At 72.3% G+C, this 54,608-nt stretch carries 55 protein-coding genes and 2 pseudogenes (1 of these 57 running past the window's edge); 28 read left to right on the top strand and 29 right to left on the bottom strand.

The window, feature by feature from the left end:
* Positions 1–50 precede the first annotated feature (50 nt).
* The 7 genes from trxA to RNC47_RS17340 form a co-directional block, all read right to left on the bottom strand.
* Positions 51–377, bottom strand: a complete 327-nt coding sequence (trxA, locus tag RNC47_RS17310) for a thioredoxin (RefSeq protein WP_311599790.1) — start codon at positions 375–377, stop codon at positions 51–53.
* Positions 378–454: 77 nt separating this feature from the next.
* Positions 455–1,423: a thioredoxin-disulfide reductase gene (trxB, locus tag RNC47_RS17315; RefSeq protein WP_311599793.1), complete on the bottom strand. Its 969-nt coding sequence runs from the start codon at positions 1,421–1,423 to the stop codon at positions 455–457.
* 104 nt (positions 1,424–1,527) lie between these two features.
* On the bottom strand, positions 1,528–2,382 hold the full coding sequence (locus RNC47_RS17320) for an anti-sigma factor family protein (protein WP_311599794.1): 855 nt from the start codon (positions 2,380–2,382) through the stop codon (positions 1,528–1,530).
* Positions 2,379–3,065: an RNA polymerase sigma factor SigM gene (gene sigM, locus RNC47_RS17325; protein WP_394814806.1), complete on the bottom strand. Its 687-nt coding sequence runs from the start codon at positions 3,063–3,065 to the stop codon at positions 2,379–2,381. The genes RNC47_RS17320 and sigM overlap by 4 nt, the downstream gene beginning before the upstream one ends.
* 103 nt (positions 3,066–3,168) lie before the next feature.
* Positions 3,169–4,884, bottom strand: a complete 1,716-nt coding sequence (locus tag RNC47_RS17330) for a protein kinase family protein (RefSeq protein ID WP_311599796.1) — start codon at positions 4,882–4,884, stop codon at positions 3,169–3,171.
* Between the two features lie 204 nt (positions 4,885–5,088).
* Positions 5,089–7,293 (bottom strand): murein biosynthesis integral membrane protein MurJ, encoded by a 2,205-nt coding sequence (gene murJ, locus RNC47_RS17335; protein WP_311599798.1) that lies wholly within the window; start codon positions 7,291–7,293, stop codon positions 5,089–5,091.
* Positions 7,294–7,341: 48 nt separating this feature from the next.
* Complete coding sequence (locus tag RNC47_RS17340) at positions 7,342–9,666, bottom strand: DUF6049 family protein (RefSeq protein ID WP_311599799.1); 2,325 nt, start codon at positions 9,664–9,666, stop codon at positions 7,342–7,344.
* A gap of 161 nt (positions 9,667–9,827) precedes the next feature.
* On the opposite strand from RNC47_RS17340, the gene RNC47_RS17345 reads away from it, so the two are divergent.
* A complete protein-coding gene (locus RNC47_RS17345; RefSeq protein WP_311599801.1) occupies positions 9,828–11,318 on the top strand; it encodes a CCA tRNA nucleotidyltransferase in 1,491 nt (496 codons plus the stop codon).
* Here RNC47_RS17345 and RNC47_RS17350 read toward each other — a convergent pair.
* From RNC47_RS17350 to RNC47_RS17360, 3 genes are all read right to left on the bottom strand, one after another.
* Positions 11,290–12,642, bottom strand: a complete 1,353-nt coding sequence (locus RNC47_RS17350; protein WP_311599803.1) for an MFS transporter — start codon at positions 12,640–12,642, stop codon at positions 11,290–11,292. The genes RNC47_RS17345 and RNC47_RS17350 overlap by 29 nt on opposite strands.
* Positions 12,632–14,104: a glycosyltransferase family 87 protein gene (locus RNC47_RS17355; RefSeq protein ID WP_311599805.1), complete on the bottom strand. Its 1,473-nt coding sequence runs from the start codon at positions 14,102–14,104 to the stop codon at positions 12,632–12,634. Before RNC47_RS17355 ends, RNC47_RS17350 begins: the two co-directional genes overlap by 11 nt.
* A gap of 122 nt (positions 14,105–14,226) precedes the next feature.
* Complete coding sequence (locus RNC47_RS17360) at positions 14,227–16,947, bottom strand: transglycosylase domain-containing protein (protein ID WP_311599807.1); 2,721 nt, start codon at positions 16,945–16,947, stop codon at positions 14,227–14,229.
* A gap of 429 nt (positions 16,948–17,376) precedes the next feature.
* Here RNC47_RS17360 and RNC47_RS17365 point away from each other — a divergent pair, with 429 nt between their 5' ends.
* Positions 17,377–17,979 (top strand): PadR family transcriptional regulator, encoded by a 603-nt coding sequence (locus RNC47_RS17365; protein ID WP_311599809.1) that lies wholly within the window; start codon positions 17,377–17,379, stop codon positions 17,977–17,979.
* A gap of 114 nt (positions 17,980–18,093) precedes the next feature.
* Entirely contained in the window at positions 18,094–19,176 is a 1,083-nt protein-coding gene (locus tag RNC47_RS17370; RefSeq protein WP_311599810.1) for an inositol-3-phosphate synthase, read from the top strand.
* Between the two features lie 143 nt (positions 19,177–19,319).
* Here the strand turns inward: RNC47_RS17370 and RNC47_RS17375 are convergent, their stop codons facing one another.
* The 3 genes from RNC47_RS17375 to RNC47_RS17385 form a co-directional block, all read right to left on the bottom strand.
* Positions 19,320–20,351 (bottom strand): alanine racemase, encoded by a 1,032-nt coding sequence (locus RNC47_RS17375; protein ID WP_311599812.1) that lies wholly within the window; start codon positions 20,349–20,351, stop codon positions 19,320–19,322.
* 75 nt (positions 20,352–20,426) lie between these two features.
* Positions 20,427–21,545 carry a lipid II:glycine glycyltransferase FemX gene (locus RNC47_RS17380; RefSeq protein WP_311599813.1) on the bottom strand — a complete coding sequence of 373 codons (1,119 nt, stop codon included), beginning with the start codon at positions 21,543–21,545 and terminating at the stop codon, positions 20,427–20,429.
* Between the two features lie 151 nt (positions 21,546–21,696).
* Positions 21,697–22,020 carry a hypothetical protein gene (locus RNC47_RS17385; RefSeq protein WP_311599815.1) on the bottom strand — a complete coding sequence of 108 codons (324 nt, stop codon included), beginning with the start codon at positions 22,018–22,020 and terminating at the stop codon, positions 21,697–21,699.
* Between the two features lie 195 nt (positions 22,021–22,215).
* Here RNC47_RS17385 and rpsF point away from each other — a divergent pair, with 195 nt between their 5' ends.
* The 4 genes from rpsF to rplI all read left to right on the top strand — a co-directional run bounded on the left by rpsF (position 22,216) and on the right by rplI (position 23,928).
* Positions 22,216–22,506 carry a 30S ribosomal protein S6 gene (rpsF, locus tag RNC47_RS17390; protein ID WP_311599816.1) on the top strand — a complete coding sequence of 97 codons (291 nt, stop codon included), beginning with the start codon at positions 22,216–22,218 and terminating at the stop codon, positions 22,504–22,506.
* Between the two features lie 103 nt (positions 22,507–22,609).
* Entirely contained in the window at positions 22,610–23,179 is a 570-nt protein-coding gene (locus tag RNC47_RS17395; protein ID WP_311599817.1) for a single-stranded DNA-binding protein, read from the top strand.
* 41 nt (positions 23,180–23,220) lie between these two features.
* Positions 23,221–23,457, top strand: a complete 237-nt coding sequence (gene rpsR, locus RNC47_RS17400) for a 30S ribosomal protein S18 (RefSeq protein WP_003978893.1) — start codon at positions 23,221–23,223, stop codon at positions 23,455–23,457.
* Between the two features lie 21 nt (positions 23,458–23,478).
* Positions 23,479–23,928, top strand: a complete 450-nt coding sequence (gene rplI, locus RNC47_RS17405; RefSeq protein ID WP_311599838.1) for a 50S ribosomal protein L9 — start codon at positions 23,479–23,481, stop codon at positions 23,926–23,928.
* A gap of 72 nt (positions 23,929–24,000) precedes the next feature.
* Here rplI and RNC47_RS17410 read toward each other — a convergent pair whose 3' ends face one another.
* Positions 24,001–25,332: an MATE family efflux transporter gene (locus tag RNC47_RS17410; RefSeq protein ID WP_311599839.1), complete on the bottom strand. Its 1,332-nt coding sequence runs from the start codon at positions 25,330–25,332 to the stop codon at positions 24,001–24,003.
* A gap of 447 nt (positions 25,333–25,779) precedes the next feature.
* Here RNC47_RS17410 and dnaB point away from each other — a divergent pair, with 447 nt between their 5' ends.
* The 3 genes and pseudogenes from dnaB (at position 25,780) to RNC47_RS17425 (ending at position 28,321) form a co-directional block, all read left to right on the top strand.
* Positions 25,780–27,210, top strand: coding sequence for a replicative DNA helicase (gene dnaB, locus RNC47_RS17415; protein WP_311599934.1), 1,431 nt, complete (start codon positions 25,780–25,782; stop codon positions 27,208–27,210).
* A 31-nt stretch (positions 27,211–27,241) separates the two neighbouring features.
* Positions 27,242–27,653: pseudogene (locus RNC47_RS17420) on the top strand (alpha/beta fold hydrolase).
* A 149-nt stretch (positions 27,654–27,802) separates the two neighbouring features.
* Entirely contained in the window at positions 27,803–28,321 is a 519-nt protein-coding gene (locus RNC47_RS17425; RefSeq protein WP_311599841.1) for a GNAT family N-acetyltransferase, read from the top strand.
* Here RNC47_RS17425 and pdxR read toward each other — a convergent pair.
* Complete coding sequence (pdxR, locus tag RNC47_RS17430) at positions 28,308–29,807, bottom strand: MocR-like pyridoxine biosynthesis transcription factor PdxR (protein ID WP_311599842.1); 1,500 nt, start codon at positions 29,805–29,807, stop codon at positions 28,308–28,310. The two genes, RNC47_RS17425 and pdxR, sit on opposite strands and share 14 nt — an antisense overlap.
* Before the next feature lie 28 nt (positions 29,808–29,835).
* Between pdxR and RNC47_RS17435 the strand changes: the two genes are divergently transcribed.
* The 4 genes from RNC47_RS17435 to RNC47_RS17450 are packed head-to-tail and all read left to right on the top strand — an operon-like array spanning position 29,836 to position 32,903.
* Positions 29,836–30,666, top strand: coding sequence for a methyltransferase domain-containing protein (locus RNC47_RS17435; RefSeq protein ID WP_311599843.1), 831 nt, complete (start codon positions 29,836–29,838; stop codon positions 30,664–30,666).
* 34 nt (positions 30,667–30,700) lie between these two features.
* Positions 30,701–31,768, top strand: coding sequence for a MerR family transcriptional regulator (locus RNC47_RS17440; RefSeq protein ID WP_311599844.1), 1,068 nt, complete (start codon positions 30,701–30,703; stop codon positions 31,766–31,768).
* A 1-nt stretch (position 31,769) separates the two neighbouring features.
* A complete protein-coding gene (locus RNC47_RS17445) occupies positions 31,770–32,417 on the top strand; it encodes a hypothetical protein (RefSeq protein ID WP_311599845.1) in 648 nt (215 codons plus the stop codon).
* Positions 32,418–32,426: 9 nt separating this feature from the next.
* On the top strand, positions 32,427–32,903 hold the full coding sequence (locus RNC47_RS17450; RefSeq protein ID WP_311599846.1) for a MarR family winged helix-turn-helix transcriptional regulator: 477 nt from the start codon (positions 32,427–32,429) through the stop codon (positions 32,901–32,903).
* Here the strand turns inward: RNC47_RS17450 and RNC47_RS17455 are convergent.
* Positions 32,851–33,772 (bottom strand): annotated as a pseudogene (locus RNC47_RS17455) (helix-turn-helix transcriptional regulator). The gene RNC47_RS17450 and the pseudogene RNC47_RS17455 overlap by 53 nt on opposite strands.
* A 104-nt stretch (positions 33,773–33,876) precedes the next feature.
* On the opposite strand from RNC47_RS17455, the gene RNC47_RS17460 reads away from it, so the two are divergent.
* From RNC47_RS17460 to RNC47_RS17470, 3 genes are read left to right on the top strand one after another with little or no spacing between them, the layout of a single operon-like run.
* Positions 33,877–34,488 (top strand): short chain dehydrogenase, encoded by a 612-nt coding sequence (locus tag RNC47_RS17460; RefSeq protein WP_311599936.1) that lies wholly within the window; start codon positions 33,877–33,879, stop codon positions 34,486–34,488.
* Between the two features lie 59 nt (positions 34,489–34,547).
* Complete coding sequence (locus tag RNC47_RS17465) at positions 34,548–35,060, top strand: hypothetical protein (RefSeq protein WP_311599848.1); 513 nt, start codon at positions 34,548–34,550, stop codon at positions 35,058–35,060.
* The gene (locus RNC47_RS17470) at positions 35,057–35,947 is read left to right on the top strand and encodes a phosphotransferase family protein (RefSeq protein WP_311599849.1); all 891 of its coding nucleotides are present in this window, start codon (positions 35,057–35,059) and stop codon (positions 35,945–35,947) included. The genes RNC47_RS17465 and RNC47_RS17470 overlap by 4 nt, the downstream gene beginning before the upstream one ends.
* Here RNC47_RS17470 and RNC47_RS17475 read toward each other — a convergent pair.
* The gene (locus RNC47_RS17475) at positions 35,908–36,330 is read right to left on the bottom strand and encodes a VOC family protein (RefSeq protein ID WP_311599850.1); all 423 of its coding nucleotides are present in this window, start codon (positions 36,328–36,330) and stop codon (positions 35,908–35,910) included. The two genes, RNC47_RS17470 and RNC47_RS17475, sit on opposite strands and share 40 nt — an antisense overlap.
* A 26-nt stretch (positions 36,331–36,356) precedes the next feature.
* On the opposite strand from RNC47_RS17475, the gene RNC47_RS17480 reads away from it, so the two are divergent.
* A complete protein-coding gene (locus RNC47_RS17480) occupies positions 36,357–37,073 on the top strand; it encodes a helix-turn-helix domain-containing protein (RefSeq protein WP_311599851.1) in 717 nt (238 codons plus the stop codon).
* Here RNC47_RS17480 and RNC47_RS17485 read toward each other — a convergent pair.
* From RNC47_RS17485 to RNC47_RS17495, 3 genes are all read right to left on the bottom strand, one after another.
* Positions 37,063–37,455 carry a VOC family protein gene (locus RNC47_RS17485; RefSeq protein ID WP_311599852.1) on the bottom strand — a complete coding sequence of 131 codons (393 nt, stop codon included), beginning with the start codon at positions 37,453–37,455 and terminating at the stop codon, positions 37,063–37,065. The two genes, RNC47_RS17480 and RNC47_RS17485, sit on opposite strands and share 11 nt — an antisense overlap.
* 283 nt (positions 37,456–37,738) lie before the next feature.
* Complete coding sequence (locus RNC47_RS17490; protein WP_311599853.1) at positions 37,739–38,407, bottom strand: restriction endonuclease; 669 nt, start codon at positions 38,405–38,407, stop codon at positions 37,739–37,741.
* 132 nt (positions 38,408–38,539) lie between these two features.
* Positions 38,540–38,926, bottom strand: a complete 387-nt coding sequence (locus RNC47_RS17495) for a cupin domain-containing protein (protein WP_311599854.1) — start codon at positions 38,924–38,926, stop codon at positions 38,540–38,542.
* 89 nt (positions 38,927–39,015) lie between these two features.
* Here RNC47_RS17495 and RNC47_RS17500 point away from each other — a divergent pair, with 89 nt between their 5' ends.
* Positions 39,016–39,492: a MarR family winged helix-turn-helix transcriptional regulator gene (locus RNC47_RS17500; RefSeq protein ID WP_311599855.1), complete on the top strand. Its 477-nt coding sequence runs from the start codon at positions 39,016–39,018 to the stop codon at positions 39,490–39,492.
* Between the two features lie 9 nt (positions 39,493–39,501).
* Here the strand turns inward: RNC47_RS17500 and RNC47_RS17505 are convergent, their stop codons facing one another.
* Genes RNC47_RS17505 through RNC47_RS17515 form a run of 3 tightly spaced genes read right to left on the bottom strand, consistent with a single transcriptional unit; the run spans position 39,502 to position 42,177 of the window.
* Positions 39,502–40,380, bottom strand: coding sequence for a GNAT family N-acetyltransferase (locus RNC47_RS17505; protein WP_311599857.1), 879 nt, complete (start codon positions 40,378–40,380; stop codon positions 39,502–39,504).
* Positions 40,377–40,937 carry a DUF2269 domain-containing protein gene (locus RNC47_RS17510; RefSeq protein ID WP_311599859.1) on the bottom strand — a complete coding sequence of 187 codons (561 nt, stop codon included), beginning with the start codon at positions 40,935–40,937 and terminating at the stop codon, positions 40,377–40,379. The genes RNC47_RS17505 and RNC47_RS17510 overlap by 4 nt, the downstream gene beginning before the upstream one ends.
* A 58-nt stretch (positions 40,938–40,995) precedes the next feature.
* The gene (locus tag RNC47_RS17515) at positions 40,996–42,177 is read right to left on the bottom strand and encodes an MFS transporter (RefSeq protein ID WP_311599938.1); all 1,182 of its coding nucleotides are present in this window, start codon (positions 42,175–42,177) and stop codon (positions 40,996–40,998) included.
* 156 nt (positions 42,178–42,333) lie between these two features.
* On the opposite strand from RNC47_RS17515, the gene RNC47_RS17520 reads away from it, so the two are divergent.
* Entirely contained in the window at positions 42,334–43,245 is a 912-nt protein-coding gene (locus RNC47_RS17520) for a LysR family transcriptional regulator (protein ID WP_311599861.1), read from the top strand.
* Positions 43,246–43,260: 15 nt separating this feature from the next.
* Here the strand turns inward: RNC47_RS17520 and RNC47_RS17525 are convergent, their stop codons facing one another.
* The gene (locus RNC47_RS17525) at positions 43,261–43,533 is read right to left on the bottom strand and encodes a hypothetical protein (protein ID WP_311599862.1); all 273 of its coding nucleotides are present in this window, start codon (positions 43,531–43,533) and stop codon (positions 43,261–43,263) included.
* Positions 43,534–43,592: 59 nt separating this feature from the next.
* On the opposite strand from RNC47_RS17525, the gene RNC47_RS17530 reads away from it, so the two are divergent.
* Positions 43,593–44,207 carry a TIGR03086 family metal-binding protein gene (locus RNC47_RS17530; RefSeq protein ID WP_311599864.1) on the top strand — a complete coding sequence of 205 codons (615 nt, stop codon included), beginning with the start codon at positions 43,593–43,595 and terminating at the stop codon, positions 44,205–44,207.
* Between the two features lie 58 nt (positions 44,208–44,265).
* Here RNC47_RS17530 and thiC read toward each other — a convergent pair whose 3' ends face one another.
* A complete protein-coding gene (gene thiC / locus RNC47_RS17535; protein WP_311599865.1) occupies positions 44,266–45,906 on the bottom strand; it encodes a phosphomethylpyrimidine synthase ThiC in 1,641 nt (546 codons plus the stop codon).
* A gap of 197 nt (positions 45,907–46,103) precedes the next feature.
* Between thiC and RNC47_RS17540 the strand changes: the two genes are divergently transcribed.
* The gene (locus RNC47_RS17540; RefSeq protein WP_311599866.1) at positions 46,104–47,432 is read left to right on the top strand and encodes a YibE/F family protein; all 1,329 of its coding nucleotides are present in this window, start codon (positions 46,104–46,106) and stop codon (positions 47,430–47,432) included.
* Here RNC47_RS17540 and RNC47_RS17545 read toward each other — a convergent pair.
* Together RNC47_RS17545 and RNC47_RS17550 are read right to left on the bottom strand one after the other, a co-directional pair.
* Complete coding sequence (locus RNC47_RS17545; RefSeq protein WP_311599867.1) at positions 47,398–47,610, bottom strand: DUF5326 family protein; 213 nt, start codon at positions 47,608–47,610, stop codon at positions 47,398–47,400. The genes RNC47_RS17540 and RNC47_RS17545 overlap by 35 nt on opposite strands.
* Positions 47,611–47,756: 146 nt before the next feature.
* Positions 47,757–48,077, bottom strand: coding sequence for a cupin domain-containing protein (locus RNC47_RS17550; RefSeq protein ID WP_311599868.1), 321 nt, complete (start codon positions 48,075–48,077; stop codon positions 47,757–47,759).
* A gap of 48 nt (positions 48,078–48,125) precedes the next feature.
* Between RNC47_RS17550 and RNC47_RS17555 the strand changes: the two genes are divergently transcribed.
* The 5 genes from RNC47_RS17555 to RNC47_RS17575 all read left to right on the top strand — a co-directional run bounded on the left by RNC47_RS17555 (position 48,126) and on the right by RNC47_RS17575 (position 51,676).
* Entirely contained in the window at positions 48,126–48,500 is a 375-nt protein-coding gene (locus RNC47_RS17555) for a phage holin family protein (protein ID WP_311599869.1), read from the top strand.
* A gap of 10 nt (positions 48,501–48,510) precedes the next feature.
* On the top strand, positions 48,511–49,002 hold the full coding sequence (locus tag RNC47_RS17560; protein WP_311599870.1) for a low molecular weight protein-tyrosine-phosphatase: 492 nt from the start codon (positions 48,511–48,513) through the stop codon (positions 49,000–49,002).
* A complete protein-coding gene (locus RNC47_RS17565; RefSeq protein ID WP_311599872.1) occupies positions 48,999–49,895 on the top strand; it encodes a fructosamine kinase family protein in 897 nt (298 codons plus the stop codon). The genes RNC47_RS17560 and RNC47_RS17565 overlap by 4 nt, the downstream gene beginning before the upstream one ends.
* A 123-nt stretch (positions 49,896–50,018) precedes the next feature.
* On the top strand, positions 50,019–51,173 hold the full coding sequence (locus RNC47_RS17570; RefSeq protein WP_311599940.1) for a cystathionine gamma-lyase: 1,155 nt from the start codon (positions 50,019–50,021) through the stop codon (positions 51,171–51,173).
* A 5-nt stretch (positions 51,174–51,178) separates the two neighbouring features.
* Complete coding sequence (locus RNC47_RS17575) at positions 51,179–51,676, top strand: NUDIX hydrolase (RefSeq protein WP_311599873.1); 498 nt, start codon at positions 51,179–51,181, stop codon at positions 51,674–51,676.
* Between the two features lie 36 nt (positions 51,677–51,712).
* On the opposite strand, the gene RNC47_RS17580 is transcribed toward RNC47_RS17575, so the two are convergent.
* Complete coding sequence (locus RNC47_RS17580) at positions 51,713–52,471, bottom strand: pyridoxamine 5'-phosphate oxidase family protein (protein WP_311599941.1); 759 nt, start codon at positions 52,469–52,471, stop codon at positions 51,713–51,715.
* Between the two features lie 157 nt (positions 52,472–52,628).
* Positions 52,629–53,741, bottom strand: coding sequence for a globin domain-containing protein (locus RNC47_RS17585; RefSeq protein ID WP_449657349.1), 1,113 nt, complete (start codon positions 53,739–53,741; stop codon positions 52,629–52,631).
* 532 nt (positions 53,742–54,273) lie between these two features.
* Here RNC47_RS17585 and RNC47_RS17590 point away from each other — a divergent pair.
* A protein-coding gene (locus tag RNC47_RS17590; RefSeq protein ID WP_311599875.1) for a GNAT family N-acetyltransferase crosses the window boundary here: on the top strand, positions 54,274–54,608 show its 5' portion. The gene runs 127 nt beyond the window's last position; only the first 335 of its 462 coding nucleotides appear in the window; it begins with the start codon at positions 54,274–54,276; its stop codon lies off the right edge, out of view.

The raw sequence follows: 54,608 nt of genomic DNA on the forward strand, positions 1-54,608 counted from the left end.
TTTCACGTGAAACGCGACGGCCCTCCGGTGTGGATCAGATGCCGTGCCGATCAGAGGTAGTCGCTGAGGTCGCGCTCCAGCGCGGCCTTCGGCTTGGCGCCGACGATGGTCTTCACGACGTCGCCGTTCTGGTAGACGTTCATGGTCGGGATGGACATGATCCCGTAGCGAGCCGCCGTGGCCGGGTTCTCGTCGATGTTGAGCTTGACGATGGTGATCTTGTCCGCGTGCTCGGCGGCGATCGCCTCAAGGGAGGGGGCGATCATGCGGCAGGGACCGCACCACTCGGCCCAGAAGTCGACCAGCACCGGCTTGTCGCTCTTGAGGACCTTCTCCTCGAAGTCGGCGTCGGTGGCGGTTACGGTGGCACCGGCCATGGTGCTTCTCCTTAGCTTGTGTTGCGTGTCGGTGGGGGGTCGTGGGTGACGTCGGGGGATGGTGGCTGGGGTGGCCGTCAGACCTGGACGTCCGAGGTGATGTTCTCGGCATCGGCCAGGGCGGCCAGGTACCGCTCGGCGTCGAGCGCGGCGGAGCAGCCGGTGCCGGCGGCGGTGATGGCCTGGCGGTAGCTGTGGTCCACGACGTCGCCGGCGGCGAAGACGCCGGGGAGGTTGGTGCGGGTCGTCGGCGACTCCACCCGCAGGTAGCCTTCGGCGTCCAGCTCCAGCTGACCCTTGAACAGTTCCACTCGCGGGTCGTGACCGATGGCGACGAAGAGACCGGTCACCGGAAGGGCGGAGGTCTCGCCGGTGCGGGTGTTGCGGAGGGTCAGCCCGGAGAGCTTGCCGTCCGTGCCGTGGATCTCGGAGACCTCGCTGTCCCAGATGAACTTGATCTTGGGGTCGGCGAAGGCCCGCTCCTGCATGGCCTTGGAGGCACGCAGGGTGTCCCGGCGGTGGACGATGGTGACCGTGCGGGCGAAGCGGCTCAGGAAGGTGGCCTCCTCCATCGCCGTGTCGCCGCCGCCGATGACGGCGATGTCGTGCTCCTTGAAGAAGAAGCCGTCACAGGTGGCGCAGTAGGAGACGCCCCGGCCGGAGAGCTCGTCCTCGCCCGGCAGCCCCAGCTTGCGGTGCTGGGAGCCGGTGGTCACGATGACCGCCCGCGCCTGGTGTACCTTGCCGGCCGTGTCGGTGACCTTCTTGATCTCGCCGCTGAGGTCGACCTCGACGATGTCGTCGGGTACCAGTTCCGCGCCGAAGCGCTCGGCCTGGGCCCGCATGTTGTCCATCAGGTCCGGGCCCATGATGCCGTCCCGGAAGCCGGGGAAGTTCTCCACCTCGGTGGTGTTCATCAAGGCGCCGCCCGCGGTGACCGCCCCTTCGAAGACCAGCGGGTTGAGCGAGGCGCGTGCGGTGTAGAGCGCGGCGGTATAGCCCGCGGGTCCGGAGCCGATGATGATCACGTTGCGGACGTCGCTCACGGGAATCTTCCTTGTCTCGGATGGGACGGCCGGGGCCCGGTGGAGACCCTCAGTCCAGTAACGGATCCTAGGGTCCCAGACATTCCCGGCAGGAAGACCTGGGGCTACTCCAGCGGATAGCTCTGCTGGACCAGGATCTCGCCCGAGGCCGGCGGGGTGGCGCTGACACAGTCCGCGTCCACCACATAGGCATCCACCCGCTCGGGGTCGGCGGTGTGCCGGAAGAGCACCAGATAGGCGTCGACGCCTCCGTAGTCCTCTTCCTCGGCGGCCAGGGGGGCCTCCTGCCGGCCGATGGCGTCCTCCACGCACGAGGGCACGTCCGTCACCGGTTCTGCTTCCTGGGGGGTTGCCGCGCCGGACTCCTCTTCGGCACCGCCCTCAGACGGCTCCTCCCCGCCGGTGGCGCTCTCCGGTGAGGGCTCGGCGAGATCCCCCTCCGTGCCCTCCATCGTGGACAGGGTGCCGGGCGCGTCCTCCGTCTCGGCGAGGAGCTCCCTGACCTGGTCCGCCAAGGGCTCCGCAGCCAGGGCGGCGGTGTCCTCGTCGGCGTCCTCGGCGCTGGCGGGCCCATCCTGCTGCGTGGACTGACCGATGAGGGGCTGGGTCAGGAAGGCGCCGAGCCCCACCGCGACGATGGCTCCCACGGCGGCCAGGGCCATGCGGGGCCAGCGGGGCCGGGTCATGGGCATGAGCGTCGGCGCCGGCTGCTCTGTTTCACGTGAAACGGCGGCGGCTTCGGCGGCGAGGGCCGCGTCGATGCGGGCCGCGACATCCTCGGGGATGGGGGGCGCGGGGAGTGCCCTGAGCTCTTGGCGGAGGGCGAGGAGATCGGCGTGGATCTCGGCGCAGGAGGCGCAGCCGGCGAGGTGGTCCCGTAGGGCTTCGGCCTCGGGCTCGCTCAGTAGGTCCTCGTCGAGTGCCGCGATCTCGGCGGGGTCCGGGTGAGTGTTGTTCATGAGCTTCCGCCTCCTCCCCGCCTGGCTCTCCTGGTATCGCCCGTCTTCCTTGGAGGTGGGACGGATGTGTCCGGTGACTGGTTCCTCTCGGGGGATCCCTCGTCCTCGGAGGCGCGGGGGCGGAGGTGGCGCAGCAGCGGCAGGAGCCGGGCTCTGCCGCGGGCACAGCGGCTCTTGATGGTGCCGACGGGGGTGTCCAGGATGCGTGCGGCCTCGGCCACGGGATAGCCCTGCATGTCGACGAGGACCAGCGCGGCCCGCTGCTCGGCCGGTAGCTCGTCCAGGGCGGTGCGCAGCTCGCGACGGAGGTCCTGACGCTCGGCGGGGGCGGCGGCCGACTCGTGCGGCTCCAGCAGGTCCTCGAGGCGCTCGGGCTCCGGCATGGGCGCGGTCTTGCGGCTGTTGGCCCGGCGGATGCGGTCCAGGCAGGCGTTGACGGTGATCCGGTGCAGCCAGGTGGTGACGGCCGCCTGGCCGCGGAAGGTGCCTGCGGCGCGGTAGGCCGAGACGAGGGCGTCCTGGAGGGCGTCGGCCGCCTCCTCGCGGTCCCCGAGGGTCCGCAGGGCTACGGCCCAGAGCCGGTCCCGGTGGCGGCGGACCAGCTCCGAGAAGGCGTCGGGATCGCCTGCGGCGTGCCGAGCCAGCAGTTCGTCGTCGGAGTCGACGGCCGGTCCCTCCGGCACGCGTCTGCCCACGCCGGGCCCTCCCCTCTGTGCCTGCTCTGCCGTCGTTGTGGTCGGTGGTCGCCGGGTGGCGGCCGCGGGCCCTCGGGTCGGGGCCGCGCGGTCAGCCTGATACGGAGATCTCGGCGATGCGGCCACGGTATTTGCCATCGTCACCGACGGGCAGGTCGGTTAGCCAGACGAGCACGAACTGTGTCTCGATTGGTTCCTCGGCCGTGAGCGTGAGGTCCTCGCCGGTGCCCTCGGCGACCGTGGAGAAGTCGTCGAGCGCGGTGGGCATGTCGGTCACGTCGGGGTCGGCGACCCGGAACTGCATGGGGGTGTCGCCCACCGCGTTGACGGTGAGGGAGCTGACGGTCTGCGGCTCGCCGAGGTCGAGGATGAGGCCCAGGCCCTCCTTGAGGTTGCCGAAGCCGGCTCCGACGTAGTGGTTGGTCTGCCAGATGGTGTCGGGGTCGCCGTCGAAGACGTTGGGGACCATCTCCGGGTTCTGGCTGTTGCCGCCGGGGTCGGGGTTGAACTCGACCACGTCGGAGATCGTGACCGGCTCGGGCGCCGGCGGCTGGGTCTCCTCTTCCTGGACGGCGGGGCCCGTGGGCTCGGAGGTCTCGGGCGGCGGGTTGTCGCCCTTGAGCAGCGCGTCGGCCAGCTGCCAGCTGCCCAGGCCGAGGGCGGCGATCAGCAGGGCCGAGACGCCCCACTTGAGGGCGGCGCCGGTGCGGCCGGGCAGTGCCGGCTCCGGGGGCGCTGGCGGGCGCGTGGCGGTGGGTGGCAGCGGGCGGTTGTTGGCGAGGGTGCCGCGTTGGTAGGTGGTGCGCTGGAAGCCGGCGATGCCGGTCGGGGTGTCCTCCGGGGGGCGGATCCGAGGCAGCTCCCCCAGCGCCTGCCCGATCTCCTCGGGGCTGGTGAAGGGCGGCTTCTGGCTGGTCGCCGTGGCGCCCTCGTTGACGACGGCTCGCATGGCGATCTCCGAGAGCCCGCGGTGCACTCCGGCGCGGAGCTGGTCCGGGGTGACCAGGGAGTCCCGGGAGCCCTTGCTGAGCCCCGCGACGCCGCTGAGGCCGTAGGCCCCCTCGGAGTAGGGCCAGCGCTGGGTCAGCGCGGCGTAGAGCAGCGCGCCGATGGCCTCGGTGTCGGTGCGCTGGGGGGTGTCCGAGGTGATGCCGCGCAGCGCGGCGTCGACGGCGAGGCCGCGGATGCGGAACTGGCCGGGGCCGGTGCGCAGCACGGTGGCGGGGGTGAGCCGGAGGTGGGCCAGCTCCTTGCGGTGGGCGGCGGCCATGGCCTGGGCGACCTGGCTGGCGAGCGCGTATGCCTCGTGGGCGTCGAGGGAGCCGCTGGCGAGGACGGTGCTGAGCGGGGTGGCGTCGGGCAGCCACTCGTGGATGACGTGGACCAGCCCGTGCTCCTCGACGGCGTCGAGGACCTGGACGAACTTGGGGTCGCCGAGCAGCGCCGCGGCGCGGGCCGCGGCGAGCACCTTGGGCGCCCGCTCGTGGTCGGCGGGGAGGACGTGGACGCCCACGGCACGCCGCAGCTTCTCGTCCACCGCACGCCAGCTGCTGAAGCCGTCCAGTCGGGTGATGCACTCCTCGAGTCGGTAGCGCTTGGCGAGGCGGTGTCCACTGTGCAGCTCGACGGTTCGGGGCCGCTCGGCTCTCTCCTTGTTCGCCTGGTCCGCCTTCGCCGCCGCGGCACCCGATCCCGTTGTGAGGGCGATCGTCGTGGTGTCCGCCTGCTCGGCGCTCTCGGCGTCCGTGGCGTGCTCGGTGCTCGCCGGTTGCTGTGGAGGGCTAGTCGCCGTGCTCCGTTCGGCCACCGTGGGTTCCGCCTCCCCGTTCTCGGCTGTGGGCTATTGACACTGCCAGATTCATTGTGCCGGTAGTCCGCCACCCTGCACGACATGTGAGTACGGGCGGAGGTTGTACGGCGTGTGGCCGAACGGTGTCGCCACCGGGCCCAGCCTGCGATGATCCGGCGGACGCCGGGGATCTTCGTGTGGGAACAGCATGAGATGGGCCGATCAGCGGCCGAGCCGGGAGCGAACCATGCCCACGAGGCCCGTGAGCTCCTCGACGCGCATCCGGCGGGCCGCGAGGTAGAAGACGGCCAGCAGGACCGCGCTGCCCACCGTGAGGGCGGCCAGGGAGCCGATCAGGCCGGTGCCGAGGGCGCGCAGCAGGGCGAAACCGGCGGCGCCGCCGAGCAGGGCCGCGGGGACGCTGGCGCCGGAGAGCCGGATGTAGGTCCGCACGATGCGGGCGCCGTCCAGATCGGTGCGCAGCCGGAGGCGGAGCCGGCGCCACGCGATGCCGACGCCCAGGGCGTAGGCGATGCCGTAGCTGAAGGCGATGCCGGCGACGACCCAGCGGTCGGGGAGGATCGCGTAGCTGATCAGGGAGAGGACGATCCAGCCGATCGAGACGATCACCGTGTTGTAGAAGGGGGTGCGGGTGTCCTCGTAGGCGTAGAAGGCGCGCAGCACGACGTACTGGGCCGAGTAGGGGATGAGGCCGAGGCCGAAGGCCATGAGGATGTAGCCGAAGGAGCGGGCGCTCTCATCGCCGCCCGAGCCGAAGAGCAGGGTGCACATCGGGAGGCCGAGGGCCACGAAGGCGAAGGCGATGGGGACGATGGCCACCGCCGAGGTGCGCAGTCCGTGGGACAGGTCGTCGCGGACGGCGGCGGTGTCGCCGTCGGCCGCGGAGCGGGAGAGCCTGGGCAGCAGGGCTGCCATCACCGAGACGGTGATGATGGCCTGGGGCATCTGCCAGATCAGCAGGGTGCTGTTGTAGGCGATGAAGCCGGTGCCCTCGAAGCCGGCGTCGGCGGCGCGCTGGCCGGCCGCGGTGGAGAGCTGGGTGACGACCAGCAGGGCGGCCTGGTTGGCCAGCACGAAGAAGACCGTCCACTTGGCCATGGTGGCGGCCTTGCCGAGGCCGTGGCCGCGCCAGTCGAAGCGGGGACGGATGCGGAAGCCGGCGGCGCGCAGGTAGGGGATCATGGCGCCGGCCTGGACGACGAGGCCGAGGAGGGTGCCCACGCCCAGCAGCCGGACCCCCTCGGGGCTGATGCTGTCCTCGGTGAGGCCCGAGGTGGTCTGGGTTCCGTAGACCCAGAGGAACATCCCGAAGGTGAAGATGACGACGATGTTGTTGAGGACCGGGGTCCACATCATCGGTCCGAAGTGGTCGCGGGCGTTGAGGATCTGCCCGATCACCGTGTAGACGCCGGTGAAGAAGATGGTCGGCAGGAAGTACCGCGCGAAGGTGACGGTCACCTCGTTGGCGGCCGGGTCGTCGGCGATCGAGGGTGACTGGAGGCTGACCAGCAGCGGGGCGGCCAGCATGCCGGCGATGACCAGGGCGGCGAGGGCCGCCATGACGACGGTGAGCAGTCGGTTGGCGTAGGCGTCGCCGCCGTCCGGGTCGTTCTTCATGGCGCGCACGAGCTGCGGCACGAAGACGGAGTTGAGGCCACCGCCGATGATCAGGAAGTAGATCATCGAGGGCAGGGCCCAGGCGACGGTGTAGGTGTCGCCGAGGACGGCCGCGCCGAGGGCGGCCACGGTGACCAGCTGCCGGACGAAGCCGGTGATCCGGGAGACGAGGGTGCCGGCGGCCATGACGGCGCTCGACTTCAGCAGGCTGGCGGCGCGTCCTTGGCGCTTGGCGGAGGCGGAGGCGGCGGGCGGTGTCGGCGGCGCGGGCGCCGCCTCGGCGGGCGCCGGCTGCGGGCCGGGCGGGGCCGGTGGCCGGTTCTGCTGCCGTGGGGTGGCCTGTTGCTGATCGCGGAAGAGGTAGGCGAAGGCGTCGTCGTCGGCGGCCTGTCGGGGTTGCTGGCCCGGCTGGCCGGTCAATCCCTCGGTGCCGCCGTACCCGCCCTGGTCCTGGTAGGAGCCGCCGGGTGCCCACTGCTGGGGTTGCTGGCCGTAGCCCTGCTGCTGCGGGTGCGGCTGGTGCTGGTGCTGCTGCTGTGGGGCCGGCGGGTAGCCGCCCTGCTGCTGGCCGTAGGGGGAGCCGTAGCCGCCCGGGGCCTGGGGCTGCCCGCCGCCGTACGGCTGCTGTGGTGGGGGCTGCTGCTGGTGGTGGTAGGCGGCGGGGTCGTAGCCCTCGGGGTAACCCTGGGCGCCCTGAGGGCCGGGCTGGCCGTGCTGATCGCCCTGCCAGCCGGACGGATCGCCGCCGCCCGGCGCTTGGCCGCGATCACGGTCGTACGGCGCTTGCATCGCTACCCCACCTCAAGGATTCACGGGCCGGCCCCTCCGGCTGGCGGCTCATGTGCCGGGGTCCAGCTTCTCACCCACGGAGGAGGTGGCGCCGCCGCGTGCACCGGTGTCGGCGGTGGTCTCACCCCGGGAGGAGTCCGCGGACGCCTCGACCAGCATCTCCTCTGGCTCCTCGCCCTCGTCCTGCGCCCCGGCCGCGCGCTTGCGCTGGGTGTACATCCGGATGCCGGCGAGTACCACGAGCAGCAGGCCGCCGGCGATCACCATCATCACCTGGGAGGTGATGGAGGTGACGTCGGCCTGGAAGCGCATGGGCTCCCCGTAGGGCTTGCCGTCGGCCGTGTAGAGCTGCGCGGTCAGGCTGACCGGGCCGTTGGCGTTGGCGGTGGTGGAGAACTTGACGGACTGGCTGTGCCCGCTGCCGATCACGACGGGCTGGGCCTCACCGACCTCCAGGCCGAGCCTGCGGCTCGACTCGAGCCGCAGCTCGAGCCCCTGCACGTCCTGCACCAGGTTGTTCTGGACCGTGACGGGGATGGTGGCGCTGCGGCCGGAGAGGGTGATGTCGGCCTTGGGGATCAGGTGGACCTGTTGGGTGAGGCCGGTGATCTCGCCCTGCACCCGGCTCCGGAAGTCGGCGGCCGCCTGCTGGCTGCCGCGCCAGGACGCGGACATCTCGCGGTGGATGGCGTTCCCGAAGGGCACGGTGACCCGGTGCGGCTCGGTGAGGATCACCGTGAAGTCGTCCAGGGTGCGCTTGGTGTCCCGCATGGACTGGAAGGCGCTGGTGGGCAGCTCCTGGTCGCGCAGCTCCTGGGGGTAGGCGTCGGCGGAGGGTACCTGCTGGTTGGCGGCGGGGTCCGGGGTGGCCTCGGCGGCCTCGGAGAGGTCGAGGAACCGTACCCAGTCGCCCTGGTCCTGCAGGGTGCTGAGCGCGGACGCCATGGCCTCGGCCTGGGCGCTGGTGGGCATCCGCTGCGGGGCCATGACGATGGAGCGCTCCAGGCCCGGTTCCTGCTGGCTGATCGCCATGGTCTGGGCCAGGAGCTCCTGCCCGGCCAGCGACGCGCTGCCGGTCCGCGTCATGTCGCCCTCGAAGAGGGTGGAGAGCCGCTCGTCCGCGACGATGGCGGTGGTGCCGCCGCCGATGGGACGGGCCGCGGTGGGGGTGTAGGAGAGGGAGTCCCCGTTGCGGAGGCTGTCGCTGCGGGTGATGATCTGGTCCGCGCCGGCCGAGGTGGCCGCGGAGACGATGTCCGGATCGATGGCGCCGTTCACGGGCCAGGCGATCCGGGTGTTGAGCCGGACCTCCGTGTTGAGCACGGTCTCGATGGTGACCGGCGCCGTGTCGGTGGCGGTCCTGAGCTGTCCCAGCGCGCCCTGCACGTCCATCCCCCGGTGGGCCAGCGAGGCCAGGTCGGGGTCGGCGAAGGGGAGCGCCACCACCTCGTCGCCCTGCACGGCCTCCCGCAACTCGGCGAGGAAGGCCCGCGCCTCCTCCTGGCCCGTGCCGTTCACCAGGTCCCCGTCCTCGCCGGGGACCTGGTACGCCTCGCGCATGGCGTCGACCGAGGCCAGCAGGTCGGGGTCGATGACCCAGGTGACCGGGAGGTCGGCGCCCAGGGTGACCATCTGGTACAGCCGGCCGCCGGGCGAGATCTCGTCGAGCAGGGCGTCGTCCCGGAAGACCGGCGTCTGCACCTCGTCGGAGCCGGTCTGGGCGGTGAGGTGGGTGCCGGAGATCAGCGGCCACAGGACCGTGAGCCCGGTCTGGGCGGCGGAGCCGTCCCGGCCGTCGGGCTGCCAGGACAGCAGGGTCCGGCCGATGCCCAGGTTGTCGTCCCAGCGGGCGCTCTCGGTCTGGCCGATCAGCGTGACGCCGAGCTGGTAGACACCGTCCTCGCCCAGTGCCAGTTCGGAGACCGGGATCTCGAGGGAGAAGGTGCGGGACATCCCCGGGGCGATGTCGCCGATGTCCTGGCCGTGGTCGCGCACTATCTGGCCGTCGGAGGCGCTGTCGAAGCCGGTCCTGGAGACGGACTCGTCGATGGCGCTGCGGTTGGAGAGCGGCACCCCCTGGCGGGCCGCGACCGAACTGTCCACGATGGCGGAGTCGCCCTCGTTGGTGATCGTGCCGCTGATGGTGACGTCGTCGTCGGCACTGGGCAGCGCCGGGTCGACATGGGTGATCGCGATGGTGGCGGTACGGTCGCCGGTGCCGATCTCCTCGGCGCGGGAGTGGGGCGCCGCCTGGGCTGGATCCTGGCCCAGCCCGGTCAGCAGCAGTACCGCGGCGATCGTGGCGATCAGGGAGGCCAGCCGCCGGCGGCGGCGCAGCCCACCCAGCCGCCGGTTCGCACGGGTGCAGGACATCGTCCCTGCGACCTCTGCCACGCGTCAGCCCCGTTCCTCATTCGTGCCGCGTCTCCGCCAAGCCGCCCTCATGGTAACGATGATCTGCCCGCCTCCGTGCCCACCGAGGACGGGGACCGTCCGGGCTTCGGGGCGCGGCCGGGCACGTACCCTGTGCTGTTGTGCCGAACGACAGCAAAGACACGTACTCCCAGCCCTCCTCGACGGAGCTGAGCCAGGTCCAGCGGCGTGCTGTGGGGGAGTTGCTGAGGGTGTCCCCCGTCGCCGACGATCTCGCCGCGCGCTTCGAGCGTGCGGGGTTCTCGCTTGCCCTCGTCGGTGGATCGGTACGGGATGCCCTGCTGGGGCGGCTCGGCAACGATCTCGACTTCACCACGGACGCCCGCCCGGAGGACGTGCTCCGGATCGTCCGGCCCTGGGCGGACGCCGTCTGGGAGGTGGGTATCGCCTTCGGCACGGTGGGCTGCCGCAAGAGCGCCCCCGCGGCCGCCGGGGGGGAGCCTCCGCGTGACTACCAGCTGGAGATCACCACCTACCGGTCCGAGGCGTATGACCGGGACTCCCGCAAGCCCGAGGTGGTCTACGGAGATTCTCTCGAAGAGGACCTGGTGCGTCGGGACTTCACCGTCAACGCGATGGCTGTCGCGCTGCCCCGCAAGGAGTTCATCGATCCGCACAACGGGCTGACCGACCTGGCCCGCCGGGTGCTCCGCACCCCGGGCACCCCGGAGGCCTCCTTCTCCGACGATCCGCTGCGCATGCTCAGGGCCGCGCGTTTTTCCGCCCAGCTGGACTTCACGGTGGCGGAGCCGGTCAGGGCGGCCATGGAGGCCATGGCTGAGCGGATCGACATCGTCTCCGCCGAGCGGGTCCGGGACGAGCTGAACAAGTTGCTGCTCAGCGACCACCCCCGCAAGGGGATCTCGCTGCTGGTGGACACCGGCCTGGCCCAGCGGGTGCTGCCGGAGGTGCCGGCGCTGCGGCTGGAGCGGGACGAGCACCACCGGCACAAGGACGTCTACGAGCACAGCCTGACCGTGCTGGAGCAGGCCATCGCGCTGGAGGACGGAAGGCCGGACCTGGTGCTGCGCCTGGCCGCCCTGCTGCACGACATCGGCAAGCCCCGGACGCGGCGCTTCGAGGGCGATGGTCGGGTCTCGTTCCACCACCACGAGGTGGTGGGGGCCAAGATGACCAAGCAGCGGATGACCAAGCTCAAGTACCCCAACGACATGATCAAGGACGTGTCGCGGCTGGTGGAACTGCATCTGCGCTTCCACGGCTATGGCACCGGTGAGTGGACCGACTCCGCCGTCCGCCGCTATGTACGGGACGCGGGCCCGCTGCTGGACCGGCTCCACAAGCTGACGCGCTCCGACTGCACCACGCGCAACAAGCGCAAGGCTCTCGCGCTCTCCCGCGCCTACGACGGTCTGGAGGAGCGCATCGAGCGGCTCAAGCAGCAGGAGGAGCTGGACGCCATCCGCCCCGACCTCGACGGCAACGAGATCATGAAGATCCTCGACATCCGCCCCGGCCCCGAGGTCGGCAAGGCATACCGCCACCTGCTGGAGCTGCGTCTGGAGAACGGCCCGCTCGGTCACGAGGCCGCGGTGGCCGCCCTCAAGGACTGGTGGGCTGCCCAGGGCTGAGCGCCGTTTCGGCTGTTTCACGTGAAACGACCGTCCTGCGCAACGTGGAGACGATCAGCGCGGTGATGGCATAGATCGCGGAGACGGTCGCCAGCAGTATCGGGGAGCGGCCGTCGAGCGGCAGTATCAGCGCGGACAACCCCGCCGAGCCGACGAACGCGATGTTGAACAGCATGTCGTAGAGCGAGAAGACCCGTCCTCGGTAGCCGTCGTCGACCGAGGACTGCACCACGGTATCCGTCACGATCTTGGTGCTCTGGGTCACCAGGCCCAGCAGAAAGGCCGCGATCATCATCGGCGCCGGGCGGAAGGAGAAGCCGAGGGAGGGGACCAGCACGGCGGCCAGCCCGGCGCAGCCCGCGTACCAGCCGAAGCCGCCGAGTCGGGAGACCGCCCAGGGGGTGATGAGGGCGGCCACGAAGAATCCCGCGGCGGAGGCGCCGACCACCAGGCCGAGCCAGGCCATTCCCTGCTCCTCGTCGCCATCCGCCCAGGCGTAACGGGAGAGCATCAGCACCATGACCAGCAGGGAGCCATAGCAGAACCGCATCAGGCCCACCGCGCCCAGCGACCAGGAGGCGGCCGGGCGTTGGGCGAGGTGTCCGAGACCGCCTACCAGGCCGCGGGCCGTGGAGACGATCGCCGCGCCCAGGCCGGGTGGCGCCTCGCCGCCCCGGGGGCCGAGCTGGGTGGCGTTCATGCGGAGGGCGGCCAGCCCGGCGGCGAGATAGACGGCTCCGGCGAACGCCAGCGCCAGGGCGTCCTCCATGCCCTGGGTGCGGGCGATGAAGCCGGCCACGAAGCCGGTGCCGCCGCCGATCGTGGCGGCGATGGTGCCGGCGGTCGGCGAGAGCGAATTGGCGATCACCAGCCGCTTCTCGTCCACCACCAGCGGCAGCGCGGCGGAGAGGCCGGCCAGGATGAAACGGTTGACGGCGGTGACCGAGAGCGCCGACAGGTAGAACAGCCAGTCCGGCACGCCGGCCAGCACCAGGGCGCAGGTGATGACCGCGAGGCCGCTGCGGAGCAGGTTGCCGTGCAGCAGCACCTGGCGCCGGCGCCAGCGGTCGAGCAACACCCCGGCGAAGGGGCCGAGCAGTGAGTACGGCAGCAGCAGCACGGCCATGGCGGCCGCGATGTCGGCGGATGTCGTCTGTTGTTCGGGCGAGAACACCACATAGGCCGCCAGGCCCACCTGGAAGACGCCGTCGGCGAACTGGGACAGCAGCCGCACGGTCAGCAGGCGGCGGAATCCGGGGAAACGCAACAGGGTGCGGAGATCCGCGAGGACTGATACCGGCTGTTCCGGTCTCTCATGTTTCACGTGAAACGTCCGCACCCGGGGCGACGCCCCAGTCGACATAGGCGGTGGCCCGAGGGGCCGGCTGCCTGGGGGCCAGGGAGAACGCATCGGGGGCGCCGTTCAGCACGCCGCCACCCGGGTCGTCGGAGCCGTCGATCCGCACCACGTCGTGCTCCGGACGCAGCACGTCGCGCACCACCAGGGCGCAGAGGTAGAGCGTGCCCAACAGATGGATCACGACAGCCAGTTGATACCCGCCCTGAGGCAGACCCTGGTTGTCCTCGCCGTGCAGGTACGCGAGGTACATCCAGATCCCGAGGAAGTAGAGCACCTCGCAGGCCTGCCAGATGAGGAAGTCGCGCCAGCGTGGCCGCGCGAGCACGGCCAGCGGGATCAGCCACAGCACGTACTGCGGCGAGTAGACCTTGTTGGTGACCACGAAGAGGGCCACCACCAGGAACACCAGCTGGGCCAGCCTCGGCCGGCGCGGGGCGGTGAGGGCCAGGACCGCGATGCCGGCGCAGCCCAGCGCGACCAGCACGGCGGCATAGAGGTTGACCGAGTCCAGGGTGATCTCGGCGCGCTGCGCGATGATCAGCCAGAAGGAACCGAAGTCGACGGGGCGCTCCTCGCTGAAGAGGTAGAACTCGGCCCATCCTCGGGGAGCGAGCGCCATCACCGGCAGGTTCACCGCCAGCCAGGAGACCACGGTGCCGGCCACCGCGATGCCGAGCTCGCGCCAGCGCCCCGCCCGCCAGCACAGCAGCAGCAGCGGCCCGAGCAGCAGCACCGGGTAGAACTTCGCGGCCGTGGCCAGTCCGATCAGCACCCCGGCCATCAGTGGGCGGGAGCGGGACCAAGCGAGCAGCGCACCGCAGACGAGGGCGACGGCCAGCAGATCCCAGTTGATCGTGGCGGTAAGGGCCAGTGCCGGTGCGAGGGCGAGCAGCAGCCCGTCCCAGGGGCGGTTGCGGTGGGTGCGGGTGACGCAGACGGCGATGATCACGGCGCAGACCATCAGCATGCCGGAGTTGACCAACCAGTAGAGCTGCTCCGGCCCCGCGTTCCCGAGGCCGCCGGGGGTGAGCCACGCGGCGACCTGCATGAAGAGGCCGGTGAGCACCGGGTACTCGAGGTACTCCTTGTCGCCGGAGAGTTCGAGGGGGATGCGGTCGAAGTAGGGAACGAGGCCGTCACCGAAGCCGCGGCCGTTGTAGAGGTGCGGGATGTCCGAGTAACAGGCGTGGACGTACTGGTCGGTCGCCCCGTAGAGCCAGCCGCCGTTGTAGCAGGGTGCCTTCTGGACGAGGCCGAGGGCGAACATCCCGATCGCCAGCAGCGCGACGACCCGGACGGGCGTCCAGCGGCCGCCGTACGAGACCGCCCGGCGGCCCGCGGGACCGCCGATCAGCTCGCTGCCGGCGGCCGCCACCTCGTCCTGGAGGGTGGGGCGTGCGGCCTCCGGCTCGTTGGGATGCGACATGGTCACATCCTGCCCCACGGTCCCGCCGTCAGGGGGACAGGGCACGACCAAGCGCTCACATGCCGCGGCCCCCCGCGCCCTGGGGGCGCGGGGGGCCGCGGTGACCGTCGGCGGGCTGACGGTTAATCGCCGCCGAAGATGCTGCCGGTGTCTCCTTCGTTGCCGTTGGTCTGGCCACCGTTGTCCTGACCGGTGTCCGTACCGCCGTCCGTCGCGCCGGCATCCGTGCCGCCGTCCGCGGTACCCCCGGCGTCCGCGCCACCGTCGGCGGTGCCGCCGGAGTCGGTGTTACAGGTCGGGTCGAACGGGTTGCAGGTGTCGGTCGGGTCCGGGGTCGGCTCCTCGGTGGTGGGCTCCTCGGTCGGCTCCTCCTGAGTCGGCTCCTCGGTCGGGGCCTCGGTGGTCGGCTCCTCGGTCGGTTCCTGGGTCGGTTCCTGGGTCGGCTCGTCCTCGGGGCACTCGGCGCCGCCGCCGCAGACCTCCTCGCCGAAGTCCTCCGGCGGCTCGGGGAACTCCTCCTCGTCGCCCGTCGCCGACGCGCTCATGAAGTTCATCCACACGGACAGCGGCAGCGAGCCACCGTTGATCCGTTCAAGACCAGCGGTCTGGTACATCGACATGAAGGAGCCGACGCCGATGCCCTCCTCGATCTCCTCCTCGGAGAGGTCCTCCTCGTCGTCCGGTGATCTCCACATGCCGATGGCGGTGGAGAGTTCGGAGCTGTAGCCGACGAACCAGGCGCTCCTGTTGTCGTCCGTGGTTCCGGTCTTGCCGGCCACCGGGAAGCCGATGTCGGCGGCGCGGTTGCCGCTTCCGTCGGGGTCCTGGACCACGTCGACCAGCAGGTCGGTCACCGTGTTGGCGACATCCGAGTCGAAGGCCTGGTTGGAGGTCTCCTCGTGCTCGAAGACCGTGTTCCCCTCGGGGTCCCGGACCTCGCGCACCGAGTACGGCTCGTTCTGCTCGCCTCCGGCCGCGAAGGTCGAGTAGGCGGAGGCCATCCGGATCGGCCCCGGCGTGGAGACACCGAGGGCGAAGGTGGGCACGCTGTCGTTGGCCTCGACCAGGCTGTCGGGCAGCAGTCCGGCTGCCTGGGCGGCCTCACTCACCTGCTCGGGGCCGACGTCCATGCCGAGCTGGGCGAAGGGCGAGTTCGCCGAGACGATGGTCGCCTCGCGCAGGGTGATGTCGCCCTGGTCGTTGCCCTCGAAGTTGGCCTGTTCCCACTGTCTCTCTTCGCCGGTCTGCTCGTCCTCCACCACAGCCGGCTCCCCGTTGTACAGGGTGATGGGGAGCATGTCCTCGCTGCGGTAGACGCTGTCCGGCGAGACGATCGTCCGGTCGCTGTCCGGTTGGTTCGGTGGACCATCGGGGTCGCGGACGCCGGTCTGGAAGGCCGCCGCGAGCACGAACGGCTTGAAGGTCGAGCCGACCTGCACGTTGGGGCTGTTGGCGTTGTTGGTGAAGTGCTCGGTCCAGTCGGAGCCGCCGTAGATCGCGCGGATCGCGCCGTCTCCCGGCACCACGGCCGCGCCGCCGAACTGGACGTGCCGGTCCTCGTCGCGCTCCTCCGGGTCCAGGTTCTCCTCGCTGACCTGCTGGACGGCCTGCTCCATCTGCTCCACCATCGTCTCGTCGAAGGTGGTGTAGATGTGGTAGCCGCCGCCCGCCAGTTCGTCCGCCGTGACGAAGTCCTGCGAGATCAGGTAGTTGTCGGCGAGGTCCGTGAGGTAGCCGATCTGGCCGGCCTTCACCATGGCCCGGGTGGGAGGCTCCGGCATGGGGAAGCCGTCTTCGAGGATGGCCGCCAGGTCCTCGTCGCTCAGCCGGTTGCCGCGGATCTCGATCTCGTTCCGCTGGCGCAGCGTCGACTCCCAGCGCTCCCGCGCCCGCGCCAGGTTGGCCTCGTTGAGCTCGCCGGTCTCGCTGTCGTACGGGTCGTAGAGGCTGGGGCCCTTGAGCAGCGAGGTCAGGAACGCCGACTGGCTGGCGTTGAGGTCGCGGGCGTCGACGCCGTAGTACGCCTGGGCCGCGGCCTGGATGCCGCAGGCGCCGCGGTTGTAGCAGGAGGTGTTGAGGTAGCCCTCGAGGATCTCCTCCTTGGGTTCCTCGGTGCCCACCTTCACGGAGAGCAGCAGCTCGCGTGCCTTCCGGGTGAGGGTCTGGTCCTGGGAGAGGAACATGTTCTTGACGTACTGCTGGGTGATCGTGGACCCCGACTGGACCTCGCCGCCGCGCGCCATGTTGAGCATGGCGCGGCCGATGCCCCGCAGGTCGATGCCGGAGTCGGTCCAGAAGGACTGGTTCTCGGCGGCCACGACGGAGTCCTGCATGTCGACGGAGATGTCGTCGAGACCGACCATCTGGCGGTTCACGTTGTCCCCGCCGGAGACCACCATCCGATCGCCGTTCGCCCAGTAGTAGACGTTGCTCTGCGCCGTGGCGATGGCGTTGGCGTTGGGCATCGGGATCATCAGGTACGCGGCGGCCACCGCGCCCATCATCAGCGCGCAGAACGCCAGCGCGGAGCCCAGGGTCTGCTTCCAGGACGGGACCCAGCGCCGCCAGCCCGTGTGGTTGTGGCGCGGGTAGTCGATGAAGCGCTTCTTGCGCGGGGTCTCGGGCGCGCGCCGGCGGCGGCTGCCGCCCGCGGAGCGCTGTGCCGCGCGTCGGGCCTCGGCGCGGCTGCCGTACGCGGGGCGGGTCGGCGTCAGCTCGGCCGTGGCGTCGACCGGCGGCTCAGTCCCGGCGGGTGGCGCTGGCGGTGGCCCGGCTCGGCGGCCGTTCTGGGGCGCTCCGCGGCGACCGCGCCCCGGCGGCTGCTTGCGACGGTGCTCGCTCATGGACAGCTACTCCTCGTACGGACGTGGGCAGCCTGCTAGGGCAGGTCCTACTGGTGTCTTCCAGTCCCCCGACGTGCGACCCGGCCACGCGTTCGGGCGCACTGCACCACGAATCATGACGCCGTCGGGCGTCATCGGGTTCCCGGTCGCGGTGGTCTGCACGGGCCAAGACTACGCAGCCCCAAAACGCGCCTTTCTTGGCCTACGGACCAATGGGTGCATAACGCCTGCGGTGAAGTGAAGATGTGACCCCCCTCACCGAGTGCCCGCTTGCGGCCTCCCGCGCCCCGTTCTATCGTCGAGATGTATCGAGCCGATACATCGGTTCAATGCATCGCGGTAAGAGTAAGGTGCGGCCTCGCCGCCGCACGGCACGGACGAGTAAGGCAAGGCACGGCACGACGGATGAGAGCGGAGGTGGTCGCACCGGTGAGCCGGCGCTCAGGTGTTCTGGAGTTCGCCGTCCTCGGCCTTCTGCGCGAGGCCCCGATGCACGGCTACGAGCTGCGCAAGCGGCTCAACACCTCGCTGGGCGTCTTCCGGGCGTTCAGCTACGGCTCTCTCTACCCCTGCCTCAAGACGCTCGTCCAGCAGGGCTGGCTCGCCGAGGAGTCGGGCCGCGACCCGGACGACCCGCGGGCCGTGCCGCTGACCAACCGCCGCGCCAGGATCGTCTACCGGCTGACGGCCGAGGGCAAGGAGCGGTTCGAGGAACTGCTCGCCCAGACCGGTCCCGACGCCTGGGAGGACGAGCACTTCGGCGTGCGCTTCGCCTTCTTCGGCCAGACCTCGCGGGACGTGCGGATGCGCGTGCTCGAGGGCCGTCGCAGCCGGCTCGAGGAGCGTCTCGCCAAGATGCGCGCCTCGATGGCCCGCACCCGCGAGAAGTTGGACGCCTACACCCTCGAACTGCAGCGCCACGGCATGGAGTCCGTGGAGCGCGAGGTCCGCTGGCTCAACGAGTTGATCGAGAGCGAGCGGGAGGGGCGCGACCGGCGCGAACAACGCGATCGGGGCGACACCTCTCCGTAACAGGCCACAGCACCGCGGTGAGACACCGCGCGGGGGCGAGCCCCCGGAAAACCCCCACCAACACCCCCGCGACGATGCGGGGTCATGTCAGAACAACCACAGGGAGCAACCGGAATGGGTTCGGTTCGCGTAGCCATCGCTGGCGTGGGCAACTGCGCCGCCTCGCTGGTGCAGGGCGTCGAGTACTACAAGGACGCCGCCCCGGACAGCCGGGTCCCCGGCCTGATGCACGTCACCTTCGGTGACTACCACGTCTCGGACATCGAGTTCGTGGCCGCCTTCGACGTCGACGCCAAGAAGGTCGGCACCGACCTGGCCGACGCCATCGGCGCCAGCGAGAACAACACCATCAAGCTCTGCGACGTGCCCAACACCGGCGTGACCGTGCAGCGTGGCGAGACCCACGACGGCCTCGGCAGGTACTACCGCGAGATCGTCACCGAGTCCGACGAGGAGCCGGTGGACGTCGTCCAGGTGCTCAAGGACACCAAGGCCGACGTGCTGGTCTGCTACATGCCGGTCGGCTCCGAGGACGCCGCCAAGTACTACGCGCAGTGCGCCATCGACGCGAAGGTCGCCTTCGTCAACGCGCTGCCGGTCTTCATCGCCGGCACCAAGGAGTGGGCGGACAAGTTCACCGAGGCCGGCGTCCCGATCGTGGGCGACGACATCAAGTCCCAGGTGGGCGCCACCATCACCCACCGGGTGCTCGCCAAGCTCTTCGAGGACCGGGGCGTCGTCCTGGACCGCACGATGCAGCTGAACGTCGGCGGCAACATGGACTTCAAGAACATGCTGGAGCGCGACCGGCTCGAGTCCAAGAAGATCTCCAAGACCCAGGCGGTCACCTCCCAGATCACCGACCGCGAGATGGGCGAGAAGAACGTCCACATCGGCCCGTCCGACTACGTGGCCTGGCTGGACGACCGCAAGTGGGCCTACGTCCGCCTGGAGGGCCGTGCCTTCGGCGACGTGCCGCTGAACCTGGAGTACAAGCTCGAGGTCTGGGACTCCCCGAACAGCGCGGGCGTCATCATCGACGCGCTGCGTGCGGCCAAGATCGCCAAGGACCGCGGCATCGGCGGCCCGATCCTGTCGGCGTCGTCCTACTTCATGAAGTCCCCGCCCGTGCAGTACTTCGACGACGAGGCGCGCGACAACGTGGAGAAGTTCATCCGCGGCGAGGTCGAGCGCTAGCCCGCGCCGCTCGCTTCGAAAGCGGCCGGACGGGCCCACGGCCCGACCGGTGTGCGCCACGGCCGAGCCGGGCGCACAACAGGACGGCAGCCCCGGACCGCAACCGGGGCTGCCGTCGTCTGTGGGTGGGCGCGGCGCGGGGATCAGCGGTCGACGACGCGGTCGACCTGAGTCGTGGTGTGCCGCAGGATCGCCTTGAGCTCGTCCCCGACCTTCGGTCCCTTGGCCTCGGCCGGCACGAACAGGATCGACACCTGCATGTGCGGCGGCTCGGCGAACCACCGCTGCTTGCCGTCCCAGACGAACGGCGACAGGTTGCGGTTCACCGTGGCGAGGCCGGCCCTGGCCATGCCCTTGGCGCGCGAGGTGATCGTCTGCAGCGCCTTGGGCGCCTCAAGACCCACGCCGTGCGAGGTGCCGCCGGCCACCACCGCGAGCCAGCCGTCGCCCGGCGCCTTCTGCTGCCGGTAGCCGAACCGGTCGCCCTTCGCCACCGGCGTCACGTCGAGCACCGCGCCCCGGTACTCGGTGGCCCCGTGGTCGCCGAGCCAGAGCCGGGTGCCGATCCGGGCCCGGAACCTGGTCTGCGGGAACTGCTGCCGCAGCCTGCTCAGCTCCGGCGCGGACAGGTGGCTGACGAACATCGTGTCCAGCGGCAGCCGGGCGGCCCGCAGCCGGTCCATCCAGCCGATGACCTCCTCGACCGCGTCCGTGCCGTCGGTACGGTCGAGCGGCAGGTGGATCGCGAAGCCCTCGAGCCGCACCTCGTCCAGCGCCGCCTGGAGCTTGCCGAGGTCGCGCGGGGACACCCCGTGGCGCTTCATCGAGCTCATCACCTCGACCACCACCCGGGAGCCCACCAGGCCGTACACCCCGTCGACCGACGAGGCGCTCCTGATCACCCGGTCGGGCAGCGGCACCGGCTCCTCGCTGCGCCGGTACGGCGTCAGCACCAGCAGGTCGCCGCTGAAGCGGTCCTTCATGGCCGCGGCCTCGTAGGTGGTGCCCACCGCCATGGTCTCCAGGCCGTGCAGCGCGACCTCCTCGGCGAGCCGGTCGTGGCCGAAGCCGTAGCCGTTGCCCTTGCAGACGGGGATCAGGTCGGGGAAGTCAGCCACCACCGACCGCTGGTGCGCCCGCCAGCGGTCGCGGTCGACGTAAAGGGTGAGCGCCATGGCCTGGGTGACCCTTTCTCCGCGCTGCCACGCGGTGCGTACGGGGGGTGTTGCTCCGGTGCGTGAGGTGAGGGTTCAGCGCCGCGACATATACATGTCGAACGCCTTGTGGAGAAGCTTATTGAGCGGGAAGTCCCACTCGCCGAGATACTCGGCCGCCTCGCCGCCCGTCCCCACCTTGAACTGGATCAGGCCGAAGAGATGGTCGGTGTCCTCGAGCGAGTCACCGATCCCCCGCAGGTCGTACACGTCGGCGCCCAGGCCGTGCGCGTCCTGCAGCATGCGCCACTGCATGGCGTTGGACGGCCGTACCTCCCGCTTGTGGTTGGCGGACGCACCGTACGAATACCACACGTGGCCGCCCACGATCAGCATCGTGGCCGCGGCCACCGCCTCGCCCTCGTGCGTGGCGATGTAGAGCCGCATCCGGTCCGGGTCCTCGGAGTTCAGCACCCGCCACATCAGCTCGAAGTACGACTGGGGGCGCGGGCGGAAACGGTCGCGCTCCGCCGTGATCTCGTACAACCGCTGCCAGGTGCCCAGGTCCTCGTAGCCGCCCCGCACGACCTCGACGCCGGCCTTCTCGGCCTTCTTGATGTTGCGCCGCCACAGCTGGTTGAAGCCCTTCTGGACCTCGTCGAGCGAGCGGCCGCGCAGCGGGATCTGGAAGACGTAGCGCGGCTGCACGTCCCCGAAGCCGGCGCCCTCGTCCTCGCCCTGCTGCCAGCCCATCCGCCGCAGCTTGTCCGAGACCTCGAAGGCGCGCGGCTCGATGAAGGTCGCCGAGACGTCCCGCAGCCGCTTGACGTCGGGGTTCTGGATGCCGGCCTTGACCGCGGCCGCGTCCCAGCGGCGGATCACCACCGGCGGGCCCATCTTGACCGAGAACGCCCCCTGCTGCTTCAGGTGGTCGAGCATCGGCCGCAGCCACTCCTCGAGGTTCGGCGCGAACCAGTCGATCACCGGGCCCTCGGGCAGGTACGCCAGGTACCGCTTCACCCTCGGGACCTGCCGGTAGAGCACCAGGCCGGCGCCGACCAGGCGGCCGGTCCGGTCGAACCAGCCGAGGGACTCGGACCGCCAGGCGGACTTCACGTCACCCCAGGCCGGCACCTGCATGTGGCTGGCCGAGGGCAGCGAACGGATGTACGCCAGATGCTCCTCGCGGCTGATGGTCCTCAGGGTCAGGCTCATACGGGGCGCTCCTCCGGTCGCCGGCTGCGTCAATCGCAGGGTCGTGCCGGAAGCCTAACGGCGCCCGCGTGGTGCCGTTGCGTCAAGGGCCGCCCAGGTCTTGGCGGTCCTTCGGCGCGGCGCGCCGAAGGACCGCCGCCGACCGGGTGCGTCAGCCGAGCACGCCCCCGAAGGGGCCGCCGTGGGCCAGGCCCAGGTAGAGGCCGACTCCGGCGGCGCCGAGGCCGAGGACGGCCAGGAACCGCTGGGCGGTCGTCACCGAGATCATCTGGGCCCTCGCGCCCAGCGCGATGCCGACCAGACCGGCCCAGGAGCTGACCAGGTGCATGTTGTTCCAGATCGAGAAGATGGCCGCGACCGCTCCCACCAGCAGCGTCGCGATGGCGTAGCGGTTCTCGACCGGATGGGGACGGCCGTCGATGTTGAGCAGATGTTCCGCGAAGGCGAAGGGACCGTGGTGCGCGGCCTGTGCCATGGGACACCTCCAAGGCGCGAATGACCCTCGAATGACCCTACGTGTCCAGATTGCTCCGCTCACCGCCCCGATTTCAACCGGAAGGGCGGAGACAGGTACGGTGTACTGTCCGCCCCCTTGCGGGGCGACCGCATCACGACCCTCCTGCCACGGAACGCCCGTGGCCGCCTGAGTCCAGAGGAGGTGGGTTTTCGCATGCGTCACTACGAGGTGATGGTGATCCTCGACCCCGATCTTGAGGAGCGTGCCATCGCCCCCCTGATCGAGTCCTTCCTTTCCGTCGTCCGCGAGGGCAACGGCAAGGTGGAGAAGGTCGACACCTGGGGCCGTCGCCGGCTGGCCTACGAGATCAACAAGAAGCCCGAGGGCATCTACTCGGTGATCGACCTGCAGGCCGAGCCCGCGGTCGTCAAGGAGCTCGACCGCCAGCTCAACCTGAACGAGTCGGTCATGCGGACCAAGGTCCTGCGCCCGGCCACGCACTGATCAGAACCGAGCGGGGCCGGCGAGCGGCACCGTCGGTGTCATTGTCAGAGCCATACGTAATCATCGCAGCAACAGCAGTTAACCCCCGCCGAGAGGTACCCCAATGGCAGGCGAGACCGTCATCACGGTCGTCGGCAATCTCGTCGACGATCCCGAGCTGCGCTTCACTCCATCCGGTGCGGCGGTCGCGAAGTTCCGTGTCGCGTCCACCCCGCGCATCTTCGACCGGCAGACCAACGAGTGGCGGGACGGCGACGCCCTGTTCCTGACCTGCTCGGTCTGGCGCCAGGCGGCGGAGAACGTCGCCGAGTCGCTCACCAAGGGGATGCGGGTCATCGTCCAGGGCCGGCTCAAGCAGCGGACCTACGAGGACCGGGAAGGCGTCAAGCGCACGGTCATCGACCTGGAGGTCGACGAGGTCGGTCCCTCGCTGTTCCGCGCCACGGCCAAGGTCACCAGGTCCGCCCCCGGCGGCGGCCAGGGTGGCGGCGGTGGTCGCGGCCAGGGTGGCGGCGGCTGGGGTGGCGGCCAGGGCGGTCAGGGCGGTGGGCCCGCGGGTGACCCGTGGGCGACCAGCGCTCCGGCCGGCGGCGGCCAGCAGGGTGGCGGCGGTGGTGGCGGTGGCTGGGGCGGTGGCTCCGGCGGTGGCTACTCGGACGAGCCCCCGTTCTGAGGGCACACCCCACGTATTTCTGAACTCACCGGAGAAGCACCATGGCGAAGCCGCCCGCGCGCAAGCCCAAGAAGAAGGTCTGCGTGTTCTGCAAGGAGAAGATCTCCTACGTCGACTACAAGGACACGAACCTGCTGCGGAAGTTCATCTCCGACCGCGGCAAGATCCGTGCCCGCCGGGTCACCGGCAACTGCACCCAGCACCAGCGTGACGTCGCCACGGCCGTGAAGAACAGCCGTGAGATGGCGCTGCTGCCCTACACCTCGACCGCGCGCTAAGGGAAGGGTGGTTCACAACCCATGAGGATCATCCTGACCAGTGAGGTCGCCGGCCTGGGAACGGCCGGGGACGTCGTCGAGGTGAAGGACGGGTACGCCCGTAACTACCTGCTGCCCCGCGGTGCCGCGATCCGCTGGACCAAGGGCGGCCAGCAGGACGTCGAGCAGATCCGTCGCGGTCGCAAGATCCGCGAGATCGCCTCGATCGAGCAGGCCAACGACGTGAAGGCCCAGATCGAGGGCGTCACCGTGCGGCTGAAGGTCCGCGCCGGCACGGGCGGTCGCCTGTTCGGCTCCGTCACCCCGGCCGACATCGTCGCCGCGGTGAAGGCCGCCGGCGGTCCCGACGTGGACAAGCGGCGGATCGAGCTCCGCACCCCGATCAAGAGCCTGGGCGCGCACCGGGTCACCGTCCGGCTGCACCCGGAGGTCGCGGCCAACGTGGGCCTCCAGGTCGAAGCCGCCAAGTAGGGGCTGACATCGGCGAACGGCCGCGCCCCGCGTTCAGCGGGGCGCGGCCGTCGGCGTGCCGGAAGACAGGCCCTAAGCGCGGACGGCGCCGGTGACGGCCCAGCGTCCCGTCCAGGTCCGCAGCAGCAGGGTGACCAGGCGGGTGCCCATCATCAGCCCGGCCAGCGCCCACCACAGCGCGGTGAGGCCGCCGCCGAGCCCGGGCAGCAGCAGCGCGATCGGCGTGAAGACGGCCAGGGTCAGCAGCATGGCCCCGGCCAGGAAGGGCCCGTCGCCGGCGCCCATCAGCACCCCGTCGAGCACGAAGACCACGCCGGCGATCGGCTGGGTGACGGCGACCACCAGGAGCACCGGCAGCAGCCGCTCGTGCACGGCCTCGTCGCCGGTGAAGAGCCGGGGCAGCAGCGGGCTGGCGGCGGCGAGCAGCAGGCCGATGGCCACTCCGGAGACGGTGCCCCACCAGATCATCCGGCGGCAGGCCGAGCGGGCGCCCGCGGCGTCGTCGGCGCCGAGGTAGCGGCCGATGATGGCCTGTCCCGCGATGGCGATGGCGTCCAGGGCGAGGGCCAGCAGGGTCCAGACGGTCAGGGTTATCTGGTGGGCGGCGACGTCGACGTCGCCGAGCCTGGTCGCGACGGCGGTGGCGATCAGCAGCACGCCGCGCAGCGAGAGGGTGCGGATCAGCAGGGGCACCCCGGCGCGGGCGCTGGCGAGGATCCCGGCGGCGGTGGGGCGCAGGCTGGCGCCGTGCGCGCGGGCGCCGCGCAGCACCACGCGGAGGTAGGCGGCGGCCATGCCGAACTGGGCGAGCACGGTGCCCCAGGCGGAGCCGGCGACGCCCAGGTCCAGGCCGTAGATCAGCACGGCGTTGAGGGCGATGTTGACGCCGAAGCCGGCGATGGCCACGTAGAGCGGGGTCCTGGTGTCCTGGAGGCCGCGGAGCACTCCGGTGGCGGCGAGGACGATCAGCATGGCGGGCAGGCCGAGCGCGCTGATCCGCAGGTAGGTGACGGCGTGCGGGGCGGCGGTGGGTGAGGCGCCGAAGGCGTCCACCACGGCGGGGGCGGTGGGCAGCACGACGGCGACCAGGCAGAGGCCGAGGATGAGCGCCAGCCAGATGCCGTCCATGCCCTGGCGGATCGCGGCCGACAGGTCCCGGGCGCCGACGCTGCGGGCCACGGCGGCGGTGGTGGCGTAGGCGAGGAAGACGAAGACGTTGACGGCGGTGGACAGCAGTGCGGCGGCGATGCCGAGGCCGGCGAGCTGGGCGGTGCCGAGGTGGCCGACCATGGCGCTGTCGGTCATCAGGAAGAGGGGTTCCGCGACCAGGGAGCCGAAGGCGGGCAGGGCGAGGGCGAGGATCTCGCGGTCGTGTCGGCGGGCGCTCGATGCGGTGGGTGGCATGGCCAGATCCAAACATCCACAGGTAATGGACACAAGTGGCAGGGAATCCTTACCCTGCGACCTCGGTCGACGGTCGGTCACCGCCCGCAGCCGTGATCAGGGTGACGGTCCTGAAGTTTTTCCCATGCACAGGCGGTGGACGAGGAAACCGCACGTCAGAGCGGGGAAAAGTGGATCTTCGGCGAGTTGTTCACAGCGTCGTCCACCGTCCTCCACCGGGTTGTCCACAGCTTTCGGGACGTTGTCCACAGGGTCTGATCTGAAATCCACATAGCCTGTGGATAACTTGGTTGGTCCTCCCCTCCGCTGGGCTTACCGTAGGTCCCCCGCCGGGCGATGCCGAGTGTCAGAGCTGTGGCGTAGGAAGAGAAGCGACACACGGCGGCGGGCCGGGAGGAGGCGGGGACGGTGGCCGATCTCGAGCACGCGGGCCCCATGTGGGACGGGATGGAGACGGCGGCGGGTCCTGCCCAGGTCTCCCGCCCACGGAACAGCGCGGAGGATGGCCGCCCCGACCAGGACCCGGGGCCCGGCGCCGACGAGCGCGCCGCCTTCGAGCGGGTGCCGCCCCAGGACGTGACGGCCGAGCAGTCGGTGCTCGGCGGCATGCTGCTCTCCAAGGACGCCATCGCCGACGTCGTCGAGGTGCTGCGCGGCGGCGACTTCTACAAGCCGGCCCACGAGACCATCTACACCGCGATCCTCGACCTCTACGCGAAGGGCGAGCCGGCCGACCCCATCACCGTCTCCGCCGAGCTGACCAAGCGCGGCGAGCTCGCCAGGGTCGGCGGCGCCGGCTACGTGCACTCCCTGGTCCACACCGTCCCGACCGCGGCCAACGCCCAGTACTACGCGGAGATCGTGCACGACCGCGCGGTGCTGCGCCGCCTGGTCCAGGCCGGCACCCGCATCACCCAGATGGGATACGCGGCCGACGGCGACGTCGACGACATCGTCAACTCCGCCCAGGCCGAGGTCTACGCGGTCACCGAGCAGCGCACCTCGGAGGACTACCTCCCGCTCGGCGAGATCATGGAGGGCGCCCTCGACGAGATCGAGGCCATCAGCAACCGCAGCGGCGAGATGACGGGCGTCCCCACGGGCTTCACCGATCTCGACGCGCTCACCAACGGCCTCCACCCCGGCCAGATGATCGTGATCGCGGCCAGGCCGGCGATGGGCAAGTCGACGCTCGCGCTGGACTTCGCGCGGGCCTGTTCCATCAAGCACAAGCTGCCCAGTGTGATCTTCTCGCTCGAGATGGGGCGGAACGAGATCGCGATGCGGTTGCTGTCGGCGGAGGCGCGGGTGGCGCTGCACCACATGCGGTCCGGCAGCATGACCGACGAGGACTGGAACCGGCTCGCCCGGCAGATGGCCGAGGTCAACGAGGCGCCGTTGTACATCGACGACTCGCCGAACCTGTCGATGATGGAGATCCGGGCCAAGTGCCGGCGGTTGAAGCAGCGCAACGACCTGCGGCTCATCGTCATCGACTACCTCCAGCTGATGCAGTCGGGCGGCAGTCGCCGCGCGGAGAGCCGGCAGCAGGAGGTCTCCGAGATGTCCAGGAATCTCAAGCTGCTGGCCAAGGAGCTCGAGGTGCCGGTGATCGCGCTCTCCCAGCTCAACCGCGGTCCCGAGCAGCGTACGGACAAGAAGCCGATGGTTTCCGACCTTCGCGAAAGTGGATCGATCGAGCAGGATGCGGACATGGTCATCCTGTTGCACCGCGAGGACGCCTACGAGAAGGAGTCGCCGCGTGCGGGTGAGGCCGATCTGATCGTCGCGAAGCACAGGAACGGGCCGACGGCCACGATCACGGTGGCCTTCCAGGGCCACTACTCCCGCTTCGTCAACATGGAGGGCGGCTTCTGAGGCCGTCCCGGTGGGCCCGCATACTGGCGGCATGCGGTCGACGAGCCCGCCCGAGCCGAAGCGCGCGGCCCTGACGGTGGCCGGGCGGCGGCTGTCGTTTCTCGACTTCGGTGGGCCGGGGCGTCCGCTGCTGGCCCTGCACGGGCACTTCGGGGAGGGCCGCACGTTCACGCGCCTGGCGCGGGAGCTGGGCGACTCCTGGCGGGTCGTCGCCCCCGACCAGCGGGGGCACGGGCATGGTTGTCTCCCAACGGGAGCTCAACGGGGACCACTGGGCGGACTGGCTGGCGAGTGACTGTCCCGCCCTGCTGGTCAGGGGCGGTCTCAGCGCGGTCCTCGGCGCCGGGCACCCCGCTCGTCGAACTCCGGCCGGGCACACCGTGCACGAGACCGTGCCCGCCGAGTTCGCCTCGGCCGTCCGGGGTTTCCTCGACTCGCTCTGAGGTATCGTCGTACCGCGCGTGCGGTGCGCGCCCACGGACCAGGGAGGTTGATGAATATGGCCGTCGCCGGCCCTCGTCAACGTGCCCTTGTCCGGGCCGTGCGGCGATAGCGCGCGGTCCGGTCGTTCATCGGACGACCAGGAGTGATCATGTCTTCCTCCGCTTCACCATCCCCCGCCCCGCTGACCAGTGAGCGCCTGCTGTTGCGGCCCTGGACCCCGGCGGAGGTCGCCGCGGTCCTCGGCGAGGGCGTGCGGCCCGCGCGGTGGGCGGCCGACTTCCCCGCCGAGGGGGATCGCGTCATCGCGGGGCTGCTCGACCAACAGCCGGCCTGGCTCGGCGAGTACGGCCACCGGCTGATCGTCGAGCGCGCCAGTGGTCTCGTGGTGGGCTCGATCGGCCTGTTCTGGCCGCCGCGCGACGGCGTCGTCGAGATCGGCTACGGCGTGGTGCCGTCCCGCCGCGGTCGGGGCTACGCCGCAGAGGCGACCAGGGTGTTGGCCGGGTTCGCGCTCGCCGTGCCCGGGGTGCACACCGTGGTCGCCGACGTGGAGCCGTCGAACTCGGCGTCCGTCCGCGTCGTCGAGAAGGCCGGCTTCGAGCGCTTCGAGCCGGCCGCCGCCGACACCGAGGGGAACGTGGTCCGGTTCCGGCTCACGTCGCGCTGACGACGGCGGCCAGCGCGGCCACGCCCTCGCGGATGGCGTCGGGGGGTGTGGCCGCGTAGCCGAGGATCAGGCCCGGCGGGTGGGGGAGCCTGCGGTGCCAGCTGAGGGGGTGGAGCTTGACGCCGCGGGCGAGGGCCGCGGCGGCCAGGGCGGTGTCGTCCAGGGCCGGGTCCTCGAAAGTGGCCATCAGGTGGAGCCCGGCGGCCGGGCCGTGCAGCGTGGCGTGCGGGAGGTGGCGGGTGAGCGCGTCGATCATGGCGTCCCGGCGGCGTCGGTGGCGGGCGCGGGCGAGCCGCAGTTGGCGTTCCAGTTCGCCGGACTCCATCAGCCTGGCGAGCACCAGCTGGGGCAGGGCCGCGTTGCCGAGGTCGGCCAGGCGCTTGGCGGCGATCAGGGCGTCGTGGTGTTCGGGGGGTGGCACCAACCAGCCGATGCGGAGCGCCGGGGCGAGGAGTTTGGAGGCGCTGCCGCAGTAGGCGACGCGGTCGGCGAGCAGCGAGCGGAGCGCGGCGACCGGGGGGCGGTCGTAGCGGTGCTCGGAGTCGTAGTCGTCCTCGATGATGAGGCCGTCGTGCTCGGTGGCCCAGCGCAGCAGTTCGCGGCGGCGGGCGCCGTCGAGGACGACGCCGGTGGGGAACTGGTGGGCGGGGGTGAGGAGTACAGCGCCGGCGCCGGTGGCGCGCAGGGCGTCGACACGGGCGCCGGCCGGGTCGACGGGGATGGGTGGGACGTCGAGCCCGGCGGCCGCCAGTTGTTGGCGGGCGCCGAGTGAGCCGGGGTCCTCCACGGCCACCGCGGTGACGCCGGCGGCGGTCAGCACCTGGCCGAGGAGGGCGAGGGTCTGCGCGGTGCCCGAGGTGATCAGCACCTCGTCCGGGGTGACGCGGAGGCCCCGGTTGCGGGCCAGCCAGTCGGCGACGGCGGCGCGCAGCGCCGGGGTGCCGCGCGGGTCGCCGTAGCCGAGGCCGGTGGCGGGGAGGTCACGGAGCAGTTCGCGTTCGGCGCGCAGCCAGGCGGCGCGGGGGAAGGCGGCGAGGTCGGGGGTGCCAGGGGTGAGGTCGACGCGGGCGGGGGCGGCGCGCAGCGCGTCGAAGACACCCTGGTCCGGGGGGTGGGTGAAGAGGTCGGTGGGGGCGGGCGCGGGTGGTGGCGCGGGGGTGCTGGCCGGTCGGGTGGGCGGGGGCAGCGGGGCGGCGACGACGGTGGTGCCGTTGCGGCGGTGGCCCTCGGCGTGCCCGTCCTCGGTCAGGCGCCGGTAGGCCTCGGTGACGACGCCGCGGGAGACGCCGAGTTCGGCGGCGAGCACGCGGGTGGGGGGCAGTCGGCTGCCGACCGGGAGGCGGCCGTCGGCGACGGCGTGCCTGAGCTGGCGGGCCAGCCAGTCGGCGCGGCCGCCGGGCGGGGCCTGGGCGATGTCGAGTTGCAGGAAGTCGGAGGCGCCGGCCGCTTTGGCCTGATGGGATCGAGCGGCATTGGACCTGTGCACCGGACCATAGTGGCAGCAGGCTTGCCGCATGGACTCGTTGATCGGCTATGTACACGGCTACTCGGAGCGCGAGGCGCGCAGGCTCGGCGACCAGGCGGACACGTTGGCGGAGCTGTTGCACGCCGGCACGGCCTACCCGGTGGGCAGTCGGGTGCTGGAGGCGGGCTGCGGCGTGGGGGCGCAGACGGTGCACCTGGTGGCGAACAGCCCCGGGGCGCGGTGGGTGGCGCTCGACCGCTCGGCCGAGTCGTTGGCCACGGCCCGGGCGCGGGTCGCGGCGGTGGCGCCGGCGGCCGAGGTGCGCTGGTGTCATGCGGACGTCTACGAACTGCCTTTCCGAGACGCCGAGTTCGACCATGTCTTCGTCTGCTTCCTGCTGGAGCACCTGTCCAACCGGGAGCGGGCGCTGGTCGAGCTGCGCCGGGTGTTGCGTCCCGGCGGCACGCTGACGGTGATCGAGGGGGACCACGGCACGGCGTTCTTCCATCCGGACAGCCCGTACGCCAGGGCGGTGATCGACTGCCAGGCCAGGCTCCAGGAGGTGGCCGGCGGCGACGCGCACACCGGGCGGGCGGTGGGGCCGCTGCTGCGCGGGGCGGGCTTCGGCGACGTGTCGGTCGAGGTGCGGACGGTCTACGCGGACGCCGCCAGGCCGGACCTGAGGGGGGACTTCGTGCTCGACACCTTCGCCGCGATGGTCGGCGGGGTGCGCGAGCAGGCGCTGGAGGCCGGCTTGATGACGCCGGCCGACTGGGACCGTGGGATGGCCGACCTGCGCCGGGCGGCCGGCGGGGACGGGACGTTCCACTACGCCTTCTTCAAGGGGGTCGGCGTCCGGCCGGCCCTTGAGGTGGCTTGACCTTCAGGTTGGACGAAGCTCCAGAATCGCGGCCATGGAACGCGAGACGGACCAACCGGCCGAGATGAGCATCGGCGCCTTCGCCCGGCGCGTCGGCGTGGCGCCCAGCGCGCTGCGCTTCTACGACGACTGCGGGCTGCTGCGCCCGGACCGGGTGGACGCGGTCACCGGCTACCGCTACTACGCGCCCGAGCAGGAGGCGCGCGCGGTGGCGGTGCGGCGGCTGCGGGACGCCGGGCTGCCGCTGGTGGACGTGGCGGTGGTGCTCGACGGTTCGGCCGAGGAGGCGCGGGCGGTGCTCACCGCCCATCTGCGCCGTACCTCCGAGCTGGCCGCGGCGACCAGGTCGGCCGTCGAGGAGGTGCTGCGGGGCCTGCCGTCAGCGGGCCGGCGGACGGTGGCGCGGCTGGGCGGCGCGGAGCTGGCCAGCGCGGTGCGGCAGGTGGCGCCGGCGGCGGCCGCGGCGGGGCCGCCGGCGCTCGCCGGGGTGCTGGTCGAGCTGGGCGGCGGGGAGGTGCGGCTGGTGGCCAGCGACCGCTACCGGCTCGCGCTGCGGGTGCTGCGGCCCGTCGCGCTCGACGGCGACGGGCGCCGGCTGCTGGTGGCGGCGGCCGCGCTGCGGGAGGCGGCGGCCTGGGCGCTGCCGGAGCCCGAGGTCGAGGTGGTGGCCGACGGCGCGGGTGCCAGGCTGCGCGCCGGGGCGCGTGAGCGGGAGCTGCCGGTGGTCGACGAGGAGTTCCCCGACTACCGGGAGATGCTGGCGGCCTTGGACGCCCCGCGTGGCCGGGTGATCGTGGACCGTCGCGCGCTGCGGGACGCGGTGCCGGCCGAGGGGCCCGTCGTCCTGCGGACGGCGCGGGACGGCGCGATCACGGTCGGCGGGACGGCGGCCGGTGGGACGGCGTTGCGGGGCGTCGTGTCGGGGGCGCCGCCGTCGCGGGTCGCCTTCGATCCCGCGGTGCTGCTGCCCGCGCTGGAGGCCAGCGTGGGGCCCGACGTGCTGCTCGAACTGGCCTCCGACGCGGCCCCCGTGGTCGTCAGGTCGGCGGACCAGGGCAGCTTCACCACCCTGGTGATGCCGGTGCGCGTGGCGGAGGGCTGAGATGGACCCGCACAACGAGGTGGTCGGGCTGTGCGTGGCCGGCATGGCGGCGGAGGCCGAGGGGGAGCGGGACCGGGCGCGCGAGCTGTTCGAACGCGCCTGGGCGGCGGCCGGCGACGACTACGAGCGGTGCGTCGCGGCGCACTACGTCGCCCGGCACCAGGACACCCCGGAGGAGACCCTGCGCTGGAACGAGGAGTGCCTGCGCCTCGCGGACGCGGTGGGGGACGAGCGGGTGGCGGGCTTCTACGCCTCGCTGCACCTCAACATCGCGCGGGCGCACCGGACCTCGGGGCGCGCCGAGCCGGCGCGTGAGCACTTCGCGCTCGCGGCGCTCCACGTCGACGCGTTGCCGGAGGGGCAGTACCGGGAGTGGATCCGGTTCGCCGTCGCCCGCGGGCTCGGCGCCCAGGCGGCCGGCGCCGGGTTCGTGGAGCTCGACGCGCTGGTCGAACGGTGGCGTGAACGAGGTGAGTTGACGGCGCTGGCGCTGGTGCTGCCGGTGCGTCTCGGCGACCTCGGCACCCCGGAGGACGGCGAACGGCTGGTCACGGCGCTGCGCATGCTGCACGCTTCCGGCTGGCTGCCGGAGGCGGAGCGGGCCGAGCTGGGGCGGGTGATCGGTTCGCTCGCCGGCCGGGCGCGTTAGGGTCGTGCCATGGCGACGGCGGACGGCGAGCGCGGCGGCATCTCCCAGGTGCCTGTTCGGCTGCGCGAGAAGGCGAGCTGGCTCATCACCCACGCCGCGACGCCGGCCGGGCGGCTGTCGTCCGAGGCGTTCGCCGGCGTCGGCGCCCGCCGCTACCACTATCCGCTGCTCGCCGCGCTCGCCGAGTTCGGCCCGGCGAGCCAGGCGGCGCTCGGCCGGCGCTGCGGCATCGACCGCAGCGACGTGGTCGCCGCGCTCAACGAACTGGCGGCGGCCGGGCAGGTGGTGCGCAGCCCCGACCCGGCCGACCGGCGGCGCAACGTGATCACCCTGACGCCCGAGGGCGAGCGGCAGTTGGAGCGCGCCGACAAGGCGCTGGCCGCCGCCCAGGACGCGCTGCTCGCGCCGCTGTCGGCGGGCGAGCGCGCCGAGCTCATCCGACTGCTGGCCCGGGTCCTGGACCACTGGACGGTCGACCCGCGATGACGCCGGGGACGCTGGGGACGAGCCGGGTCAGCGCGGCGGCCGAGGGGCTGCCGGGCTCGGCCGCGTAGAGCGCCAGCCGCTGCGCGCTGCCGTCACCGAGGTCGAGCAGCTGGTGGGTGAGGGTGAGCGGGCCCACGCGCGGGTGGCGGTAGCGGCGGGCGTGCGAGGGGCAGGCGGCCACCGGGTGCGCGCGCCAGAGGTCGGCGAACTCCGGGCTGCGCTCGACGAGTTCGGCGATCAGCATGGCCAACGCGCGGTCGCCGGGGCGTCGGCCGACGACGATCCGCAGGTCGGCGACGGTGTCCCGGCACTTGGCCGGCCACTCCTCCCCGAACAGGCGGCGCGTGGCCGGGTCGAGGAAGACCAGGCGGGCGGCGTTGGGCGGCTCCTCGAAGGGCAGGTGGCCGGCGAACAGCGCGTGGGCGCCGGCGTTCCACGCCAGGATGTCGACGCGTGCGCCGAGCACCAGGGCCGGGGTGGCGCCCAGCGAGTCCAGCAGCGTGCGCACCCCCGGGCGCGGTGACTCGGCCGACGTGGGTGACGCGGCGTCGGCGCGGGCCGGGCGCACCAGGGCGCGCAGGTGGGAGCGCTCGGCCGCGTCGAGCCGCAGCACCCGGGCCACCGCGTCGAGCACGGCGTCCGAGACGTGCGGGATCTGGCCCTGTTCGTGGGGGTACCTCCCAGGCCCCCAGGGCCTGGGGGAGGGTGTAGTAGCCGGGGCTGATGCCGGCGAGCTGGGCCAGCTCCTCGCGGCGCAGCCCTGGCACGCGGCGCCGGCGGCCGCCGTGGTCGGGCAGCCCGGCGTCGGCGGGCCGCAGCCGGGCGCGGCGCGAGCGGAGGAAGGGGCCGAGGTCGGGATGGGGCCGCATGGTCTCCCAGGCTACGCGCGGCGATCCTGCACCTGGTGGGGATAGTCACGGCGGTGGGCTGGTCGGCGCCGGGCGGCCGGGCGAGGGTGGGGCGCATGAGGAAGCTGAGGATCCTGGTGATCGGTGCCGGCGGCACCATCGGACGCGCGGTGGTGGCGGAGCTGACGGGGGCGGGCCACGAGGTGGTGCGCGCCTCCCGAAGCGCGCCGCCCGAGACGCGCGTCGACATCGCCGACCCCGACTCGGTGGCCGCGCTGCTCGACCGGGTCGGCGAGCTCGACGCGGTGGTGTGCTGCGCGGCCAGCGGGGCGCTGGTGCGGCTCGACGAGGGCGAGGACGCGGAGTATCTGACCGGCCTCGACGGCAAGCTGCTCGGCCAGGTGCGACTCGTGCGGCGGGCGCTCCCCCGGCTGCGCGACGGCGGGTCCATCACGCTGACCAGCGGCGCCTTCGCCGAGCCGACGCCCGGTGGTTCGTTCGCCGCCCTGGTCAACGCCGGCCTTGAGGCGTTTGTCGCGGCCACCGCCGTCGAGCCGCTGCGTGGGGCGCGGATCAACGCCGTCAGCCCCGGGTGGGTGAGTGAGACGCTGGAGGCGCTCGGCATGGACCCGTCGGCCGGCACGCCGGCACGGGAGGTGGCGCGGGCCTACCTGACGGCCGTGACCGGGGGCGACCGGGGGCGGGTTCTGCGGGTCGGCCCCGACGGGACGCGCTGACCGCCTCCCCGACGAGGCGCGGGGGCCGGTTTCCGGCCGGGGTCCGTACACTCCCGGCCATGGCGATTCTGAAGGCGACCATGCGGCAGCAGGTCGCGGAGGCGATAGCGCGGGTCAACCCGGCCGACCGGCCGCTGGTCACCGTCCACGGCGTCACCGGGCCGAGCCCGTATCTGATGAGCGGTCTCGGCCTGATCGGGCAGCTGTTCATCGACTACTACTTCGTGACCATCACGGAGCGGGCCGTGGTCTTCCACCGGGCGAGCCGGGCGAGCAACCGGCCCAAGGAGCTGGCGTTCGTGGTCGACCGGGCCGAGGCGGCCAGGCGGGTCAGCGACGGGCAGCGCGGCTCGCTCTGGAGCTCGTTCCGCTTCCACCTGCCGGGTAAGGAGAAGCCGACCAGGATCAACGTGGGCCGGCAGTGGCGGGCCGAGCTCGACCAGTTCATGCCGCTGCTGCTCGGCGGGCCCATGACCGCGCCGCCGCCCGCGCCACCGGCCGCCGGTCCGTACCCGCCGGGGCCCTATCCGGCCGCTCCGCCCGGCGGTCAGCCGGGACCGTACCCGAGGTGACGGGCCCGGAGCCGGGCGCGCTCGCCGCCGTCGCCAGACGGCACGGCGTCGCGCCGGACGAGGTTCGGCCCGCGCCGCGCCAAGGCGTGGCCTCGCACGTCCACCTGCTGGGCGACGGGCTGGTCCTCAAGGTCGCCCGCGCCGGGGACCCGGCTCTCGCGGCCGACCTGCGCAAGGAGGCCGTCGTCGTCCCGCACGCCACGCGCCTGGGTGTGCGTGCCCCGGAGATCGTGGAGTTCGACGGCGTGGGGGAGATGTTCGGCAGCCCCTACCTGGTCCAGCGCCGCGCGCCGGGCGTCGCGCCGCCCGGCGACGAGCCGGGCGCGGACGCGTACCGGGAACTCGGCCGGCAGCTCGCCCTGTTGCACGCCGCGCCGCCGACGCCGTTGGCCGGCGTGACGGAGGATCGCGCGGGCGACGCCAGACCCGGCATCGAGGCGCTGGCCGCCGGTGGATACCTCAGTGCCCCGCTCGCCCGCTGGCTGACCGGTTGGCTCGACGAGCTCGCCGCCCACGCCCCGGCCGAGCCGCCGCTCGTCCTGGTGCACGGCGACGTCTCGGCCGGCAACCTCCTCGTCGACCCCGCCACCGGCGCCCTCACCGCACTGATCGACTGGGGCGACGCGGCCCACGCCGACCCGGCCGTCGAGTTCGCCAAGGTGCCGCCGCGCGCGGTCCGTTCGGTGCTCGCCGGCTACGCGCCGGGCGAGGAGGACGCGTGGTGGCCGAGAATCCTGTGGCACCACGTCGCCTGGGCCGTCTTCCGCCTGCCCACCGGACCCGAGCCGGCGTCGGCCACGCACTGGAGCGCCCAACCCGCCAACCGGCTGCTCGAACTGCTACGCCACTACGTCGACTTCGGCGGCTTCGGGGACTCCGCGGGCTGAACGAGGTCCCAGCGGTTGCCGTACCGGTCGACGAAGACCGCGACCCGGCCGTAGGGCGCCGTCCACGGCTGCTTCTCGATCGTCACCCCGGCCGCCGTGAACCGCGTGAAGTCGGCGTCGAAGTCGTCGGTGTAGAGGAAGAAGCCGACCCGGCCGCCGGTCTGGTCGCCGATCCGGCTGCGCTGGTGGTCCGTGACCGCCCTGGCCAGCAGCAGCCCGGTCTGCGCGTCGGGACCCGGGGCGACCACCACCCAGCGCTTGCCGGGGTAGTCGTCCGGCAGCGGCGTGTCCTCGCGCAGTTCGAAGCCGAGCGGACCCGTGTAGTACGCGATGGCCTCGTCGTAGTCCGGGACGACGAGGGCCAGCAGCCCCAGATGCCTCATCGGGGCAGCATGTCATCCTGGGTGACATGGCCGAAGGCGGGTACCGGGAGCGGCCGGCGTCGCGGGACGCCGGACTCCCGGGTGCCGTGGTGTGGGAGAAGACGGCGGTCGCGGACCGCGTCGGCCGGGTGCTGCCCGACGGCTGCATGGACCTGATCTGGGATGGCGAACGGCTGCTGGTGGCCGGCCCCGACACCCGGGCGCACCTGGTGGCCGGGGTGGCCGGCGCGCGGTACACGGGGCTGCGGTTCGCGCCGGGCTTCGGGCCGCTGGTCTACGGCCTGCCGGCGGACGAGCTGACGGATCGGCGGGTGGGCCTGGACGAGGTGTGGCCCGGCCGGCTGGTGCGCGAGCTGACGGAGCGGGTGGCCGGCGCGGCCAGGACCGGGGCGGCCCTGGAGGCGGTGGCCGCCGGTCGGCTGGCCGCCGCGCCGCCGGGTCCGGAGCCCGAGCCGTGGCGGGCCCGGGCGGTGGCGGCGCTGGCCGCCGGCCGCGGGGTGGCCGGGACCGCGCGGGAACTCGGGCTGAGCGAGCGGCAGCTGCGCCGCCGCAGCCTGGCCGCCTTCGGCTACGGTCCCAAGACGCTGGCGCGGGTGCTGCGGCTGGGGCGGGCCCTGCGGTTGACCGACGCCGGCACCCCGCCGGCCGAGGCGGCGGCGCTGGCCGGCTACGCCGACCAGGCCCATCTGGCGCGTGAGGTGCGGGAGCTGGCGGGGGTGCCGCTGACGCGGCTCAGGGGGTGAGGGGCGCGAAGAGGTCGACGCCGTTGCCGTCCGGGTCGAGGACGATGGCGTAGCGCTGGCCCCAGAACGCGTCCCACGGCTCCTTCTCGCCGACGTACCCGGCGGCGGTGAGCTCCGCGTAGACGGCGTCCACGTCCGCCGGGTCGTCGCAGCGGAAGGCGAGCCCGAGGCGACCGCCGGTCCCGGGGGTCCACTCCGGGTGGAAGCCCTTGATCGTCGCCACGGTGTCCCAGGCGACGCGCAGGCCGCCGGGCAGCGCGGCCTCCACGTGCGGCTGGCTCTCCGCCCCCTCGGGGATGTCGAGGCCGAGCCGCCGGTAGAAGGCGAGCGAGGCCGCCATGTCGTCGGTGACGAGGCCGATGAGGTCGAATCGTGCTGTCATGTGGCCGAGGCTAGGCCGGGCGGCCGGGGCGGTCTTGAAGGAATCGGACGCGGGTGACCGTGGGAACGTGTTTTCGACGATGCGGTTATCCACAGGTTCGTGTCCCGTTTGACCTGGGACGTCGCCCGGCCTGTGGATAACCCCGGGCCTGTGGATAACGTGACCGACATCGTGTCGGTCTGTGGATAACCCGCCTGTGGACGACTCCGGACTACACTGCGGCACGGCCCGAAGCCGCAACTGGTGCTTGCGACTTCGGGCCTTTCGCGCCGCGCGCCCCGGATCAGCCCAGGTCGGGTCGCCAGCTCCGGCTCGTCTGCAATCGCTGCAGGTCATCGCGGATTTCGAGCAGTCGCTGCCGGTGCTCGCCCGACGTCTCGATGAGGTGGTTGAGCAGCGGCGTGACGGCGGTCCTGATCACCTGCCGCACCGACTCCTCGGCCACCGCGACCATCCGCTCGTCGACCAGCCGCTGGACGTGCCGCTCCAGCTCGTGCAGGGCCCGCAGCGGAAAGTTATCCACAGGCTCGGCGGCCGCCGAGAGACGGGCCTCGGCCTCCGTGTCGAGGAGGTAGGACCGCACCTGACGTGCGATGACGCTGTCCCGCAGCAGCATCCCGACGTTCAGCACCGCCCGCCGGGGGTAGAGGGTGAGGCCTCGTCCTGGCGTTCTAATGGACAGGTTGTCCCTTAGGAAATCGTGGAGCTCCGCCCCCCGTAGCGTGCGGAGCCCGCTGTCCTCCAGCTCCGGTCGGTGGCGCACGACGATCTTCCGGACGACCTCGACGCTGACCTCGTAGTACGCCGCCACCATCCGCGTCGTCACGTGCAGCCCGTCCGGCAGCGTGCGGAGCGTCTTGACCTTGTCGAGGGCGTCGACCCGGTCGATCACGCGGCTGCGCAGCTGTCGCGAGTCGAGCAGCTCGCTCTCGTGGGTGTGGGTGTTCCTCATCGTCTTCCTTCCCGAGCCGGTGGCTCGACGGATGACGTAGTGTCTCTACGCCATCCGGGTTAACGAGGAGGATCCTGCGAAGATGCGGGCGAGGTGCGCGCATGCGTCCGAAGCGGGGGAAGTCGCCCGAACTCACTCCGCCCAGGGGATCGTTCTGATCTCGCCGGTCTCGGTCACGGTGGCCCGGCCGCCGGCCGTCATGCAGACCAGTGCCTCGACGGCTTCGCCGCCCGCGGTGGACACCTGGCGCGGCTCGCCCGCCGGCAGGACGGCGGCCTGGCCTGGGCCGACGTGCCAGGGTTCGGCGGTGCCGTCGCCCGAGGTGACGGCGAGGGTGCCGGTCAGCGGCAGCCAGACCTGCTCGCGGTCCACGGAGTGCCAGGGGCCGCGGGCGCCGGGCGCCATCCGCACCCGCCAGGCGCTGAGTTCGCGGGAGCCGCGGCGGGGCGTGGCGAGGCTGGTCATCTCGGCGTTCGGGGTGGCGACGGTGTCGTGCTCGGTGGGCGTGTGCACGCGCATGGGTGGGCTCCTCCGGTTCGTGGCTGTGTAAAGCGGCTTTACTCGTGCTCTCGGCGGTGAGTAAAGCAGCTTTACACGCGTGTGTCACCATGGACCCCGTGTCAGAACCCCCGCCGCCACCCAGGACCGAGCTGACCTTCCTCCTCGGCATGGGCTTCCAACTCCTCCTCGCCGAGTTCGAGTCCCGCCTCGCCGAGCAGGGCTACGGCGACCTGCGGCCCATCCACGGCCTCACCTTCCAGGCGCTGGGCCCGGCCGGCGCGACGAGCAGCGAGCTCGCGGCGCGGCTCGGCGTCACCAGGCAGGCGGCCGGGCAGATCGTCGACGACCTGGAGCGGCGCGGCTATGTGCGGCGCGAGCCGCATCCCGCCGGTGGGCGGCGCAGGCTGGTGGTGCTCACCGAGGCCGCGCACCGCCATCTCGCCGTCGCCGGCCGGGCGTTGCACGGTCTCGAGGCGGAGCTCGGGGAGCGGCTCGACGTGGGCGTGCTCCGCGCCGAGCTCGAACGACTGCTGGTGGCGTTGGCGGACGGGCGACCGCTGCCGCCGCTGCGTCCCGTCTGGTAGCCGGGGGCCCTAGCCCAGGGCGACCGAGTAGGGCGCGAAGCGGCGGGTGATGTCGCCCGGGATGTCGGGGGCGCCGAGCACCATCAGGGCGCAGGGGCGGTCGCCGGTGAGGCCGTTGGCGCGGAGCCAGCGGTCGAGTTCGGGGTGGCGGGCGTCCACGTCGTAGCGGATGGTGCGCGGGGCCTCGGTGCCGAGGCGGGCGATCAGGGCCTGGGCGGTGGCGGTGTCCTCCGCGACGACCGGGCCGATGACGATGCTGGACGGGTTGGGCCAGGCGGCGGCGAAGCCGGTGAGGTGCCCGGTGGCGGCGTCCTCGGCGACCAGGAAGCGGTCGGCGAAGGCCGGGAGCCTGGTCAGCAGCGCGGTGCGGTCGGTGCCGAAGACCGGGCGGTCGTAGGCCAGCACCGCCGGCAGGTCGGCGGCCGTCGCCGGCCGCACGGTGGTCGCCGGCCTGGCCGGTGGCGGCACGGCGCCGGTGAAGGTGCCGCGGACGGTGGTGAGCTGGCCGACCGTCTTGAAGCCCAGCTGCTCGTAGAGCGGCCGGCCCTGGTCGGTGGCGCTGAGGAACACGGCGGCCGGTCCGCACTCGGTCAGCGCGTGCCGCATCAGGTGGCGGGCGATGCCGCGGCGGGCGTACCGCTCGGCGACCAGCACCATGCTCAGGCACCGGTGGCGGTCCCCGTAGGCGGTGACGACGACGGTGGCGATCAGTCCGCCCACCGGATCGCCGGCCGGGGCGTCGATGCCGTAGCCCTGCCCGGCGGTGAGCAGCAGCCGCCACTTGTGCTCCTCGCGGGTCCAGTCCCGGCTGTCCGCCAGGTCGAGGCAGGCGGTGAGGTCGGCCGGGCCGAGGCGGCGGACCGGCGGGAGGTCGTTCGGCAGCGTCACGACCTCAGGGATACCGGGGTGCGGGGCGTGGCGCGAGCGGTTTTCGACGTGCGGACGCCGCGGGCGGCGCGAGCGGCCCGGCCGCGTCGGGTGCGTCCCCATGGCTTGAGGACGGATATCGCGGTCATGAAGAGGTAGAGGCCGAGCGAGACGACGGGCGGCGCGACGAGGCTCGCCGGGTCGGACACCGGGTGCCCGGCGGCGACCTCGGCGGCCGCGTCGTCGATTCCGGCCCGGAACAGGAACAGCGAGGCGAGGCCGGCGCCCAGCGTGAGCCAGAACTTGACGTAGACCCACCAGTAGCGGGCCAGCCCCCACGGGGTGCCGAGCGACAGCACCAGGCCGGAGGCGAAGGTGGTCAGCGCGAGCGGGGCGATCAGCCAGTCGCCGAAGATCTTCATGGCGCGGTAGGCGGCCTCGGCCGTGGCGGCCGAGTCGGTGGTGGCGCCGGCGATGCCGAGCACCAGCAGGCAGAGGGTGAGGCCCAGCCAGCCGACGGACACGACGACATGTCCGACGAGGAGGGCCCGGCGCACCGGACGACGTAGCTCTCTCATGCCGCCACGGTCCCGCGCGAACCCGTCGCGACGCGTCTGACGGGGGGAGTATCCGCGGCTACTCGCCCTTGAGTACGGGCGGGGCCGCTCGGCCCGCCGGCCGGGAGCCCGCGGTGTCCGCCGCCGGCACCCGCCCGAGCGCGGTCACCACGAGGGCGCCGAGCGCCAGCGCGCCGCCCAGCCACAGCACCGACCGGGTGCCGAAGCCGTCGACCAGCCGGCCGCCCGCGAAAGCACCCAGGGCGATGGCCCCGTTGAACACGGCCACGAACAGGGAGGTCGCGCCCTCCCTGGCCTTCGGGGCGGCCAGGGCCAGCCAGGTCTGGGTGCTCACCGACACGCCGCCGTAGGCCAGGCCCCAGACGACCAGCAGGACCGCCGCCCCCGACATGGACAGCCCGAGCACCGGCACCAGCGGCAGGGAGGCGGCAAGCGCGACGCCGATCACCAGCACGGCGCCGCGCACCGACCGGCCCACCCGGGCGCCGACCACGAAGTTGCCCACGATGCCGGCCACTCCGTAGGCCAGCAGGAGGGTGCCGATCATCGACGCCCCGACGCCCGAGACGTCCTCCAGGATCGGCCGCACATAGGTGTACGCGGCGAAGTGGCCGGTCACCAGCAGGGCCACCACCGCGAGCCCGGTGGCCACCCGCGGGTTGCCGAGCAGCCGCAGCACCCCGCCGAGCGCGACCGCCTCCTCGGCGGGCAGCGGCGGCAGCACCACGGCCATGGCCACGGCCACGAACAGGGCAAGACCGCCGACGGCGAGGAACGCCTCGCGCCAGCCGGCCAGTTCACCGAGGTAGGCGCCGGCCGGTACGCCCACCACCGAGGCGACGGCGATACCGCTGAAGATCAGGGAGGTGGCCGCGCCGACGGACGTGGCCGGCACCAGCCGTACCCCGAGGCCGCCGGCGAGCGACCAGACGCCGCCAAGGCCGACGCCGACCAGCACGCGGGCCACCATCATGACCGTGAAGTTCGGCGACCAGGCGGACAGCGCGTTGGCCGCCGCCAGGAGCACCAGCAGGGAACAGAGGACGACGCGCCGGTCGATCCGGCCCACCGCGGCGGTGACCAGCGGCGCGGAGAACGCGCCGATCAGCCCGGTGACGGTGAGCGTCAGCCCGGCCGTGCCCTCGCTCACGCCCAGGGAGCCGCTGAGGGGCGTGAGCAGGCCCACCGGCAGCATCTCGGAGGTGACCACGGTGAAGGTGCCGGCCGCCACGGTCAGCACGGCGGGCCACCCGCCGCTGGGGAATCCACTTGCCATGGCTTCAGCCAAGCCGGGGGCCGGGCGGGGGAACAAGCGCGGAGTTCTCATGCTTCCATGAGGTGGGCTCATCGATCGGCGGCGTGGTCCGCGCGCGGAACGCGCCGGGCGGAGGGGCGAGTGAGGGGCACGGTGGAGATCCGCGAGCTGGAGTGCTTCCTGATCCTCGCGGAGGAGCTGCACTTCGGACGGACCGGCGAGCGGCTGTACGTCTCCCAGGGCCGGGTCAGCCAGCTGATCCGCTCCCTGGAGCAGCGGGTCGGCGGCCGCCTGGTGGACCGCACCAGCCGGCGGGTGCGGCTCACCCCGCTGGGCCGGGACTTCCTCGACGACCTCCGCCCGGCCTACGCCGCAGTGTGCGATGCCGTGGAGAACGCCCGGGCGGCGGCTCGTGGGGTCAGCGGGCCGCTGCGGATCGGGTTCCAGGGCGTCGTGGGGTACGGATTCATCGACGTGGTCGGGGAGTTCGAGGGCCGACACCCCGGCTGCGTCACCAGGATCACCGAGCTGCCGCTCGCCGACCCCTTCGGGCCGCTGTACCGCGACGAGGTGGACACCGCCGTGGTGTTGTTGCCGGTCGAGGAACCGACGCTCGTGCTCGGGCCGGTCTTCTCCCGCCAGCCGTACCAGGTCGCGGCCTCCCGCCGGCATCCCTTCGCCACCCGGACCGTGCTGGACGCCGAGGAGCTGGCCACGACACCGCTCGTCGGCGTGGCCGCCCCGGCGCCGGACTACTGGCGCGCGGCGCAGGCGCCCACCCACACCCCGTCCGGCGCGCCGGTGCCGCGGGGCCCGACGGTCGGCACCCTCCAGGAGGGTCTGTCGCTGGTGGCGGCCAACCGGGGCGTGATGCTGCTGTGCCGCCCCACCTCCGAGTACCACCATCGCCAGGACGTGGCGTACGTCCCGGTGACCGGTCTCCCCGACTCCGCGCTCGGCCTCGTCTGGCGCGGCGACCGCGAGAACGCCCGGGTGCGGGCCTTCGCCGCGGCGGTGGCCGACGCGCTGGCCCGGGACCCGGGCATCGGGTAGCGCGCTCCGGTGCCGTCAGGCGGTGGCGAAGGGATCGCCGGCCACCCCGGCGAGCCGGATCAGCCCGGGCCCGTCGCCCCACTGCTCGGGCACGAGCGCCCACAGGGTGTATGTCACGCCGTGCTCGGCGGCGTGCCGCGTCGCCCAGGCCAGCACCTCGTCGACGTCGGCGTCCGACACCTCGTACTCGTCCGCGACGTTGACCGCCCGGTCCCAGAAGTAGACCCGGTAGCGCGGGTGGTCCAGCTCCCAGGTGGTGTCCCTCGGGTCGACGCCTCGTATCCGCATGGCGCCGATCGTGGACGACTCCGCCGATGAGTTTCCCGACCCCGCGGGGTCATCACCGCGTGACCGACTCATCCATCCCCCTTGATCTCGGCCCGGCCGCCGGCGGCGTCGCCGGGCTGCTCGACGGCGTTCGCGAGGAGCGGTTCGCCGCCCGGACGCCCTGCCCCGACTACCGGGTCGACGACCTGCTGCGGCATCTGCTCGGACTCACGTTGGCCTTTCGGGCCGCCGCCCGCAAGCAGTTTGGGCCGCTGACGGACCTGTCCCCCACCGATCCCGCGCAGCCGGCCCCCTCCCTCGACGGCGACTGGCGCGGCCGGCTGCGCCGCCAGCTCGACGAACTGGCGGCGGCCTGGCGGGAGCCGGCCGCCTGGCGGGGCGAGACCAGGGCCGGCGGAGTCAGCCTGCCGGCCGAGGTCATGGGCCGGGTGGCGCTCAACGAGCTGCTGCTGCACGGCTGGGACCTGGCCCGCGCCACCGGCCAGCCCTACGAAGCGGACGACGCCACCGCGGCGACCTCGATCGCGCTGCTCTCCCAGGAGACCGACCCGGCCGCCCGCGAGGGCACCGGCTTCGCCCCACCGGTCCCGATCGCGGACGACGCCCCACCCCTGGCCCGTGCCGTGGCCCTCAGCGGCCGACAGCCCGACTGGGCGCCGGAGCCGCTCGCCTGACCGCGGACGGTGGGCGCTCCCGGCCCGCCCGAAACGGGTGGGCCGGGGGCTCGCGTGGTCAGTCGGTCAGGGGTAGGTAGACGCGGTTGCCGGCGTCGGCGAATTCCTGGGATTTGGCGGCCATGCCGGCCTCGATCTCCTCGCCGGTGAGGGTGAGGCGGTCGCCGTAGTCCTTTCTGATGTCCTGGCTGATCCGCATCGAGCAGAACTTCGGGCCGCACATGGAGCAGAAGTGCGCCGTCTTGGCCGGTTCGGCCGGGAGGGTCTCGTCGTGGAAGGAGCGGGCCGTGTCGGGGTCGAGGGCCAGGTTGAACTGGTCCTCCCAGCGGAACTCGAAGCGCGCGTCGGAGAGCGCGTCGTCCCAGACCTGGGCGCCCGGGTGGCCCTTGGCGAGGTCGGCGGCGTGGGCGGCGATCTTGTAGGTGATGACGCCGGTCTTGACGTCGTCGCGGTTGGGGAGGCCGAGGTGTTCCTTCGGCGTGACGTAGCAGAGCATGGCCGTGCCCCACCAGGCGATCATCGCGGCGCCGATGCCCGAGGTGATGTGGTCGTAGGCGGGCGCGATGTCGGTGGTGAGGGGGCCGAGGGTGTAGAAGGGGGCGCCGTCGCAGATCTCCTGTTGGAGGTCGATGTTCTCCTTGATCTTGTGCATCGGGACGTGGCCCGGGCCCTCGATCATGGTCTGGACGTCGTGTTCGCGCGCGACGCGGTTGAGCTCGCCGAGGGTGCGGAGTTCGGCGAACTGCGCCTCGTCGTTGGCGTCGGCGATGGATCCCGGGCGGAGGCCGTCGCCGAGCGAGAAGGTGATGTCGTAGGCGCGCAGGATCTCGCAGAGCTCGGCGAAGTGGGTGTAGAGGAAGCTCTCCCGGTGGTGGGCCAGGCACCAGGCGGCCATGATGGAGCCGCCGCGCGAGACGATGCCGGTCTTGCGGCGGGCGGTGAGCGGCACGTAGCGCAGCAGCACGCCGGCGTGCACGGTCATGTAGTCGACGCCCTGCTCGGCCTGTTCGATCACCGTGTCGCGGTAGATCTCCCAGGTCAGTTCCTCGGCCTTGCCGCCGACCTTCTCCAGCGCCTGGTAGATGGGGACGGTGCCCACCGGGACCGGCGAGTTGCGGAGGATCCACTCGCGGGTGGTGTGGATGTCGCGGCCGGTGGAGAGGTCCATGATGGTGTCGGCGCCCCAGCGGGTGGCCCACGTCATCTTCTCCACCTCCTCGTCGATGGACGAGGTGACGGCGGAGTTGCCGATGTTGGCGTTGACCTTCACCAGGAAGTTCCGGCCGATGATCATCGGTTCGGACTCCGGGTGGTTGACGTTCACCGGCAGCACGGCGCGGCCGGCGGCGATCTCGTCGCGGACGAACTCGGGGCTGACGTTCTCCCGGATGGCGACGAACTCCATCTCGGGCGTGATCTCCCCGCGCCTGGCGTACGCGAGTTGCGTGACGGCGCCCGTGCCGTCGGCGCGGCGCTCGTCGATCCACGCGCGCCGCAGCGGCGGGAGGCCGCGGCGGACGTCGGTGGTGACCTCGGGGTCGGTGTAGGGACCCGAGGTGTCGTAGAGCGTGACGGCGTTGCCGTCGGTGAGGTGCACCCTGCGCACCGGGACCCGCAGGTCCGGGCGCGACCCGGTGACATATCCCTTGTGTGAACCGATGACGGGCGTGCTGGACGTGCCCGTTTCCTGCTTGGTCATCAGACCCACTCCCTACGCCGGCATTACCCGGTAACAGGTTCGGCGGTCGGCGCAGCGGCAGCGCCCTCTCAGCCCCGTGCTCGGAGCTCCCGCGATGTGTTGCTCGCGTCCCCACGCTAACGGCATGACGCGCGTGCTGAACAGGGGGCCGGTGGTCCGAGGGGCGCGCGTTGGGCTTCTTGGGCGATGATCGGCGGGTGACCGAACACCACGAAGGCCACCACGGCCACTCACACCAGCACGGCCCGCCGGCCCCCGTCTCCGCGCACCTGCGCCGGGTCATCGCGGCGGTGCTGATCCCGTTCGCGGCGCTGATGGCGGCCGGCCTGGTGCTGCTGTGGCCGGGCGGGGAGCCGGAGCGCGAGGACCGCACGGGCGTCGGCTTCGACCAGCAGCTCGAACAGGCGCGGGTGACGGAGGTCGTCGAGACGTCCTGCGAGGAGCTCGGCGTCCAGCTGGCGTCCGGCATCGAGGGCGAGTGCGCGCAGGCCACGGTGGAGGTGACCTCGGGGCAGGACACCGGGCACACGTTCACCGAGGTGGTGACCCCGGACGCGTCGCAGCAGTTCCACGTGGGTCAGGAGGTGGTGGTCGCCTTCGCGCCGGACGCGCCGGAGGAGCTGCGGTACAGCGTCTCGGACGTGGACCGGCAGGCGCCGATGCTGTGGCTCGCCGCGATCTTCGCGGTCGTGGTGGTGCTGGTCGGGCGGTTGCGGGGGCTGCTGGCGCTGGTGGGGCTGGTGGTGAGCTTCGCGGTGCTGACGCTGTTCATCCTGCCGGCGATCCTCGGCGGCTCCAACCCGCTGCTGGTGGCGGTGGTCGGGGGCAGCGTGATCATGCTGACCGCCCTGTACCTGTGCCACGGGGTGAACGCCAGGACCTCGGTCGCGGTGCTCGGCACGCTGGTCTCGCTGATACTGATCGGGCTGCTCGGCTCGGTGTTCATCGAGTGGGCGCACCTGAGCGGCAACACCGACGACCAGACGGGGCTGGTGCACAGCCTCTATCCGCGGATCGAGATCCAGGGCCTGCTGCTGGCCGGCATCCTGATCGGCTCGCTCGGGGTGCTCGACGACGTGACCGTGACCCAGACCTCGGCCGTGTGGGAGCTGAAGCGGGCCGACCCGGGGGCGGGTTGGCTGAAGCTCTACCGCTCGGCGATGCGGATCGGCCGGGACCACATCGCGTCGGTGGTGAACACGCTGGTGCTGGCCTACGCGGGCGCCGCGCTGCCGCTGATGCTGCTGTTCACCATCGCGCGGGCCAGCGTGTCCACGGTGGCGTTCAGCGAGCTGGTCTCGGAGGAGATCGTGCGGACCCTCGTCGGGTCGATCGGCCTGGTGGCCTCGGTGCCGGTGACGACGCTGCTCGCGGCGCTCGTGGTGAGCGCGGACCGGCCGGCGCCCGGCGCGGCGTCGATCCCGGCGCCGGCGGGCGCGCCCGCCGACGGTGTGGTGACCGGGGTGGCCCCGGGGGCCGGGGTGCCGGCCGCTACCAACCGCCACCGGAGGAGGAGGAAGAGGTGAACTTCCGCACCACGAAGATCAGCACGGCCACCAGCGCGGCGAAGACCAGGACCCGGAAGGCGAGTCCGAGCACCCAGGTGATCACGGAGATGATCAGGCTGCCGAAGACCACCAGCGCGATGGTGGGGATGGCGATCCAGCGCACCCACCACGGCAGTGTCATAAAGGCGGCTTTCATTGCCCCGGCTCCTTCATCGCCCTAGCTCCTACCACGATCGACTGACGCATTCGATGCTAAGGGCGCCGGACGGGGTGTGGGAGGCCCGAGCGCCCCGGTCCTCCCCTGACCGTTCCCTGACTCCTACCCTGAGCCCGGGGGCCGACTCAGCTCCCCTCGGGGGGCGAGAAGACGACCATCACCCGCAGGTCCTCGGTGATGTGGTGGAAGCGGGCGGGGGTGCCGGCGGGCACGTAGACCACGCTGCCACGCCCCACCGTGGTCGTCTCGTCGCCGACGGTCATCGCCGCGCGGCCGCTGACCACGAAGTTGACCACGTCCTGCCGCTGCGGGCGCTGGGTGTCCTGCTCCCCGGCGTTCAGCGCGTAGAGCCCCACCGATATGTTGCGTTCGTTGAGAAAGCGCAGGTAGGCACCGTTGTGCGCGAGCCGTTCCGCCTCCAGACGATCCAGCCGGAACTCCTTCATCGCCTCATTCCTTTTGCTCTCCAGGTGCCATCTGCAACGATCCCTTGTATGACAAGCATTTTGTTCAGGTTCCTGGCCAACGCCGTCGCCCTGGCCGCCGCCGTCTGGCTGGTCGGCGACATCACCCTCGGGGAAGACGACGCGAGCACCGGCAGCAGGGTGGTGACCCTGCTGGTCGTCGCGCTGATCTTCGGCGTGGTCAACCTGATCGTCAAGCCCATCGTGAAGTTCCTGGCCTTCCCGCTGCTGATCGTCACACTCGGCCTCTTCACGCTGGTGATCAACGCCTTCATGCTGCTCCTGACCAGCTGGATCGCCGGCGACGAGCGCTTCGAGGTCGCGGGGTTCATGGCCGCGGTGCTGGGCGGCCTGATCATCTCGATCGTTTCCTGGGCCGTCAACATGGTCCTCGACCGCGACTGACCGGATCGCCATGACCTACCGCATCTGCGTCGTCTGCTCCGGCAACATCTGCCGCTCGCCGATGGCCGAAACCGTGCTCCGCGCGCGGCTCGCCGAGGAGGGCCTCGACGGCTCCCACACGGTGGACAGCGCCGGCACCGGCGGCTGGCACGTCGGCGAGCCGGCCGACCCGCGCGCGGTCGCCGCGCTCGTCGCCGCCGGCTACCGGGCCGGCGCCCACGACCACACGGCCCGGCGCTTCGAACGCGACTGGTTCGACCGCTACGACCTGGTCGTCGCCATGGACCGGGGACACGAGCGCGAGCTGCGCCGGCTGGCGCGACACCAGGGAGACGCCGCCAAGGTGGTGCTGCTGCGCGACCACGACCCGGACGCGGCGCCCGACGACCGCGACGTGCCCGACCCCTACTACGGCGAGGACGAGGGCTTCGCCGCCTGCCTGAAGATCATCGAACGCGGCGTCGACGGGCTGCTCGACGCGGGCGTGGTGGTGCGGTCGTGAGCGGCATCGCCGAGCGGGTGGGCGGCCTGCTCAACACACTCCCGTTCGACGCCCAACCGGTGAGCGGGGGCGAGATCTGCGAGGCGTACCGGGTGCGGCTCGGCCACGGCGTCGACAACGAGGGTGGTCCTTTCCACACCTGCTTCGCCAAGACCATGGACGGCGCGCCGGCGGACTTCTTCGCAGCCGAGGCCGCCGGCCTCGAAGTGCTGCGGTCCACCGGGGCCGTCGCGGTGCCCGGCGTGCTGGCTGTCGAGGCCGACGTCCTGGTGCTGGAGTGGGTGGACACGACGGAGCCGAGCGACGCCGCGGCGGAGCGGCTCGGCCGCGATCTGGCGGCGCTGCACTCCACCCCGGCGCCGCACTACGGCACGACCGGCCCGCTGTACCTCGGTCCGGTGCCCCTGACCACCCCCGACCCGCCGGTCGCCGACCCGGCCGGCTGGCCGGCGTTCCACGCCGAGCACCGGCTGCTGCCGCTGTTGCGGATGGCGGTCGACGGCGGCGGCATCGACCCGCGCGACGCGCGGGACGTGGAACTGCTGTGCGAGCGGATCGACGAGGTCGCCGGCGAGCCGCAGCCGCCGGCCGTCATCCACGGCGACCTGTGGCCCGGCAACATCCTGTGGACCGGCGACCGGCCGCACCTGGTCGACCCGGCGGCGCAGGGCGGGCACCCGGAGGCCGACCTGGCCTTCCTCGAACTGTCCGGCTGCCCGCGGTGGGACCGGGTGATCGGGGCGTACGAGGAGGTACGGCCGGTGCCGGGGCGGCGCGAGCGGGCGCCGTTGCACGCGCTGCACCACGTGCTGATCCACGCGGCGCTGTTCGGCGGCCCGTACGGAGCGGAGAGCGGCACGACGGCCCGCCGCGCGCTGCGCTCCGCGCGCTGACCGGTGGTTTTTCCCCCACCCGCCCGCCCTTTTCGCGCTGCGCGCGGTGGGTGGGGGAGAGACCGGCGCGCGTGGCGCGCCGTGGTGGTGGTTACGCTCGCGGGGAGCGAGGAGGTGGTGCAGGTGGTCGGTGAGGGGACGCGGGCCGTGGGGGCCGGGGTGCCGGAGGGGGAGGCGTATGCCGCGCCCGTGCCGGGGCCGACGTTCGCCGCGCACTTTCATCTGCCGGGCGATCCGGCGGTCGCCCCGTACGCGTACGGCCGGCAGGGCAACCCGACATGGACGGCGCTGGAGGCCGCCGTCGCTGAGTTGGAGGCGCCGGGCGAGGCGGACGCCGCGGCGGTCGTGTTCCCGTCGGGGATGGCCGCCACCACGGCCGTGCTGTTCTCCCTGCTCCGGCCCGGGGACGTCGCCGTGCTGCCGTCCGACGGGTACCAGCTGCTGCCGCGGGCGCGGGAGCGGCTCGAAGGCTTCGGCGTCGTCGTGCGGACCGCGCCGACCGGCGCGGACGCGCAGCTCGCCGCCATCGACGAGGGCGTGCGGCTGGTGTGGGTGGAGACGCCGTCCAACCCCGGGCTCGACGTCTGCGACATCCGCCGGCTCGCCGAGGCCGCGCACGCGCGCGGCGCGCTGCTCGTCGTGGACAACACCCTCGCCACGCCGCTCGGGCAGCGGCCGCTCGCGCTCGGCGCCGACCTGTCGGTCGCCAGCGGCACCAAGGCGCTCAACGGGCACGGCGACGTGCTGCTCGGCTACGTCGCCGCCCGCGACCCCGCGCTGGCCGCCGCGGTGCGCGCCTGGCGCACCGAGACCGGCGCGATCATCGGGCCGATGGAGGCGTGGCTGGCGCACCGTGGGATCGCCACCCTGCAGCTGCGCGTCGAGCGGCAGGGCGCCACCGCCCTGGCCGTGGCCCGCGCGCTGCGGGCGCGCCCGGAGGTGAGCGGCGTGCGGTACCCGGGACTGCCGGAGGATCCGGGGCACGAGGTGGCGGCCCGGCAGATGCGGCACTTCGGCTGTGTCGTGTCGTTCACGCTGCCCGACCGCGGGTACGCCGAGCGGTTCCTGGCCGCGCTGCGCCTGGTGTCGGACGCCACCAGCTTCGGCGGGGTCAGGTCGACGGCCGAGCGGCGCGCCCGGTGGGGCGGGGACGAGGTGCCGGAGGGGTTCGTCCGGCTCTCGGTCGGCATCGAGGACGCCGAGGACCTCGTCGCCGACCTGCACGCGGCGCTGGACGCCGCCGGGGACGTTTCGTCCGGCGCCGCACGGGCCACATGACTTGCATGACCCATGCACGACCCGTGGTCAAACGCACCGCCCGCGCCATCCTGCTCGACCGGGACGACAGCGAGCTGATCGTCATCAAGCGCACCAAGCCCGGCCTCCCGCCCTACTGGATCACCCCGGGCGGCGGGGTGGAGCCCGAGGACGAGTCGGTCGTCGCGGCGCTGCACCGCGAGGTGTCGGAGGAACTCGGCGCCAAGGTCTGCGACGTGGTGCCGGCCTTCGTCGACACCGTCCCGCACGTGCCGGAGCCCGGCGAGGCCACCCCGCCGGGGCTCAAGGTCCAGCACTTCTTCGTCTGCCGGCTGACCACCATGGACCCGGCGCTGCGGCACGGGCCGGAGGTGGCGGAGCCGCGCGGCGTCTACGAGATCGTGCGGCTGCCGTTCACCCCTGAGGGGCTGGCCGCCGTCGACCTGGTGCCGACCTCGCTCAGCGCCTACCTGACGGGGAACATCGACGGCGTCCGGGCGCTGCTGGCCGCCGACTTCGCCTGAGCCTGAGCCCGAGCCCGAACCCGGAAGCCCCGAGGCTCAGCGGCCGAACCAGTCGGCGTCGGGGGCGCGGCCGCCCGCGCGCTCGGCCCGCTCCAGGGCGCGGCGCGCCTCCGCGCGCCAGGCGTCGGCGTCCGGCGGGGGCGGCGGCGGGGCCGCGGGCAGCGCGGAGGGCCCGGGCGGCAGGGCGTGCGGTACCGGTCGGCCGCCCAGCTCCTGGGCGCGGCGCACCTGTGCGTCCCTGGCGGCGCCGAAGAAGTCGCCGCCCTTGCGCCGGTAGTCGTCCGTGCCCCAGGCGCGCTCGGTGTCCTTGGGCGGCGTGACGAGCCGGGGTATGTGCTTGGCGCAGTGGATGTACGCCTCCTCGACGTCGATGCGCACCCACAGTTCGGTGCGCCGGCCGGGGGCGGTGTCGGTGGGCAGGTCGGGGTGGAGGGCGCGCAGGTCGTGGTCGGGGACGATCCGGGCGCGGCCGTTGATGTGCAGGCCGATGCGGGCCCGTTCGAAGTCGATGAGCAGCAGCCCGGCGTGGGGGTTCTCCGAGATGTTGCCGAGCGAGGCGTGCACGCCGTTCCCCCGGTACTCGGGGTAGACCAGGGACTTGGGGTCGAGGACCCGCAGGAACCCGGCCGGGCCGGCCCGGAAGCTGTTGTCGCACTCGCCGTGGCGGTCGGAGGTCGCCAGGAAGAACATCTCCTGGCGGCCGACGAACTCCCGCATCCGGTCGTTGAGGTGGTCGAGCACCTGGTCCTGGTAGAAGCGGTCGGCCCGCTCCTCGCTGCCGAGTTGACGTTGCAGCACGTGTTCGCCGTCGCTGCCCGGCCGGCCGGCGCGCGGCGGCAGGGCGGTCACGGGCCGCAGTGCCCCGTGCGGCGCGGGTCCCGTGCCCTGTGGTCCTGTTCGTTCTGGCATGCCTGAATCCCGGTACGTCACTTGGTCCGCGCTACTCAATCACTTACTTCCCGGATGTCACCAGGGTCCCGAGGAAGTCGTGTCTGATCCGGTCCGCCGGCATGCCGGCGGAGACGAGCGCGTCCACGCTCTTGCGGATCATCTGGGGCGGGCCCGACAGATAGCCGTCGAAATTCCCCCAGGGGCCGAACTCCTTGACGGCGTCGGGGAGTTGTCCGGCGAATCCGCGGGTCGCGTACTGCGCGACGACCGGTCTGACCGACAGCCAGGGCAGCCGGCGCTCCAACTCCAGGAAGGAGTCGAGGTCATAGAGGTCGGCGTCCCGTTGGGCGCCGAAGAAGACCTCGACCTCGCGGCGCACCCCGTGCTGCGCGACGTCCTCGACCAGGGCCTTGATGGGGGCTATGCCGGTGCTGCCGCCGACGCACAGCAGACCGCGGCTCGAGGTGTGGTCCACCGTCATCGAGCCGGCCGGCGGGCCGAGTTTGACGACGTCGCCGCGTCTGGCCCGGTGCACCAGGGAGCGCGAGACCCAGCCCGCCGGCACCGCCTTGACGTGGAACGACAGCAGCCCGTCGGGGCGGGGCGAGGAGGCGAAGGAGTAGTAGCGCCAGACCCGCGGCCACCACGGCGTCTCGACGCTCGCGTACTGGCCGGCGCGGTAGGGGTAGGGCTGGTCGGTCCTGACGGTGACGACGGCGACGTCGCTGGTGCGCCGCTCGTGGCTGACGATCTCGGCGTACCACCAGGGCGGCGAGTGGAGTTCGTCCTCGGCGGCGGCGTCGATCATGATCTGCGAGATGGCCGTGTAGGCGCGCACCCAGGCGGCCTCCGCCTCCGGGCCCCAACTGCGCGGCGCGTAGCGCTCGAGCGCGGACATCAGGCATTCGCCGACCAGTGGATAGTGCTCCGACTGGGTGCCGTATTTCCGGTGTCCCCGACCCAGGTTGCACAGGTAGTCGGTCAACGTGACGGTGTCGTCGATATGTTCCGCGGCGAGGAGCAACGCACCGAACAGTCGGTCTCGTTGGGCGTCCATCGCGGCGGGGAACATGTCGCGCAACTGCGGATTGTGCAGGAACAGCAACGCGTAGAAGTAGGACGTGGCCTGGTGCGAGACCGGCTCGATCTCCGCGAGTGTGCGACGAATCACCACGGCGTCGGGGGAAGGCCCGTTATTGCGCAGCCCTTTCACGAGCGGGTTCTCGTCGCTGCTCGGGTCGAGGGTGGGATGACCGGAAGTCCACCCGCCGGCCGAGGTGTCCGGAACCGCGCCCGGATACCCGGTGGGGTGTTCGCCCGCGTGCTCACGCGGTTGTCCGGCACCCAAGTCGCCGCGGTACGCGCCGTGGCCCTGTCCGTGGCTCGCCGAAGCCGCGGCGTGCCCGGCGGCATAGCCCGGTCCGGGCTCATTGCCATATCCGGCGGCGGTGGCGCCATCGTTGGCCGATATCGCGGTCATGACCCTGCCTCGCCTCGATCAACTCCCGGTCGCACAGCGTGTCAGCCTGCTCACCGGGAGCGGGTGGTTAACCGGAAACCCGGCCATCGCGCCCCCGCATCTCATAAACTGGGCGGCTTCTGACCGCCTCGATGCGGGACTGACCCTACCGTTATACGGACGAGACACAACCCCCAGGCTGAAACGCGGTCTTCGCGCCATTCCTCCGTTTCCTAGAGTGGGGGTCATGAATATCACCATGCGGCAGGCGGCTTCCGCCGATGTGCCCGAGATCGTGGCCATGTTGGCGGACGACATGCTTGGCGCGGGGCGCGAGAATCCCGCTGATCAGCGACCCTATCTGGCCGCTTTCGAGCGGCTTGCGGCGGACCCGAACCAGTTGGTGTTCGTCGCCGAGGACGCGGACGATCCGGCGGCCGGCATCGTGGGCACTTTCACACTCGCCGTCCTGCACGGCCTCTCCCGGCAGGGCGCCTCGCGTGGCCTGATCGAGGCGGTGCGGGTGCGGGGCGACGCGCGGGGCGGCGGCCTCGGCACCGAGCTGATGCGGCTGGCCGTCGA

It is taken from the genome of Streptomyces millisiae, from assembly GCF_031845425.1.
GTDB lineage: Bacteria > Actinomycetota > Actinomycetes > Streptomycetales > Streptomycetaceae > Streptomyces > Streptomyces millisiae.

Excerpts from the sequence above, each read along its gene's own strand:
- trxA (WP_311599790.1), bottom strand. The coding sequence starts at position 377 with ATGGCCGGTGCCACCGTAACCGCCACCGACGCCGACTTCGAGGAGAAG.
- RNC47_RS17320 (WP_311599794.1), bottom strand. The coding sequence starts at position 2,382 with ATGAACAACACTCACCCGGACCCCGCCGAGATCGCGGCACTCGACGAG.
- murJ (WP_311599798.1), bottom strand. The coding sequence starts at position 7,293 with ATGCAAGCGCCGTACGACCGTGATCGCGGCCAAGCGCCGGGCGGCGGC.
- RNC47_RS17340 (WP_311599799.1), bottom strand. The coding sequence starts at position 9,666 with ATGTCCTGCACCCGTGCGAACCGGCGGCTGGGTGGGCTGCGCCGCCGC.
- RNC47_RS17355 (WP_311599805.1), bottom strand. The coding sequence starts at position 14,104 with ATGTCGCATCCCAACGAGCCGGAGGCCGCACGCCCCACCCTCCAGGAC.
- RNC47_RS17360 (WP_311599807.1), bottom strand. The coding sequence starts at position 16,947 with ATGAGCGAGCACCGTCGCAAGCAGCCGCCGGGGCGCGGTCGCCGCGGA.
- RNC47_RS17370 (WP_311599810.1), top strand. The coding sequence starts at position 18,094 with ATGGGTTCGGTTCGCGTAGCCATCGCTGGCGTGGGCAACTGCGCCGCC.
- RNC47_RS17375 (WP_311599812.1), bottom strand. The coding sequence starts at position 20,351 with ATGGCGCTCACCCTTTACGTCGACCGCGACCGCTGGCGGGCGCACCAG.
- RNC47_RS17380 (WP_311599813.1), bottom strand. The coding sequence starts at position 21,545 with ATGAGCCTGACCCTGAGGACCATCAGCCGCGAGGAGCATCTGGCGTAC.
- RNC47_RS17385 (WP_311599815.1), bottom strand. The coding sequence starts at position 22,020 with ATGGCACAGGCCGCGCACCACGGTCCCTTCGCCTTCGCGGAACATCTG.
- rpsF (WP_311599816.1), top strand. The coding sequence starts at position 22,216 with ATGCGTCACTACGAGGTGATGGTGATCCTCGACCCCGATCTTGAGGAG.
- RNC47_RS17395 (WP_311599817.1), top strand. The coding sequence starts at position 22,610 with ATGGCAGGCGAGACCGTCATCACGGTCGTCGGCAATCTCGTCGACGAT.
- rpsR (WP_003978893.1), top strand. The coding sequence starts at position 23,221 with ATGGCGAAGCCGCCCGCGCGCAAGCCCAAGAAGAAGGTCTGCGTGTTC.
- rplI (WP_311599838.1), top strand. The coding sequence starts at position 23,479 with ATGAGGATCATCCTGACCAGTGAGGTCGCCGGCCTGGGAACGGCCGGG.
- RNC47_RS17410 (WP_311599839.1), bottom strand. The coding sequence starts at position 25,332 with ATGCCACCCACCGCATCGAGCGCCCGCCGACACGACCGCGAGATCCTC.
- dnaB (WP_311599934.1), top strand. The coding sequence starts at position 25,780 with ATGGAGACGGCGGCGGGTCCTGCCCAGGTCTCCCGCCCACGGAACAGC.
- RNC47_RS17425 (WP_311599841.1), top strand. The coding sequence starts at position 27,803 with ATGTCTTCCTCCGCTTCACCATCCCCCGCCCCGCTGACCAGTGAGCGC.
- RNC47_RS17435 (WP_311599843.1), top strand. The coding sequence starts at position 29,836 with ATGGACTCGTTGATCGGCTATGTACACGGCTACTCGGAGCGCGAGGCG.
- RNC47_RS17440 (WP_311599844.1), top strand. The coding sequence starts at position 30,701 with ATGGAACGCGAGACGGACCAACCGGCCGAGATGAGCATCGGCGCCTTC.
- RNC47_RS17445 (WP_311599845.1), top strand. The coding sequence starts at position 31,770 with ATGGACCCGCACAACGAGGTGGTCGGGCTGTGCGTGGCCGGCATGGCG.
- RNC47_RS17450 (WP_311599846.1), top strand. The coding sequence starts at position 32,427 with ATGGCGACGGCGGACGGCGAGCGCGGCGGCATCTCCCAGGTGCCTGTT.
- RNC47_RS17465 (WP_311599848.1), top strand. The coding sequence starts at position 34,548 with ATGGCGATTCTGAAGGCGACCATGCGGCAGCAGGTCGCGGAGGCGATA.
- RNC47_RS17475 (WP_311599850.1), bottom strand. The coding sequence starts at position 36,330 with ATGAGGCATCTGGGGCTGCTGGCCCTCGTCGTCCCGGACTACGACGAG.
- RNC47_RS17480 (WP_311599851.1), top strand. The coding sequence starts at position 36,357 with ATGGCCGAAGGCGGGTACCGGGAGCGGCCGGCGTCGCGGGACGCCGGA.
- RNC47_RS17485 (WP_311599852.1), bottom strand. The coding sequence starts at position 37,455 with ATGACAGCACGATTCGACCTCATCGGCCTCGTCACCGACGACATGGCG.
- RNC47_RS17490 (WP_311599853.1), bottom strand. The coding sequence starts at position 38,407 with ATGAGGAACACCCACACCCACGAGAGCGAGCTGCTCGACTCGCGACAG.
- RNC47_RS17495 (WP_311599854.1), bottom strand. The coding sequence starts at position 38,926 with ATGCGCGTGCACACGCCCACCGAGCACGACACCGTCGCCACCCCGAAC.
- RNC47_RS17500 (WP_311599855.1), top strand. The coding sequence starts at position 39,016 with ATGGACCCCGTGTCAGAACCCCCGCCGCCACCCAGGACCGAGCTGACC.
- RNC47_RS17510 (WP_311599859.1), bottom strand. The coding sequence starts at position 40,937 with ATGAGAGAGCTACGTCGTCCGGTGCGCCGGGCCCTCCTCGTCGGACAT.
- RNC47_RS17525 (WP_311599862.1), bottom strand. The coding sequence starts at position 43,533 with ATGCGGATACGAGGCGTCGACCCGAGGGACACCACCTGGGAGCTGGAC.
- thiC (WP_311599865.1), bottom strand. The coding sequence starts at position 45,906 with ATGACCAAGCAGGAAACGGGCACGTCCAGCACGCCCGTCATCGGTTCA.
- RNC47_RS17545 (WP_311599867.1), bottom strand. The coding sequence starts at position 47,610 with ATGAAAGCCGCCTTTATGACACTGCCGTGGTGGGTGCGCTGGATCGCC.
- RNC47_RS17550 (WP_311599868.1), bottom strand. The coding sequence starts at position 48,077 with ATGAAGGAGTTCCGGCTGGATCGTCTGGAGGCGGAACGGCTCGCGCAC.
- RNC47_RS17555 (WP_311599869.1), top strand. The coding sequence starts at position 48,126 with ATGACAAGCATTTTGTTCAGGTTCCTGGCCAACGCCGTCGCCCTGGCC.
- RNC47_RS17560 (WP_311599870.1), top strand. The coding sequence starts at position 48,511 with ATGACCTACCGCATCTGCGTCGTCTGCTCCGGCAACATCTGCCGCTCG.
- RNC47_RS17575 (WP_311599873.1), top strand. The coding sequence starts at position 51,179 with ATGACCCATGCACGACCCGTGGTCAAACGCACCGCCCGCGCCATCCTG.